Origin of the sequence: Anoxybacillus mongoliensis, from assembly GCF_014201515.1 — a bacterium.
Lineage (GTDB): Bacteria > Bacillota > Bacilli > Bacillales > Anoxybacillaceae > Anoxybacillus > Anoxybacillus mongoliensis.
In genome coordinates this window covers 1-57,671 of the sequence record NZ_JACHEQ010000007.1, presented here as the reverse complement: position 1 = coordinate 57,671, position 57,671 = coordinate 1, and the positions used below count along the sequence as shown (strand labels likewise).

The window sequence follows — 57,671 nt, the reverse complement described above, 5'->3', positions numbered from 1 at the left end:
CGTTGGCGATTGCTCACGGCGCAGTCCCGAAATCCATGCTTTTTTTTCTGCCATCGCTTGACGAAGGGGGATAATTTTTCTTAGTTCACAACATTTGTTTGGGTTCATTTTCCAAAGTTCAGCGCCGAATTGTTGTTCTTGTTCCTCAAGTGATAACGCAGGTGTTTGTAAATGAATGCGCAAGCGGGGATATGCTAGTTGAACCCGTTCAATTGTTTCATACGTTTCAGCGAAATGTAACTGTGTATCGAGGAACACGATGTCAGCGTCATCTTTCACCTGAGAAATAAGGTCAATAAGCACAATCCCTTCAATCCCGAAACTGCACGCATATAAAAGGTCTTTACCGTAATGTTCATAAGCCCATGTGAGCACGTGTAATGCCCCTTTTTCGTCATTATCTATTGGAAAAGTAGGTTTTTGTTCACTATCCCATGTTTCATACGTAATCATGTGTTACCTTCCTTTCTCATACCACCTATAATGTTTGATTGTTTTAAATTTTAACATAATTCACTCGAATGTCAATCCTAGTTTTTCTATCGGAATTTATTTTTTAAAAAACGTCATGGCAAATGAAAAAAAACATGATTATACTGTTTGTATGGGAGATGTTGAAGGGAGTGGAATATGTTTGCGACTCATTTTATTAGAAGAATACGATGAACGAACGATGGAATTGGCACGCCCGATTTATGATCGCCATCGTCGCGTGTTATTAGCAGCAGGAAGAAAAATTCATCCAAAATATGTTGAACGACTAAAACAGATGGATATTTGTTACGTATTTGTAGAAGATGCGGTATCCGAAGGGATCACGTTGGAAGAGTTGCTCGATATGCCATCGTGGATGGATGCGATTGACGTTGTTCAGCAAGCGTTTGATGCTGTACGAAAGGGTGAAGAATTACCGCTTCGTTCGTTGTTTAAACTAGCGGTAAAGCTCGTTGATGAAGTGAAAAAAAGAAAAGTGTTAGCGGTCATTCCAGCGACATCGCTTGCAATGGACATGCAACCGTACGCTCATGCGGTCAACGTCGCATTATTGTCGTTGCAGCTAGGAAAGAAGCTGAATTTCAACGATTTACAATTGCGTGACGTAGCGATTGGGGCGTTATTTCACGACATTGGAAAAGAAATAGAAGGCGAAGAGCATCATACAGTGAAAGGATTTGAATATTTACGAAAAGAGCGGGAAGTGAGTTTATTATGCGCGCATATGGCGTATCAACATCATGAACATGCAGACGGATCTGGTACACCGCGAGGACTAAAAGAAACGAACATTCATTTGTACGCTCAAATTTGTGCGATTGCCAACGAATATGAAAATTTAATTTCTTCCGAATTTGTGCCACCGCACGAAGCGCTTGAAATTATTATGGCACGGAGTGGAATTCGCTATAGCCAACAACTTGTGCGGCTGTTTGTTGACACCATTCCTGCTTATTTGCCAGGAACAACAGTGAAAATGAGCGACGGAAGAAACGCCATCGTGACAAAAATTATTGAACATATGCAACGTCCATATATACGATATACGGATACGCATGAAGAAATTGCGCTGGCAGATCATCCGTCGCTACTCATTGTCGGACAAACAATTTTATAATTTTTTTCGCAAGTTTCCAAGCTCTTCAGCGATCGCTTGCATTTCGCTTGGACTAAATGATTGCTTTCTCATCACCATATCGTATATATCTTTTAATTCGTCGTATAGTTGTTCATCAAAATGGTCTGGTTTAATGGCATCAAAATTTAATACTTTTAACTTTTCTTTTATTTGCTCGATCATTTGTTCAACCGATAAATGCACATTCGTCATCCTTTCATGAGTAATTTCGTTCATTGTATCATTGTTTTATATGTGAGGTGAAGTGAAATGATTCGCGTACTATTCGTTTGTTTAGGGAATATTTGTCGTTCTCCGATGGCGGAAGCTGTATTTCGTCATCTTGTAAAACAGGAGGGGCTTGATCAAGCCATTTCCGTTGATTCGGCAGGAACAGGAAATTGGCATGTGGGGAAACCACCACATCATGGGACTCAGCGCATTTTAAAGGAAAAACAAATTGATTTTACAGGGTTAAAAGCACGTCAAATTTCAAAAGAAGATTTCCATACATTTGATTATATCATTGGCATGGATAGCGACAATATCGCTCACCTTCGTCGCCTTGTCGGCGATCCGTCACAAGCTATGATTGCCCGTTTTATGGATTTTGTGCCAAACCGTCGTGTAGACGATGTCCCTGATCCGTACTTTACAGGAAATTTTGAAGAGGTGTACGAATTAGTCGAAGAAGGATGTAAGCATATATTGGAGCGAATAAAACGGGATCATTCGTTATAAGGAGGTAACAGCGATGGGGAAGGGGAAATGGATTGCATTAGCAGGCATAGCTTTGTTGTTATCTGATAAAAAAACAAGACAATTCGTTAAAGAAACGTGTCGTGAGTGGATGGATAGCGTAGAAGAAATAAAGGAGACCATTCATCAAACGAGACAACATGTGGACGAAATGATGAATGATTTGCAGTTTATTGTGAATAAACTAAGTGAAGTAAAAGAAACAACACCGCAAGTGATGGAGTGGATTGGAGAGCTAATTCGCAAACGCTCCACATAAGGAGCGAGGTGGTGAGAAAGATGGTTATTAGCTTTTCCGTTGTCCGTGAGCTAATGAAACGGTTTGATGAAGATGAAGTTTTTGACTTATCTGCTGAGTTGGCATATTTCTTTTTACTTTCTTTATTTCCATTTTTACTGTTTCTGTTGACGTTTTTATCATATTTGCCGATTCCGCATGAAGATGTGATCGCCTTTTTAAGTCAATATGCCCCAAGCGAAACGGCACATTTGATTGAAACAAACGTGAAACAGTTGATGGAGTCGCAAAGTGGAAAATGGTTGTCCTTTAGCGTTCTTGCGACGGTGTGGGCTGCATCAAATGGCATGTCGGCCATTATTCGCGCTTTAAACCGTGCATACGATGTGAAAGAAACGCGCTCTTTTCTCGTTTCGCGAGGTATTTCGATTTTACTTACATTTGCGATGATTTTTGTCATTATTGTTGCGCTCGTCTTCCCTGTATTCGGTAAAATGATTGGTACATTTCTTTTTTCATCGTTTGGGCTTTCCGATGTGTTTTTGCACGTGTGGGAAACCCTTCGCTGGTTTGTTAGCTTTGTCATTTTATTTTTTGTTTTTTCTGTGTTATACGTTTTTGCCCCTAGTAAATATGTTCGATTCCGTGACGTATGGAGTGGGTCGCTATTTGCGACGGTCGGTTGGATGATCGTCTCGCTTGCTTTTTCTTACTATGTGAACCAATTTGGTAACTATTCCGCCATGTATGGTAGCCTCGGTGGCATTATTGCATTGATGGTTTGGTTTTATTTATCAGGAATGATGATTGTATTAGGCGGAGAGTTGAATGCCATTTTTTGCTGTAAGCGAGAAGGAAAAATGCGCATTCGGTAGTCATTTCCTCACATAAAAAAAGTTGTGCAAACCATATTAAAAGTGAAGGCAGTTATGAAGGGGGCATATACGTGACGAAAAAAACGAAAAAAGACGGCGGAACAAAGCAAAAAGGAAAAAGTCGTCCGAAACATAAAACAAGCAGTAGCGCAAACGGACAAAACGGATACCATTAAAAAGAAGAGGGATGTGTTGCACATCCCTCTTTATTCTGCGATCTCTTCGTAATGATAGTATGTTTGGTTGTAAATATGTTCAATTTCTGCATCTGTCATATAGATGAGTTGCTCTTGATTAAAGCTACGTAATTTTGTAATAAATTCAATCATATTTTTTCTTTCTTCTCTGCTCATTATAATCGCTCTCCCCTCTGTTTTAAAACAGTTTGTTTTGTTTAATTGTATTATATAACAGAGGGTTAAAAAGCGTCAATGTTTTTTTCGTTTTTTTTAGAAAAATATTTTGAAAATTTTGTGAACGGGCGTTGTGCAAATAATAAAAGAAGTAGAAGACAGCTGACGCTAATGAAAAATAGTTGGTCTTGATGTTGTAGTACAACACCGCCAATGGCAGGGCCACATATGCTGCCAACGCTGTATAACATTCCGCACAAAATGTTGCCGACAGGAAGAAGCGATTTTGGCAATAAGTCTGTCATATACGCCATACCCAGTGAAAAAAGCGAACCGACAAACATGCCAGCGATAAAAAAGGTTGTTGTCAGTTGCACAGGTGAAGTGAGCCACTGTGCAATCATAAAACAAATGGCTCCAATGGTTAACGAAACGACAATGATCGTTTTTCGTGAAAAACGATCGCTTAACGTGCCGAGCGGAAGTTGAAAAGCGATCCCGCCAAGCGCAAACGCTGGAAGTATCATGGCGACCGTCTCAATGTTTAGGCCGTGTCGCAACGCATACACAGGAAACATGCTATGAAGTGATGCCTCTAAAAAGCCGTAACCAAACGGCAACAACAATGCGGGCCATGCTTGTTTCCAAGCATGAAAAAAGCGAACTGTTCCGATTTTCTCGGTCTCGCTCGTTTGTGGATACGTATGTGGTAGGAAAAATAATAATATCCATCCACATAAGCTAAGCAATGATGAAACGATAAACGGTAACGCTTCGTGCATGTGAACGAGCGGAACGAGAAGCGGTCCGATCATAAAACCAACGCCAAACGATAAACCATACAACGAAATGTTGCGACCGCGTCGATGAATAGGGGAGGCATATGTAATCCACGTTTGCGAACCGAAATGAAGAATATGATCGCCAATTCCGATTAACAAACGAAGGACAAACCAAAACGATAGCGATGATGACATCGGAAACATCGCTAAAGAAACGATGACGATTGCCCCGCCGATCATAATGAAACGTTTAAAGCCGTAGCGACGAAGCGGACGTTCTAAAAATGGAGAAACGATTAGAACTCCGATATACATCGCTGTCGCATGTATGCCACTAAGCGAGGAATGCACACCGCTCTGCTCAAAAATGACAGAAATAAGCGGCAACAATAGTCCTTGAGAAAGACCTGAAATCATGACAATGCTAACTAAAATGAAAAAGTGACGTTGTCGCATAGTTTCCTCCTGTAACGTGTTCACTATGTTCGATGTTAAAATGTTTGATGAAAAGAAGCAATAAAAAAGAGAGATGAAAACGGAAATGAATTTGTGTAAAATATGGTTGATATTCCACAAATGAAAAAGGGGACGATTCGATGGAACGCATCTTTTTTTTATTGACGGCGACTGGTGTGCCGCTTTCTATTGCAGGAAGTTTGCTTCATTGGCCTGCAACGCCGATGTTTGTCGTTTATTGTGTCACAATTATTGCGCTCGCTAGTTATATGGGACGAGCGACAGAAAGCTTAGCTATCGTAGCTGGGCCACGCATTGGCGGTTTGTTAAATGCGACATTTGGCAATGCAGTAGAATTGATTATATCCATTTTTGCGCTCAAAGCTGGCTTAGTGAGTGTCGTGTTGGCGTCGTTGACGGGTTCCGTGCTTGGCAACTTATTGCTTGTGGCAGGATTATCGTTTTTTGTTGGCGGTCTGAAATATAAACGACAATCATTTAACGTATATGATGCGCGTCATAATTCAGGTTTACTAACATTTGCTATTTTAGTTGCTTTCGTTATCCCAGAAGTATTTTCGATGACGATGAATGAACAAAAGACGCTGTCGTTGAGCGTAGGCATTTCAGTCATTATGATTGCTCTTTACTTAGCAGCGTTATATTTTAAACTCGTTACGCATCGCGGTGTATATCAACATAAAGAAGATGTGGAAGAACATGAAGAGCCTGAATGGTCAAAAGGAAAAGCGATGCTTATTTTAGCGCTTGCTACTGTAGCTGTCGCATATGTATCAGAAAGCTTAGTTCATACGTTTGAAGTCGTTGCTCATTCATTTGGTTGGAGCGAATTGTTTATTGGTGTCATTATTGTCGCGATTGTCGGAAATGCCGCTGAACATGCTTCCGCCATTATTATGGCATATAAAAATAAAATGAACGTCGCTGTTGAAATTGCTGTCGGCTCAACGCTTCAAATCGCGATGTTTGTTGCACCTGTTTTAGTACTTATATCACTTTTGTTTCCAACGAAAATGGCGCTCGTCTTTACACTCCCAGAACTTGTTGCAATGGTGACAGCGGTATTGTTAACAATTGTGCTTTCGAACGATGGAGATACGAACTGGTTTGAAGGAGCGACATTGCTTGGAGCATATATGATTATGGGAATCGGATTTTATTTGCTGTAATCCGTCAGGAATGGCTGACGGATTTTTTTTGTAAAGAGGATAAATTGTTCACTTTTGAAAAAAATAACGATGAACGACGCAAAAAGAAAGGAGTCTGCGCATGAAAAGATGGTTTGCTTTAAGCATCATGTTCGTTTTCTTATGTATGCCAACGATTAGTGAAGCGACGGTCAAACTTCCATCATCGGTCATCGACATTTCAAAAGAAAATACGTATCCAAATCCGACGCAAAACTTACCGTATTTGCAACCAAGCGAACTAGCTAAGCAACTGCTTCAGTCGGCGAATGTTAAAATTGAAAATCCGGAATTAATTCGTCTTTTAAACGAATCGTCGATTTCAAGCACACCGTTTGCGATCGGTTATGAAGCGACGATTTATTTAGGACAGTGGCCGCTAAATTATGAATCGACAGAAACATCGACAAATTGGGAGTATCAAAAAGTGAATACAAACTTTATTGACAATCGGGGCGGAAAAACAGCGGTGCGGCTAACTTATCGGCAAGAGATGCAAAAACAAGTTCGGGGCGGATTAACTGCAAGTATTCCGAATGAAGAAGATGTGAAAAAAATGATGCTTTTAACAGCGATGAAAAAGACAAACTTGCCACTTTCTTTTAGCACGTGGATCGGCATGGGAACAAAAAAAGAACAAGCATATAACGTCCCACCGAAAAAATTAGGATACTTATATGCCTATGCCCCTGCGGTCAATGAAAAAGGGAAAGTGACATACGGGGAAGTATATATCGTCTTAAAAGGAAAGAAAAAAAGCATTGTCGTGAAAAACGTCACATCGCAAGGCATCGGTGCCTGGATTCCGGTACAAGATCGGATCTCATTCGCTTTTGTCGCAAGCGACGTACCACGATGACAAGAGAAGCTTGTCGAGATGTTCGACAAGCTCTTTTATCGCTCAATTTTTGCTTTTCTTGTTGTAAAATCGACATTCGGATAATAACGGTTTTTTACAAGCACGTTTGGGCCTAAACATTTGACGGACGGACAATGGCAGTTTAGCGATTTTGCTAAATCGGATTTCATCCATTTGTCATAAGCAGAAAGAAGCGAGTCGGTTTGAATGTTTCCGAGCGTCGGTTCATCACCGAAATCAGTAACAATAATGTCACCAGTAAAGATGTTGACATTTAGCCTTGAACGTCCATCTGGATCGTTTCTTACCGTTACGTTTTTACTTTCATATAAACGTTTTAACAATGCTAAATCTTCTTTGTTGTCGCTGCATGGATAAAATGGCAATGTACCAAACAACATCCAAACATTTTCATCACGTATATCGAGTAAATGATGAATCGCTTCGCGCAGTTCATCTAACGTTAACGTTTCTAAACTGCTAGCGAAGTCGCTCGAATACATCGGATGCACTTCGTGGCGTTTACAGCCCATTTCATTCACAATTTGACGATGAATCGTCTCCAAATGTGGTCGCGTTCGCTTATTTAGCATTGTTTCTGCCGACACAATTACTCCCATATTCGAAATCGCACGTGCATTTTCAATCATGCGTATAAAATAACGTTCACGCTGTGCGACGGTTGGTTTTTTTTCCATCATCGCAAAGCCACCTTCAACGAAATCATCAATTGTGCCCCAGTTATGCGAAATATGCAAAACGTCTAAATAAGGAATAATTTTTTCGTATCGTTCTAAATCGAGCGTTAAGTTCGAGTTAATTTGTGTGCGTACGCCACGCTCATGCGCGTATTTTAACAGCGGTACGACGTATTGTTCGACAGATTTCAAAGAAAGCATTGGCTCGCCACCTGTAATACTTAGCGAACGCAAATGCGGGATTTCATCGAGGCGGCGAAGAAGAAGTTCAAGCGGCAGCGCCTCAGGATCTTTCGTACGCAACGTATAACCGACCGCACAATGCTCACAACGCATATTACAGAGCGTCGTTGTCGTAAACTCGATATTTGTCAACTGCATGCTTCCGTACTGCTCAACATCCATATATGCTTCCCAAGGATCAAATGTCGGAGTAATTGCTTGACGCAATAATGTTCCCATAATCAAACTCCTTTTATTTAAAATAGACCTAACGATAATTATGCAAACGAAATGGAATGATTGTCAACGATGTTGCGATCGTGTACGATAAAGAAAAAGCGAGGTGACGACGTTGGGCAACGCAGTATCAGATCAAAATCTACAACTATCCTATTTAAAAACGCGCTTAAATATGTTTCTTGAAGTGCTTGAAGCGATTGATCCGGAAACGGCTGAATTAGAAGATATCGACAGGCTTATTCAAATGATCGATGACTTAGAAATGAAATACGAGCGGTTTAAAAAAGATTGGGAAAAAAGTCGCTAAGCGGCTTTTTTTCACATTTGGAAAAGATGTATAATAAAAGTGGAGAATTCAAAAAATTGTTACATATTGAACAAAGGGGAAGGGAATCGTGATGGAAAAGTTTCAAGAAAGTATGTACAAGTTGATCGTTGAAACGTCAACGAAATTGCCGAAAGATGTACGTCGCGCTATCGCTAAGGCGAAGATGCGCGAAAACGCAGGAACGAGAGCTGCGATGTCGCTTGCGACAATTGTGCAAAACATTCAAATGGCAGATGAAAATGTATCGCCGATTTGTCAAGATACAGGGTTGCCGACATTTAAAATTAAAGTGCCTGTAGGAGTTAATCAAATGGAGATGAAAGAGGCAATTCGCCGAGCGATCGCTCAAGCAACGAAAGACGGCAAATTGCGTCCAAATTCGGTTGATTCGTTAACAGGTGAAAATAGCGGTGATAATTTAGGAATCGGACTGCCTGTCATGAAATTCGAGCAATGGGAGAAAGACTATATTGATGTTCGTTTAATTTTAAAAGGCGGTGGCTGTGAAAATAAAAACATTCAATATAGCTTACCGTGTGAATTAGAAGGACTTGGGCGTGCAGGACGTGACTTAGACGGCATTCGCAAATGTATTTTACATGCGGTATATCAAGCGCAAGGACAAGGTTGTAGCGCAGGATTTATTGGCGTTGGTATCGGTGGCGACCGTTCTGCTGGATACGACTTAGCAAAGGAGCAACTATTCCGCTCTGTTGACGATGTGAACCCGAACGAAGATTTGCGCAAATTAGAAGAATATATTATGGAAGCGGCCAATAAACTTGGCATCGGTACGATGGGATTTGGCGGAGAAACGACGCTACTTGGTTGTAAGATCGGCGTTATGCATCGCATCCCAGCAAGCTTTTTCGTTTCCGTCGCATACAACTGTTGGGCGTTTCGTCGTTTGGGTGTAATCATTGATCCGCATACAGGTGACATTCAAGAATGGTTATATCAAGAGGGAGACGACGTCAATTTTCAACAAGAAGAAACCGAAGTTGTAGGAGAAGCGCGCGAAGTTGTACTTGAGGCTCCAATTACAGAAGAACAAATTCGTTCGCTAAAAGTAGGGGATGTTGTTCGCATTAACGGCATGATTTATACAGGTCGCGATGCGATTCATAAACATTTAATGAACCATGATGCCCCAGTTGATTTAAACGGTCAAATCATTTATCACTGTGGACCAGTGATGTTAAAAGATGAAAACGGAAAGTGGCACGTGAAAGCAGCTGGTCCGACGACAAGCATTCGTGAAGAGCCTTACCAAGGGGAAATTATGAAAAAGTTCGGCATTCGCGCGGTCATCGGAAAAGGCGGCATGGGGGCAAAAACATTGGCAGCGTTAAAAGAACATGGCGGCGTGTACTTAAATGCTATCGGCGGTGCAGCCCAATATTATGCGGATTGCATTCAATCTGTTGAAGGTGTCGACTTCTTAGAATTTGGTATTCCAGAAGCGATGTGGCATTTGCGTGTAAAAGACTTTACAGCTGTCGTCACGATGGATTCGCATGGCAACAGCTTGCACGAAGATGTCGAAAAATCATCGCTTGAAAAATTAGCCCAATTTAAAGAACGTGTATTTTAATGGAAATCCGTCTAGTGATGAGCTAGGCGGATTTTTTATGTCCCATTTTGCACAACCTATCATGGAAAGGAATTGGGAGGTGTAAGAAGTGAAAAAAATGGTTATTTTCTTTTTCTTCCTGTTATGTTTGCCGCTTAGTCAAGTAGAGGCAATGTCATGGGGATTTCAGCGAAGTGAAAATCACATTCCCCCTTCTGCGGGAAAACAGTTAGACGAATTACTTGCCAAATACGATGCATTTTATTTAGGCGACCCGACAAAAAAATATATTTATTTAACATTTGATAACGGATACGAAAACGGCTATACCGCACAAATTTTAGACGTACTCAAACAAAAAAAAGTTCCCGCGACGTTTTTTGTGACTGGTCATTATTTACAATCGGCGCCCGATTTAGTAAAACGAATGGTTAAAGAAGGTCATATTGTTGGAAACCACTCATGGCATCATCCCGATTTAACGACAATCAGCGATGAAAAGTTGCGTGAGGAGCTTGAAATGGTCAGAAAAAAAACAGAGCTGTTGACGGGACAAAAGTATATGCGCTATGTGCGTCCACCGCGCGGCGTTTTTGACGAACGGACGCTTGCAGTTGCGCGCGAACTCGGTTATTATCATGTTTTTTGGTCATTAGCGTTCGTCGATTGGCACGTTCACGATCAAAAGGGATGGTCATATGCTTACAATAACGTCATGAAACAAATTCATCCGGGCGCCATTATACTGCTGCATACGGTGTCAAAAGATAATGCCGATGCGCTTGCCAAAATTGTTGACGATTTGCGAAAAGAAGGATATGTTTTTAAAAGCTTAGACGATCTCATGCTGCAAAAAATGAATGTTCCTACTTGGCTTTTTTCCCTTTGACGATGTGCAAAGGGATTTGTTTCGTTATAATAGAAGGAAAAAAGGTAGGAATAGACATGTGGCAACAACGAATTGAAGTAGAAGCTCCATACGATTTTTCACGTGTATTAGAGCGGTTAGCGCAAGACCCGTTATCTGTAGTCGATGTCAGCAAACAACAGCTAGTCTTGCCTCTTTATATAAATGAAACCCCAGTTGCTGTTTCTGTTCGCAGTATTGGAACAAAACAAGCACCGGCTTTTCTTGTTGAAGCGCAGTACGAACAATTAAAAGAAGCAATATTATCCCGCCTGTTTCACATATTGCATTGGGATCGCTCCCTTTTGCCGATTCACGAGCATTTTTTGCAAACGGAATTGCGGGAAATTTTCCGTGAACATGAAGGAACGCCACTTGTGTTAGAACCGGATTTATATTTTTGCTTAATCAAATGCATTATTCACCAGCAGTTGCATATGAAAGTGGCGTACAAAATGACTGAGCGGTTTGTGAAAACGTTTGGGCGTGAAATAGATGGAATTTGGTTTTACCCACGCCCTGAACAAATCGCCCGCTTATCGTACGATGAGCTGAAAGCGCTGCAATTTAGCCAAAAAAAGTCGGAATACATTATCGATATTTCGCGGCTCGTTGCTGAAGGAAAATTAGCACTAAACAAGCTAGCGGAGGCAACGGATAAAGAAGTGATGGACACCTTGCTTCCGTTGCGCGGCATCGGACCGTGGACGGTGCAAAACTTCCTGTTGTTTGGGCTCGGTCGTCCGAACTTGTTTCCAAAAGCGGATATTGGCTTACAGCGAGCCGTACAAAAACTGCTTTCATTAGAAACGAAACCTTCAATGGCGCAAATGGAGGCGTTAAGCAAGCGATGGGAGCCGTATTTAAGCTACGCGTCGCTATATTTATGGAGAAGTATTGAATAGGAGAGATCGCCATGTTACAACAAGGACAACAATTTCCACTCACCATTAAACGATTAGGCATTAACGGAGAAGGTGTCGGCTATTTTAAAAAACAAGTCGTATTTGTTCCAGGAGCGCTTCCGGGAGAAGAAGTCGTCGTTCAAGCGATGAATGTGTATCCGACGTATGCCGAAGGAAAAATCGTACGCATTCGAAAACGCTCACCGCACCGCGTTAAACCACTTTGCCCTGTATATGACAAATGTGGCGGTTGCCAACTGCAACATTTGGATTACAATGCGCAATTAGAAGCAAAGCGTGATATCGTCATTCAAGCGCTAGAGCGCCATAGTCGATTCAATGTAGAAGAACTTCATATTCGTCCGACGATTGGCATGGATGACCCGTGGCACTATCGCAACAAAAGTCAATTTCAAGTGGGAGTGAAAAAAGGGCGCGTCATCGCTGGACTTTACAGCATGAACTCGCACGAACTGATTGACATTGACCGCTGTTTCATTCAACATGACGCTACAAACCGTGTCACAACGGTCGTGAAAACAATTTTACAAGATTTGCGCATTCCGATTTATCACGAGCGAAAAAAAACAGGTGTCGTGCGCACGATTGTAGCGCGTGTCGGGTTTTTTACAGGCGATGTGCAACTTGTCATTGTGACAGCGACAAAAGAATTGCCGCGTAAAGAGTTATTTGTAGCTGAAGTGAAGCGCCGCTTGCCAGAAGTGAAATCGATCGCGCAAAACATAAACGGACAAAAAACGTCGCTTATTTTTGGTGATGAAACCATTGTGCTTGCCGGTGAACCGTACATTCAAGAAGTGCTTGGCGACTTATCGTTTGAACTATCCGCCCGCGCTTTTTTCCAACTCAATCCGATTCAAACGATCAAGTTGTATGATGAAGTAAAAAAAGCAGCCGCGCTCACAAAAAACGAACGAGTCGTCGATGCGTATTGCGGCGTCGGCACAATCGGTCTATGGCTTGCTCGTGAGGCGAAAGAAGTGCGCGGCATGGACACGATCCCTGAAGCGATTGACGATGCGCGTCAAAATGCAGAACGCCATGGCTTGACGAACGTCACGTATGCGGTCGGAAAAGCAGAAGTATTGTTGCCGAAATGGGTGAAAGAAGGCTGGAAACCAGACGTTATCGTCGTCGACCCACCGCGAACAGGCTGCGACAACGCCTTGTTAAAAACAATTTTACAAGTGAAACCAAAAACGGTCGTGTACGTCTCCTGTAATCCATCGAGCCTCGCTCGCGACATCGACACACTTGCAAAACAATATCGCGTCGAATACATTCAACCGTTCGATCACTTTCCACATACGGCACATGTGGAAAGTGTGGCGAAGTTGGTGAGGAAGTAGTCGATCTGGACGAGCATAGAAAAAAGGGCAGCTTTTTTGTAGAATGAAAGTATTCACAAAAAATGAAGATAGAGGGGAATGTTAATGAAAAAAACGGTTCGTGTCGTAGGGGCAGTGATATTTGATAATAAAAATTGTGTGTTGTGTGCACTTCGGTCGGATACGATGACACTTCCTAAACTTTGGGAATTTCCGGGTGGAAAAATTGAAGAAGGGGAAAAAGAAGAAGAAACGTTAGTAAGAGAAATTTATGAGGAATTAGGATGTACGATTGAAGTACATGAAAAAATTGAAGAAGTGCATTATGAATATCCTCAAGTCATTGTCCATTTACTCACATATAGAGCGACAATTATTGAGGGAGAACCGAAGGCGAAAGAACATGCTGAATTAAGATGGGTCCCACTCGGAGATTTAAAATCTCTCGAATGGGCACCCGCTGATATTCCGACTGTAGAAGCTTTATTAGCGAATCAAGTCAATATATAAATCTTCCGGCACGGGATGATGTAGACGCCATGTGATGCTCATTGGTTTATCACCGTAGCTCGATACATAATCGACTTCACCGAGATAAGTAAAAGGCAATGTCATTCCGTGCATTTCCTCAAATTTTCGAACAAATAGATGAATATGGATTCCAAGCTCTTTATGACGAATAAAATTTTGTCCGACCGAAGAGTTATGAGACGTTTGATTTTGGCTTTGCCAATGAAAATGTTTTTGATCGAGAAAATAATCTTTGTAATGTAAATGTTCTTCTACTCTTTCTGACTTATTTAAATTAACGAACAGTAAATAATGATTTCTAACTTTACTTACTCCTTCTCGCCACGATCCTTCTTTTACTCCTGCTTCAAATAAGAAAATTAAATCGTTTCGCGTATAGTTTTGATAAAGAGTAAGCTTTTCTCCTTTAACTAAAAACTTTTCAGGACGATACGTTCTCCTAAATTCAATAAGTCCATAGTCGATACGGTCTTTGATGTAATTGAAGAACTGCGTATTCTCTGTTAGAGTAAGAATGTCGCTATTCAAGATGAACTGGTGACCATTTCGTTGTCCAAACGACCATTTTTGTTTTTTATATGTCGATGCGAGGCGGTCCATCGATTGCATAATCATCTTCTCATGTTTTTCTAACTGCACATCTACGGCAAACTTTTTGGCAAGTTGTTTTATGACATCTTCACAAGACACAACTTTTTGTAATAAAGCTAATTGCAAAATAACGAAGTCGTAAGGCCACTTAATCGGAAGTTGATTTTCTAGCCGTTCAACGCACTCACACATCAATGGGTGCTGTAAAATCATTTGGTCAAGCTCGTTTATATCATTCATTTTTTCTTTTGTTTTGACCCATGAACGATACTTATATATGAAAAACGTTAAGCTTGGCGATTGCTCGTAATATAAAAAATCTAATATTTCTGGTGAGCGCCCAAGCTCATTTTTAAATTGTTGATATAGCATTTTTAACATATCTGTCGAGTTCATTTTAATGGAGTCAATGCGATCTAAAATTTCCCTTTGCGTTACTGGGTCTAAATCGACATATGCGCCACCTGGTAGATCGGCAAATTCGTGTGTAATCGCAACACGGAGGGAATCTTTATCGAACGCCTTGTCGTTCAGTTGCCCAGATAGAGCGAGCGGAATCATAAACGATTTTTGATAATTTCCTACAAAGTCCAAAACCGTCACAAACTCTTTTCCTTCTACTTTTCTTAGTCCTCTTCCTAATTGTTGAATAAATACAGTCGATGATTCGGTAGGTCTTAAAAATAATAAAAGATTTAAACTCGGGATATCAATTCCTTCGTTAAAAATGTTAACGGTGAAAATGAGTTCAAGTGGATCGTCCGGATTTTCTAGTCTCTTTATGATCTGTTCACGATATTCCACGCTATGTTCACCAGTTAAATATGTTGTGCAATATCCGCGTTTATTAAATTGTTCGCTCATATATTTTGCATGCTCGATATTTACACAAAAAGCGAGCCCAACGATACGATCGCCGTCATAACCATACGTGCGAATCATTTCAATAATAAAATCTGTTCGTTCGTTTGTTTTTAAAGCTTTCACAAGCAATGCTTCATCAAACATGCCGTTTTTTAATGGAATCTGACTATAGTCTACCGTATGATCTGAAATACCAAAGTAGTGAAATGGTGCAAGCAACTGTGCGTCTAGCGCCTCTCTTAAACGGATTTCATATACAACGTTATGGTCACAAATTGCTAAAACGTCTCTGCCGTCCATTCTTTCCGGTGTTGCTGTTAAGCCGAGCAAAAATTTCGGCTGAAAATAACGGATCACTTTTTGATACGTAGGTGCCTCGGCGTGATGAAATTCATCGATAATGATATAGTCAAATTCGTTTTCCTTAAACTGTTGCAACGTTTCGTCTTTAGAGAGCGATTGAACGGTACTAAATAAATACGGTTTATCGAATTGTTTCACGGTTCCTGTTATTTTACCAAATAGATGGTCATTTCCTATCACATGTTTAAATGTTTCAATTGCCTTATCTAACAATTCTTCACGATGAGCGATAAATAAAAGCTTTTTTGGATCATATGCTTTTACGTCAAAAGCGGCTAAATATGTTTTCCCAGTTCCAGTAGCAGCGATAATGACTCCTTTTGTGTTACCACTTTTTCTTGTGTGTTCAAGGTTTTTTAATGCTTTTTTTTGCATATCATTTGGTGTCACACTTGATGTAACGATATATTCTCCTTTCGACTCAGCAGCTAAAGGTTTGTTTTCTTTTCTTATTGTTTGTTGTTCGTATTTTTGGATAAACGCATGATCAAGAGAAATAGCATCTGTATGATTCCATATTTTCTCGAAAATTTCTTTTGTATGCTCATAAATTGGTAAAAAGCTTGTATCTGGTAGCTTTACATTTAGTTCATGTCCGTTCATGAGGGCTGAGTGTGAAATGTTTGACGAGCCAATGATTACTGTATTTAATCCTGAACGTCGATGGAACATGTACGCTTTCGTATGAAAAGATTGTTGTTGTGTATCAATCATTTTTACTTGTACGTTCGAAAATTGCATGAGTTTTTCAAGCGCTTTTGGTTCTGTAATACCTAGATAAGTCGATGTGATGATGCGTACAGGAATACGTTCTTTTTCAAGCATAAGTAATGGACGAATCAATAATTGCAACCCTGACATACGGATAAAGCTAACCATAAAATCGACAGAGTCAGCTGTCAGCATTTCATATTTTAATGTTTTAAAAAAGTTTTTCATTGTATGTTTGTCGTTATATAGTAAATGCAATCGAGATAGGAAAAAGTCCTCTATAATTGGTATTTCTCGTTGTCCGTATGTGTATGTAATCATGGAGAGCGGCAAAGAAAAAGAATCTTCTTTGTCTGATACTAATGTAGAAATGTGCTGAGTTAGTTGCATAATTTCATCAAAACGGTTCTCTTTTGCCAAACTTTTTAGTTTGTGAGCGAGCTGTTTAGCGGAATGAATAACGAGAACCTCAATGTAGTCTTTCGGTGATAGACGTTGTATAACACTTGTATCAGGATATTGTTTTGTAAGAAGTTGCAGTTCCTCAAAAAAACTTTTGTCCATGAAATAAAACCACCTAACACATTTTTTATAAAATTTTACCATGATATGTGTAGCATTTCCATCGCTGAAATGACATGATTACAGTGGAACATTCTATATCTTCTTTTCATTCTCGTTTTGTCACATGCCTCGGTTTCCATTTTTTATTGTTGAATTGTGCAAACAAAATGAGCCCAATGACATTCACCATGACAATTCACCCACAAAGCACTATGAAAGAAAATAGGATATACTAATACATACAACCATCATTTGAACGTTTTATAAGGGAGGTAGCACGTTGAACGCAAATTGGAATTTTGACAATAGCTATGCTCGTTTGTCTGAGCGGTTTTTTACAAGGCTTCATCCGACGCCTGTTAGTGACCCAAAGCTTGTTGTGCTCAATCGTTCGCTTGCGGAGGAGCTTGGGCTGAATGCAGAGGCGTTGGCGAGTGAAGAAGGGGTGGCGGTGTTTGCTGGAAATCGTGTGCCTGAAGGAGCAGAGCCTTTGGCGCAGGCGTATGCGGGGCATCAGTTCGGGTATTTTAATATGCTTGGCGATGGGCGCGCTATTTTGCTTGGGGAGCACGTGACGCCAAACGGAGAGCGAGTCGATATTCAGCTGAAAGGTTCGGGGCGGACGCCGTATTCGCGCGGTGGGGACGGTCGGGCAGCGCTTGGGCCGATGCTTCGTGAGTATATCATTAGCGAGGCAATGCATGCGCTTCGTATTCCGACGACGCGTAGTTTAGCGGTCGTGACGACAGAGGAAGTTGTGATTCGAGAAACAGAACTTCCGGAAGCGATTTTGACGCGCGTGGCAGCGAGTCATTTGCGTGTCGGGACGTTTCAATATGCGGCTCGTTTTTTATCAAAAGAAGAATTGCAACAATTAGCCGATTATGCGATAAAGCGCCATTACCCGAACGGTGAACATGCATCCAACCGCTATCTTTTTTTACTTGAAGAAGTGATGAAAAAGCAGGCAGCGCTTGTGGCGAAATGGCAATTGGTTGGATTTGTTCATGGGGTAATGAACACCGATAATATGACGATTAGCGGCGAGACAATTGATTACGGACCGTGCGCATTTATGGACGTGTACGATCCGAAGACGGTGTTTAGTTCGATTGATACGCAAGGGCGGTATGCATACGGCAATCAGCCATATATCGCTGGATGGAACATCGCCCGCTTTGCAGAAAGTTTACTACCGCTTTTACATGACGAAGAAGAAAAAGCCATCGAACTTGCGCAAGAAGCGATCGCCCAATTTCCAACGCTGTATGAAACGTATTGGCTACAAGGGATGCGTGCAAAACTTGGGCTTTGTACGGAAGAAGCGGAAGATAAAAAGCTTATTGGGGAGTTACTTCATTTGATGTACACCTATCGCGCCGATTATACGAATACGTTTCGGGCGTTGACATTAGATGAATGGCATTTTTGCGAAAAAGAGCTTTGCGACTGGTATACACGTTGGCAAAAAAGAATCGCCCGTCAAGATATGACAAAAGAAGAAGTGTACGAACGGATGCGTCAAAATAACCCTGCGATTATTCCGCGCAACTACCGCGTGGAAGAAGCGCTTGCGGCGGCGGTCGAGTATGGGGACAATACGGTCATGGAACAGTTACTTTATGTACTTTCCGCTCCTTATGCGTACACGAAAGAGCAAGAAGAATACGCCAAGCCCCCTGCACCGTCTGATCGACCGTATCGGACGTTTTGTGGGACGTAAAAAAGCTCAAGTGGCGCTTGAGCTTTTTTAAAATCCCGCGATATGTTTCGCGTATGCGAGTGGATTGAAAAACGTTCGTTCAATTGTTTCGCGATCATAGGACTTATACATACAATCGTATCCAGGCTTTGCATTACATTCGATAAACCATAGTTTTCCTTGTTTATCGATTGCAAAGTCGATGCCGATTTCACCAAACGTTCCGTATACGCGCTCAATGCTTTTGTAGCACATAAGTAAAAATTCGTCTATTGTTCGTTTCCATGTTTCGATTTGTTCGTCGGTGTAGTGAAAGTATGTTTTGAAGAAATATTCGAAACGGTAAATTTCCGATCCGGTTTGTGAACTAGTAATCGGGGAGCGGTGGCCGCCAACGCGAACGGGATATGATGTAATATCGAGGTTTCCGTTTGGTGTTCGTTGCACGGTAGCGCGCAAGTCGATATTTCTTTCGTTCCATGTGATGACATCAATTGCTTGTTGGACGATAATTTTTTTATGTTGAAAAAAGGCAGCAAGTGCTTCATGAAGTGTATCCCAATTTTCGACACTTGTTTCATATAACTGGCGGTCTTTCACATAGCTATATGTGAAATGTTGTTTATCATGTTTCACAATGCGAACGACACCTCGTCCGTTGCTGCCGTGACAGTCTTTTAAATAAAGGGTGTCGCATAATTCAAACATATGTTGAACGGTTTTTATATCTTTATAAATCATCGCTTTTGGTACATACGGTTGCATGTCTATTATTTTTTGCAGCTTTTTATGTGTGTCCCACTTGTCAAAATAATGTTGTGGGTTGATTTTTTTTATACCTTTGACCGCTTGCAGTTGTTGGCGAATGTAGTCTGATTGCACTATTTGTTTTTGTAAAACGCCACCGCCGCGATCGTATAATACGTCAGGGAGCGGGAATGCCCGCTGTTTCCATGTCTTTTCTTGTTCATGGAAAAATGTTCCGTAAATTTTTTGATGAATGAAGTTGACATCGTAAACGGAGAAAAAGTAGAGAATCGTTTTCGCTTTTTTATTGGCGTGTACGTATTCCACTTGGCGAAATTTCGGTTGTTGTCGTTTTAGTTTTCGAATTTGTCCGTTGCTAATAAACATCGCTACGACAGGTCCGAGATGAATTGTATTGCCTTTGATTTCTATATTCGTTTCCATATCGAGTAGCCCGTCAAACTGTTCAAATACATATGCAGGGAGTTCAACGATATCGGTAAAATCGTTTATTTCACATTTTCCTATAAAAGAAAATGCGCCGACTTTTACATGCGTATGCTCGGAATTCATTAACTTTTCGTGCATATGTTTTGGTATTGTGATATGGCGATGGCTTCCTTGTTTTAAAGTAACAGTCCATTGTTGTTTTTGTGGCATAGCGATATATGTTGCATAGTCGATCGTTGTCGTAAAAGAGCAGGGAGGATACTCTGCGTACAAAGGAAGACCTGGACCGGGGTACTTTTCGGGCTTCGAATTCGCCTCAATAAGCCACATATGTCCTGTCTCATCAATTCCTACATCTAAACCAATTTCAGCAAAATGTCCGAACTTTTTTTCAATCGCTTCGCAAACATGTTCAGCAAACATATGCAATTGTGCAACGGACGGAACGGTATGATACGTTTCACAAAGTGATGGGTAAATCGTTTTGAAATCATATTCGTGATTGTCGATCAAGGTTGTAATAGATGCATGTTGTTCTGCTAGGTTAATAAGGTCGTAAATCGGTTCCCATCGCCCTTCTCCATTTTTTAACATAAGTATACGAATATCGAATGATCGTTGTTGAAATGTCATAAGCGAAACGCCTTGCTGCACAACAAAAGGTTTATGTTTCGTAAATGATTGTACATCGTCTTTTAACTGTTCGATGTCCATTTGTTCAATCATTAGCTCATCGTTTTTAACAAACATCACTTCGAACATATGTTTTTTTCTCTTAATTGACATGACTTCTCTCGCGCGGCTGCCATAAAATGATTTAACGAATACGTAGTTGTGTTGATCGATCATTGTTAATACGTCTGTAAATGTTTTATATTTGATCGTCTCTGGTAAGTGGTGGCGAACGGTCGGGATGTCGCGTAAACGTTCATACACTTCCCATTTTCCCAAATAATCAAGCTCATTAATAAACTTGATGTTAGGATTGCTGCGCATTACTGTGCGGATATGTTGAACGAGAGGTTTTTGTTCTGGCTGAAATGACGCACCGCGATCGTACATGATATGAGGGAAAGGAAATGATCGTCGTTCGAATTGACCGTTCACGTATACATAGCCGTCAATGATCTGTTTATTCCAATTGATATCAAAGATGCTGAAAAAATAACTTAAACAATGCGAGTGTTCGCTTGCGATTGCGTGATTGTGGATAAACGGTTCGACATAGTCAGTAGAAAAATCAGCAATGTAGTCGGTGTTTAAAAACACTCCGATCACTGGGCCAACGTGCAACGTATCATTTGTTTTCCATATGTGAAGTTTGTATTCTATCGAACAATGAGGAAAAAGCGCATGATGAATAATAAATGCATCGTCATCGGTTGGATGAATATATGCTCGCTCGCTCGTTTGTCCAAATGCGATGTGATACATCGTTGTTGGCTGTAAATTGAGTTGCTCATATATTCGTTTTGATAAATAACAAACATTTGTAGGCACGTACGATTGTTTTTTTAACTTTACAATCATCTTTTTCACTCCTATTTCGTTGTTTTCTTTACAACATATGTTTGTTGCCATTTTATTGTTTAGGCAAGTCATTTGTTGAAACAAAAAGAGATATGAGTCATACGATGAAAGTAAGTGCGAGAAAAGGAGGGGAAAGCGATGGGCTTTCCAAATGTCCCACATATTAAACCGGAAATTCATGTTGATCGAGATGATGCGTTTGATTTATTACTTATGTCAATCGCTTTAGAAGAGCTAAGTTTAGCCCACATTTTAAATGCAGAAGGAGAGAAAATTCAATTTGCTCTGGAGGCATTACAACGGCGAAAAATGAAGGAACATGTCATCGATGATTTATTAAAAGTGAACCGTAGTGTGAATAGTGTATTACGAAATGTGATTAAAGAAGAAATGTTGTTGCAGTTTAAGCAAGAAAATGTGTTAGACGTCATGGGATATGAAGAGGAGGATGACGATGAAGGATGATATGTATAAACCAAAGTATATAACAAACATCGACCGTCTTTCTCAACTTTCGGAAGGTGAAAAGGAGGCACTAAAAAAAGTTGCTCAAACGTACGTGTTTCGGATAAATGACTATTATTTAAGTTTAATTGACTGGTCCGATCCGCATGATCCGATTCGTCGTATTGTTATACCGATGGCAGAAGAATTAGATGAATATGGAACATGGGATGCTTCAGATGAGAAAAGTAACTATGTTGTACCGGGTTGTCAACATAAATACGCAACAACAGCGTTATTGCTCGTTTCCGAAGTATGTGGAGCGTATTGTCGTTACTGTTTTCGGAAACGGTTATTTCGCGATGATGTGAAGGAGGCGTTACTCGATGTTCGTGAAGGTATAGATTATATTGAAAAAACGCCGCAAATTAACAACGTACTTCTTACCGGAGGGGACCCACTTGCGCTTTCTACGAGAAAACTTACCACTATTATTGAATCTCTCCGAAACATCGAACACATCCAAATTATTCGTATCGGCACGAAGATGCCTCTATTTCATCCGATGCGAATTTATGAAGATGAAGAACTGCTACGTACGATCCGAAAATTTTCAACTATTAACAAACGCATATATGTGATGGCGCATGTCGACCATCCACGGGAATTAACAAAAGAGGCGAAAAAGGCATTTGAAGCATTGCATGATGCTGGAGCGATCATTGTGAATCAAACCCCTGTTTTAAAAGGAATTAACGATGATCCTGATGTGTTGGCGCATCTTTTAGATGAACTGTCATGGATGGGGGTCACACCGTATTACTTTTTTGTTAATCGTCCTGTGGCAGGAAATAAATCGTTTGTGCTTCCATTACATGAGGTGTATCGCATTGTTGAAGAAGCAAAGGCAAAAACATCAGGACTAGGAAAACGAGTAAAACTGGTCATGAGCCATGCTTCAGGAAAAATTGAAATATTGGCGATTGAGAATAAAAAGGCATATTTAAAATACCATCAAAGTCGATATGGACATCATGGAAAGTTTTTTGTTCTTGATTGTCCAGATGATGCCACATGGTTTGATGATTTGCCAGGAAGCGATCAGTATGTTAAGTAAAAAAACCGTCCCTTTTCTTATGGAAAGGGCGGTTGATACGTTGTAATATTATTAAGAAAGGAGAGGGGAGAAATATTGTTTCCATTTTTGTACGATAACTTATACATAAACGTAAAGCTCCCGAAAGGAACCGTTGTTTTTCGGGAGGGGGATATGTGTGAACATGTAGCATTCATCGTTTCTGGCGTCATCCGAGTAGCAAAAATTGGAGAAAACGGAAAAGAAGTCAATTTATATCGTGTTTGTCGAGGGGAGTCGTGCGTGTTGACCATTTCAAGCGTATTGTCGCATTCGCCTTTTCCAGCGACTGCAATTGTGGAAGAAGATGCGGAAGCGATAATTGTTCCAAAGGATACGTTTACGACGATGATGGCAACAAACACACAGCTACAAACGTTTGTTTATGATATGATGATGAATCGGTTTATGGCGATGATGCAAATGATTGAGCATATTGTATTTGAAAAAATGGATAAGCGTCTCATTGAATTTTTGCTTGACAGATGCAAGATAAATAAAACAAATATGATCGAGATGACGCATGAACATATTGCGATCGAGCTTGGAACAGCGCGTGAAGTTGTCAGCCGCATTTTAAAACAGCTCGAGCGAGAAGGATACGTTCAACTCGCGCGTGGGAAAATAAAAATTGTGGACAAAGAGAGACTATGTGACAAATTTGCGACAATGTGATTTTATCACGGAGCGATTCGCTTTTTTCCTCTATGATAAAGATAGAAAGGTGAGGGGAGGAAAAGAAAATGAAAGCCAATGTTGGTTCAGTTGATCGCATGATTCGTTTCATATTAGGTGTTGCGTTATTAGGATTATTTTTCCTCGAAGGAAATATCAAATATGTTGGCATTTTAGGAGTTGTTCTGATTGCTACGGCATTTATAAGATTTTGCCCGCTTTATGTACCATTTCGAATCAACACAACGAAAAAATAGCCTAGGCAAATGCTTGGGCTATTTTTTTCTGTTTGTTATAATGAATTGTGCATGAAGTGGAATGGAGGGAAAAAATGAAGAAATTAGCATGGATAGTTATTTCGCTTATGTTCATTTTTAGTGGCTGTACGTCACCACAAGATGCACCAAAAAACGAAAAAGAACCGCCTAAGCAAATCGAGGTCGTATTTCAAACAAACCCTAAAGTGATTTATGTTAATGAGCCGACGACGCTTCAAGTTGTCGTTACAGATGGAGAAAAACCGATTGAACATGCGAGTGATGTCCAATTTGAAATTAGACGAAAAGGGGAAGAACATGACGAGATGATCACTGCGCGACACAAAGGAAACGGTTTATATGTTGCTGAGAAAACGTTTGCGGCTGATGGAGTGTATGTTGTTACATATCATGTGACGGCGAATAATTCGCATCGTATGGAAAAAAATGAAGTTCGTGTAGAGCAAAAGCAAGGAGCAACAACCCAAGCACGAAAGCAATCCAATCATTCGCATACACACGAACATCGTGTGTATATGACATTTTCGCCAAAAGAAGCAAAACAAAATGAACGTACGACGTTTCAGGTGCAAATGGTATACGATGAAAAACCGTTAACGGAAGGGCAAGTAACGATGGAATATTGGAAGGGAGAAGATAAGAAACATACATATGTTACAATGAATGAACAAGGAAATGGAACGTATGTTGCTGAAGTTTCATTCGCATCTTCAGGAATTTATCAGTTTCGCGTGCATGTCATTAAGGAAGACCTTCATGACCATCAAGTATTTTCTGTTGAAATCAAATAAGAAGGCGCTCATAGACGCCTTCTTTTTAATCTACTTTTAACACGACGCGGCCGTTAATTTGCCCTTTTAACATACGATCGAATACGTCGTTAATGTTTTCAAGTGGTTGCACTTCGACAATTGTTTTTACTTTTCCTTCTGCCGCAAATTGAAGTGCCTCTTGTAAATCTTTGCGCGTACCAACGATGGAACCAATAATTCTTACTCCATTTAACACAGTATCAAAAATTGGAATAGGCATTTCTTCAGGTGGCAATCCGACAAGTACGCAAGCGCCACCACGACGAATAGCTTTGTAGGCCGATTCAAACGCTGCTTTTGATACAGCTGTCACGACAGCCGCATGCACACCGCCAATTTTCTCTTTCATCCATTGCGCTGCATCTTCAAGTTTTGGATTAACGAAAAGATCAGCACCAAGCTGTTTAGCTAATTCAAGTTTTTCATCGCCTAAATCGACAGCGACGACGTTTAATCCCATTGCTTTTGCATATTGAACAGCGACGTGTCCAAGCCCGCCGATACCGTAAATCGCTACCCATTCACCTGGTTTTGCGCCTGTTACTTTGAGCGCTTTATATGTTGTTACACCAGCGCAAAAGATTGGAGCGGCTTCTTCAAACGATAAGTTATCAGGAATTTTTACGACATAATCGGCTGCAGCACGGCAATATTCAGCATAACCACCATCAACGGAATAGCCAGCGTTTTGTTGACGTTCGCATAATGTTTCTTGTCCGCTTAAGCAATAGTCACAATGACCGCACGCCGAATAAAGCCAAGGGATACCTACGCGATCTCCAACTTTTAAATGTGTTACCCCAGGACCTACTTCTTCAATTACACCGACACCTTCATGTCCAGGAATGAGGGGCAGTTTAGGTTTCACAGGCCAGTCGCCATGCGCGGCATGCAAGTCTGTATGACATACTCCACACGCTTTGATGCGTACTAACACTTCGCCATATGAAATCGTTGGTTTTTCCACTTCTTTAATTTGTAGCGGTTCTTTAAATTGCTCTACAACTGCAGCTTTCATGACGAGTCCTCCTTAAAACAAAAAGGGATTTTTTGGTCTATGCAAATTTAATGTAACATGTGCTATTTTTGTGAAAAATAGCACAAAATGATTGTTCAAAAAAATGTAAAAAAATTTTGGATAAAAAGGTAAATTTTTATCTCGTATATTGACGATAGGAAAAATTGCTTTTTTGGTCACAAATACCTGCTTCTTTTTTCATAGTTGTTGTGATAAAATGAAAATGTAAAAAATTGAATAATCGGCAAACTACTCGAAAGGGTAGGGCGCAAAGCTATAGGGGCTACGTCTATGTGTATAGATATGCCAGCCAGTTGCCCTTCTTGTGAAGTATAAGAAGGTTCCATTCTCTAGGATACGTGTCGAACTATAGCTGCCTCTATTTACTTTGTTTGGGCAGCTTTTTTATTTTACTAAGACAGGGGGAAGCATCATGAGTTTAACGGTAAGAAAAAAATTAATTGCGACGTTTCTTTCAGTGTTATTGTTATTTTTTGTCGTAAGTATGCTTACATATAATAGGTTAGAGCAAATTGATGAGCAGTATTCCAATGCGATGAAAGAAGGGTTTGAACGAATAAATATTGTTACAAATATGCAAAATGCGGTGTTGCGCGAACAAATTGCTGTAAGGGGATATTTAATTAACGGAAAACCTGAAAGTTTAAATGCATTTGAACAAGCAGCGAGCGAATTTGTGGATAATCAAGAAAAAATGACATCATTACAGTTAGAGAGCAAAGCAAAGGAAGCGGTTGATCGGTTAGTAAAAGCAGAGCAAGACTATCGTGATATTGCGAAACAGGCAGTGGAGTTCAAAAAGCAAGGTCAAATGGCTGAAATTTCACGCCTCATGAAAGAGCGAGGAAATGCCATTACGTTAGAAGTAACTGAAGCAGGTGAGCAAGCTCGGACCGTTCAACAAAAATATTTACAACAAATGAGCGAAACATTATCTAAACAAGCTAAAGACATGAAATATATGACGCTTATAACAATGGGCATAGCCTTTTTTGTCAGTATTGCCATTGCGTTATATATTAGCGAAAAAATCGCAAGACCAGTGAAACAAATTTCCGATCATGCTGAAAAAATTGCACACGGTGATTTGTCGGTTGATGATATTCATGTGACAAATCAGGATGAAATTGGTGATTTGGCGAAGTCGTTTAATCGAATGGCTCACAATTTAAAACAGCTTATTCAACAAGTAAGCGCAGCGACAGAGCATGTGTCTGCTTCGGCACAAGAACTCATGGCAAGCGCTGAGCAGGCAAGTGCAGCGACAGAAGAGGTAACGACAGCGATTCAAGAAGTAGCTCAAGGAGCAGAAATCCAAGGAAAACATGCAGAAGAAAGCGTGCATGCGATTGGTGAGATGGCGGCAGGCATTGAACGAATGGCTCAAACGGCTACTGTTGTAGCGAACTCTGCGACAGAGACGACGAAACAAGCGGCTGTTGGACAACAATATTTACGAAAAGTCGTTATGCAAATGAATACGATTAACGAATCAACGAATGCAACGAATACCGTCATTAAAGAACTAAACGAAAAATCTACACAAATCGGCAAAATTGTTGACGTCATTGTCGGTATTGCTGAACAAACAAACTTATTGGCGCTTAATGCAGCCATTGAAGCGGCACGTGCTGGAGAGCATGGGAAAGGATTTGCCGTTGTAGCGGATGAGGTGCGTAAATTGGCGGAACAGTCGCGTGAGTCTGCAAATCAAATTGCGCAATTAATTGAAATGATTCAACAAAATACAGGGCATGTCGTCAACATTGTTGAAAAAGGAACAGAAGAAGTGAAACAAGGGACAAAATTGGTAGAAGAAACAGGAACATTTTTTGAGCAAATTTCGCTTTCAATTGAACAGGTAAACGAACAAATTCAAGAACTATCAGCGGTTTCAGAACAAATGTCGGCTGGTGTTCATCAAGTTCATGCTTCTATAGATGAAGTATCATCAATTGCGAAACGATTCGTTGAACGGACAGCTGAAATTTCCGCATCTTCTGAAGAACAGCTAGCATCAAGTGAAGAAGTAACATCCGCAGCTACATCGTTAGCTGAAATGGCAGAAAAACTACGCGATGCGGTTGCAACGTTTAAAGTTTGAAATACGTATTCATGAGAGAAAGGTGTCCTTAGAACTTTCGGGACACCTTCTCTTTATTTTATGATTTTCTTCTTTTGCTTTGGCGAATACCGGCTGCTTCAGCACGCGCTTGTGCCTCTAAGTCTTCATGATCGGCAAATTCGGCAGAAAACTCGACATCGTGACCGTCTGATTTCATCGTTTTTGGTACTTGTGGCATTTTTGATTTGTTTTTATCGCGCGCTTTTTGACCACGTGAACGTCCCATATGTGTCGCCTCCTTTCTTTCGCTACTAGCATGTGATGAATAGCGAAAAAAATGAATGGACAATGTTGTTAATGGCGAGCATGTTTGTCAGTAAATCCACCTGCTTGATCTGCTCGTTTAAAGTCGCGAGCGTATGTCACTTCTTGTGCGCTAGATAGCGTACTTTTCGTTTTCTCACGTTTCTTTTTGTCAGTCATATGTATCCCTCGCTTTTGTAAAATGTCACGTTAACATTATGAACAGAAAAATAAAAAATTATCCAAATAAAAAACCTGTTCGCACAGAACAGGTTATGCTTCCTTTAATTGTTGTTCATCATCGACTTTTTGTTGGCGCATCGCATATAGTGTATAGTTGTCCTTAGAAATTTCATATAAGTTATATATGTCTTCACCTTGATTAATGGCTTCCCATAATGGTTTTCTCGTTTCGTTAGCAAGGGTGACGTAAGGAAGTTTTTCAGCAGCTTTTGTGGAGCGGACGTTGACTTTGCGAATGCGCATGAAGATTGTGTTGATGGAACGTTCGTAAAACAGTTCGTTGAAGAAGGCATCTTTAGCAAGTTGATTGTAGCCTTTTCCGTGATACGGTTTTCCAAGCCATGTACCTAAAAAACCTGCGCCATCTTCAATGTCAAATAAGTTAATCGTTCCAATCGGATTGCCCCACTCGTCTAAAATGGTGCGCGAGATCAGTTCACCGCGTTCTTCAGCTTCAATCGTTTGTTTTGTGATAAACAAAAACTCTTCGTACGAATATGCTTTATGGCGCACGAAAGGGAAGACGTCTGGGTGCACCATAAGCTCGTATAACGCTTGACAATCTTGCAGTTCACGTTTTTTTAACATCGGATCTCCCTCCATTCATTTGCGAGGGCAGTCGACCATAGGGAACGAGCCACCCTCGAAATTTTTTAATTTATGCAAATCAAAAAATTTCGGGGTGGGAATCGAACCCACTAGAACCAGCGCATTGCTGGTGGCGCACCATTTGCCTTCCCTTATTGTCGCATCGATATATAATTTTGAACGTATATATTTCGTATATAGCCTTTTATATCTTACTTGAAACAGTGTAAAAAATAAATAGTTTTTTCATTAATTTTTTTTGTATATTATTTCCCCGTTTATCATGGTAAATATAGGGGTTGCAAGATAGTGAAATGGATGGTAGTTCCAAACAACAATATCAGCATCTTTTCCAATCTCTAAGCTGCCGACACGGTCATCAACTCCTAAATTGCGTGCTGGTAAAATCGTAATGCCTTCGAGCGCCTTTTGTTCATCGAGACCTTCGCGTACAGCAATGGCAGCGCAAATATGCAAATATTGAATTGGCGTGTACGGATGGTCTGTTGTAATGGAGACGTGAACGCCAGCATCAGATAAAATCTTATATGTTTTCCAGTTTTTGTTTTTAAGCTCTACTTTCGATCGACGTGTCAGTGTTGGTCCGACAGAAACTTGTAAGTCTCGTCCTTGTAGTTCTTCTGCAATGAGGTGTCCTTCTGTACAATGTTCGATACGTAAATCAAGTCCAAACTCATCAGCTAAACGAATAGCTGATAAAATGTCATCAGCACGGTGGGCATGGACACGAATCGGAATTTCACGATTTAATGCTTGAATGATTGGAATGGTGCGAAAATCGTGCGGACAATCGCTGTATTTTGCGTTGTAAAACGTTTCACGAAGCATTCCCATAATGCCCATGCGCGTAAGTGACTCTTTATTCCCTTGGCTATGCATGCGTTTTGGATTTTCACCGAGTGCAATTTTTAACCCAGCTGGTTGTTTGATGATCATGTTTGCGACATTTTTTCCGTGTGTTTTAATGACTGCTGTCGTTCCGCCGATGACGTTCGCACTTCCAGGCATAATGTGAACTGTTGTGATGCCGTGTTCGATCGCATCACGAAAACCAGGATCGAGAGGGTATACGCTATCAATGGCACGTACATGCGGAGTCATCGTTTCAATTGTTTCGTTTGCATCGTTACCCGCCCATCCTGTTCCTTCGTCGTATAAACCGAGATGGGTATGGACGTCGATAAACCCAGGAAAGACGTATTTTCCTGAGACATCGATCACTTCTGTTTGCTCATCTGCAAGAAGATTGTAGCCGATTTCTACAATTTTTCCGTTTTCAATACGTACATCTGCTCCTTTCATTGGAGAAGATGTAATTGGATATACCGTACCATATTTGAGCAATATGTTTTTCATGTTAAACTCCTTTATTTCTTTTTTCGAATAGTGTATTCGTCACGATTGTAGTATGTTCGCCAATGCTTGATCAACAGTTGGAAATGAAAAATGATATCCTCTTTGAAGTAATTTTTCTGGGATGACACGCTGTCCTTCTAACACAAGCATGCTCATCTCTCCTAACAATAGTTTGAGAGCGAAGGATGGAACAGGGAGCCAATGTGGGCGATGTAGAACTTTAGCGACTGTTTTTCCGAACTGTTCCATCGTCACAGGGGATGGAGCGGTGACGTTGACCGGGCCAGAGATCGTTTCATGACGAATAGCAAAATCAATTGCCCCAATGACGTCGTCTATATGTACCCATGACATCCATTGTTTCCCGCTTCCAATCGTTCCACCAATAAACCATTTGTAAGGAAAAATGATGCGTGGAAGAGCTCCACCACCTTTCCCTAAAATAATGCCAAAACGCATAAATACAGTGCGCACGCCAAGTGATTCCATGCGTCGCCCAGCTTCTTCCCATCGTTTTACTGTTTGTGCTAAAAAGTCTGTTCCCATTGTGTCATGACGTTCTGTAAATGTTTCGTTAAGCGATGTACCGTAAATACCGATTGCGCTTGCTTGAATGACAACGCTCGGTTTTTTGTTCATTTTGGCGATCAGATCATAAATCGCATTTGTTGCTTGTAATCTACTTTCCATAATTGCGTTCTTTCTTGTTTCATTCCAACGTCCGCTATTAATCGATTCACCAGCTAAATTTACGACCACATCAATAGAAGGCAGTTGTTCATGTGGTTTAGCGTCCTCCGCTAGCCATTGTACATAATGAATATACGGATCGTTCTCCCGTTTTTGTGCATTTCGCGTTAATATATACGTATGATACCCGTTTTGTGAAAAATATGTCGTCAACGCCTTGCCGACGAATCCAGTACCCCCAGCAATCAAAATATTCATTATTTTCCCTCCTTTCCTTTATTATGCGTTGTTTAAAGGAAAAAAGAAAGAAAAGGTGTGTTCTAATGATGTGGGTTGAAAAAATTGAAGTAGATCGAAAAAATGCCGAACGTTTTTACGTTCATTTTGTCGAAGAAGATGGCAGTAAACAAGTGGTTTCTGTCGATCAAGATATACTAATTGAATATCGAATAAAAAAGGGAATGGCAGTAACCGCGGAGCAATGGGCAGAGATGATGAAAAAAGATGACGAAAAACAAGCGTATAAGTTGGCACTTCGTTTTTTAGCTTATCGCATGCGCTCGAAAAGAGAAGTGGCTGATTATTTAGCAAAAAAAGACATAGATGCCCGAACGATTGAACGAGTGATTGTAAAACTACAACATGAGCGATATATAGACGATGAGCAATTTGCACATGCATACGTACAAACACAAATGAATACAACGATGAAAGGACCTTATGTGATTTGTAGAGAGCTAATGGATAAAGGAATAAGTGACGATGTGATCGCAAAGGCGATGGAACGTTATACAGAAGATATGCAACGAGACAAAGCGATCAAATGGATTGAAAAAATAAATAAGCAATCAAAAAAACGGTCGTATCAAGAACAAAAAATATATATTGCTCAACTGTTGCATATGAAAGGCTTTTCTCCGCATATTGTTGAAGTGGCAAAACAACATGTAACTGAAAACGATGAAGCGGAATGGGAAGCGCTCATGTATCACGGGGAAAAGGCACATCGTCGCTACGCAAAATATGATTGTTATACGTACGAACAAAAAATGAAACAAGCATTGTACCGAAAAGGTTTTTCACTTTCGTTAATTGAAAAATTTTTAGAAAAGAAAAAGGAGGGCTAATTCCTCCTACTCCACAATGATTTCTGCTTGTCGTTTATATTCGTTTATGATTGTTTCGGCTACTTGTTTTGGTGAGCGAAGGCGGGAACGGTCTTGAATATGATCGGAATCGTCCCAAAACGGCGTATTCATACCGCCCATATATACAGCGGTAACAGCAACGTTTGTTTCCGCCAGCTCTTTCAAAAGACTTTCGCTAAAACCGCGCACAGCAAATTTACTTGCGACATATACACTTTCGTTTATTTTACCACGCAAACCGGCTGTTGAAATAATGTTCATGATGTTGGCTTTAGGTAACGTTTTAAAATATGGGAGAAACGCTTTTGTCATATATATTGTACCTTTGACGTTAATATCAATCATTTCGTGAATATGTTGCTCCGTCATGTGTTCCAGTGGACCGAAATGGCCGATGCCTGCATTGTTAATAAGCATCGTAATGTTGTATGTATGACAAAGTGCTTCAGCTGTTTCGTGCACTTGTTCATAATTTGTAATATCAAGTGGGAAAGCAACGGCTTTTCCTCCAAATGATTCAATTTGTTTTTGAACAGATTGCAATGGTTCTTTTCTTCTCCCGACTAAAATGATTTCGTACCCCTTTTGTGCATATAAAAGCGCAAGTTCTTTTCCGAGCCCTGCCCCAGCCCCTGTGATAACGATACTTTCCATGATTTTCATCCTTCCGTATGTGATATATTTACAAAAACAAGGAAAACGTATACATAAACAGTTGTCAAGAAGTAGTCAAATGTCATTGTGAATACGTGCACAAATATGTAGTATAATGTCTTATGTCATTATATTACAACAAAGAAAGGGGAACAATATGAGCTTTTTACAAGTAATCACAGCTTCTACACCGGTATTAGCTGTCTTTCTTTTTCTTGTTTTACTGCGTCTTCCAGCGGCAAAAGCGATGCCGATTAGTTTTTTAATTACTGTTGTGTTATCGTTGTTTGTTTGGAAAATGCCCGGCATTCAAGTGGCAGCTGCAACCATTGAAGGTGTCATTGTAGCCATTTCAATTTTATGGATTATTTTTGGTGCTATTTTATTGTTAAATACGTTAACGAAAAGTGGGGCAATGGACGCGATCCGAAGTGGATTTTTAGGTATTACGCGTGACCGTCGCGTACAAGTTATCATTATTGCATGGTTGTTTGGTGCTTTCATCGAAGGTGCAGCAGGGTTTGGAACGCCTGCAGCTATCGGTGCTCCGCTTCTTGTTGCTTTAGGATTTCCACCACTTGCGGCGGTTGTTGTTGCCCTCGTTGCAGATAGTAGTCCTGTTTCGTTCGGAGCCGTCGGCACACCGATTATTGTCGGGGTTGATCAAGGACTTCGGGAAGGAAACTCTGTTGCCGAACGAGTGCAACATGTCATCGGAACAGCGGATTTATCATCATTTCTTCAAACATTAGCTAAACAAGCGGTGTCGTTTGATATTATTATCGGTACGTTTATCCCGCTTATTTTAGTGCTTATTTTAACGCGCTTTTTTGGTGAAAATCGTTCGTGGAAAGAAGGATTAGAAATTTGGAAATTTGCGTTATTTGCAGGGCTTAGTTTTACCGTTCCTGCGTTTCTCGTTGCTTCTTTTCTCGGACCAGAGTTCCCATCGATGATCGGGGGATTAATCGGTTTAGCGATCGTCGTTCCAGCGGCGAAAAAAGGATTTTTATTACCGAAAGAGCCATGGGATTTTAAGAAAACAGATGCGCATGAACAAGTAACGAATGTTCAAAAAAGTAACATGCCACTTTTACTTGCATGGATGCCGTATATTTTAGTTGCGCTTATCTTAGTGTTGACTCGCCTTCAAAACTTACCGTTAAAAGCATGGCTTCGTTCGGTAAAACTACAGTTTAACAACATTTTAGGGACGAACATTAGCACATCGATTGAACCGTTATATTTACCGGGAACGATTTTTCTTGTTGTCATTTTCATTACAGTGTTTATGCATAAAATGAAGCGCGAAGATGTTGTGACAACAATAAAAGAATCAGCATATACGCTCATCGGTAGCGCCATTGCGCTCGGAACGGCGGTGCCGATGGTTCGAATTTTCATTAACTCCGGTATAAATGACGCAGGGCTGGCAAGTATGCCGATTGAGCTAGCGTCGATGGTCGCAGGGGCGGTTGGTGCGGCTTGGCCGTTAGTTGCTCCTTTGATCGGTTCGCTCGGTTCATTTATTTCAGGTAGTGCAACGTTTAGTAACATGATGTTTTCTTTATTTCAATTTAGCATTGCTGATCAAATTCAAGTGCCTCATCATATCGTTATTGCTGGACAAATGTTAGGGGCGAATGCGGGGAATATGGTTTGTGTACTAAACGTTGTTGCTGCCGCTTCCGTCGTCGGTTTAGCTGGAAAAGAAGGGACAATCATTCGCATGACGCTCATTCCGATGCTTTATTACGTATTGATGACTGGAATATTTAGCCTTATTTTGATCTATGTATTTTAGCTTCACTTTATGATACGATGAACATGAAGCTGTCATAAAGTGGAGTGGGGAAAATGGATCAAAAAAGATATAGTGAAATGAGTGAATGGGAATTAAAACAAGAGATCGCCACATTAACGGAGAAAGCACGAAAAGCGGAACAAATGGGAATGGTGAACGAATACGCAGTATATGAACGGAAAATTGCGATGGCGAAAGCGTATTTGTTAAATCCGAATGATTTTCAACCAGGGGAATTTTATGAAATTGAAGGGGATCCACAGTCGTTATTTAAACTTCAATATATGAACGGCGTTTTCGCATGGGGCTATCGTTTAAACGATCCAAACACCGAAGTCGCGCTACCGATTTCGTTGTTAAAGAAAAGAGGTTGACACGCTCGTCAACCTCTTTTCTCATTTTAAATTTTCCGTTTGCTTACTTCAGAATGTAAAATCATTAAACTTTGCGATTGTTGTGTTTCGCCGTTTACTTGCGCATGGGCGTGTTTCGGGTTTGCCCATGGTTGTGGAAAAGGATCGGAATAACGGTTATCATAAAATTTTTTACGCCAATGTTTACCCATTTTATTCCTCCTCGATGTCGCCACGTTGACTTGATGCGTGCATTCGTTCTTGAGGGTGCGTATTAATCGTGCCGTTTGCACGTTTCGATGCGTATTCCGCTTTTGCGCGTGGCTCGCCTTCTAATTTTTCGTTGTTTTGATTCGGAAAGCCGCGTTCTTTATTGCTCAATGTTAGTCCCCCCAGACGTCCATTTCGTGCTTTCGAAGCACACGTATAGTATTTGTTGAGAGGGATGACTTTACGCCTACTTTAGCTTGGAATAAGTTCTAGTTTTTTGCGCAATTTCTTTTCGCTAAAAATCCATCCCGTATAGGAACTAACAATGTTTAAATCACGGTCAAGTTGCACAACTGCAACGAACGGATAATAATCTTTACTTCGGTAACGCAAGTCGATGAAACGCACTTCATAGTGATCGTCATATTCATGAATTTCCCAACGATATACAGGCGAAAATGACAAAAAGGCAGCTAAATTTTCATCTTGTTTTGCTTTTTCAATAACTGGGATATTTGGGATCGGACATTTTTCAAAAATGTCAAGTATATCAATTGCCCCGCTTTGTGCCCGCGCAACGTAAAAATGAGTTGATGTCGTCACAGCTAAATGCCACTCATTCCATTTTATTGTCGGTACGGTAATGATTTGTTCGACATCCGAGAACATTTGTTTTAATTTTTGTTTTATCGCTTGTTGTTGACGATAGCGAATGATATAGTAACCAATGAGCACGATATATACGGAAAGAAACGTGTATCCTGCATGGTATCCGCTCAACCATAATACAACACCAGCGACATGGATAATAAAAATAAATGGATCGAATGTGTTAATGATACCAAGGGCGACCCATTTTCTCGAAAAAGGGCGTAACGCTTGCGTGCCATAAGAATTAAAAATGTCAACAAATACATGTAAACTAACGGCAATCCATGTCCAAAGTGCGACGTGGAAAAAAGACGTGTCATACACATAAAAAAGAACAACGCTAATGAGCAACGTCCAAACAAATAAGGCAGGGATAGAGTGAGTGATGCCACGATGGTTGCGAATATATTTGGCGTTATTTTTTAATTTTAAAACAGTGTCCATATCAGGTGCTTGCGAGCCTAGAAGCGTGCCGATGAGTACAGCGTGAGCAAGCGTCGGATCATGAGCGATTGTTGGATCTAGCGTAGCTAATCCACCTAATGCAAACCCCATCAAAACGTGTGTACCAGTATCCAAATAAAAGGCCTCCTTTTTTCCGATTGAACTTACTTTTAGTTTACCACCTTGGAGGAATGAACGTGAGAGAAAATTTACAACAAATATTGGCACATTTTCATATTGAGTTATTTCAGCACGATTTAATTCAGTGGTTTCAAGCAGAGAAACGTGATTTGCCGTGGCGTAAAGAAAAAGATCCATACAAAATATGGGTATCAGAAGTCATGTTGCAACAAACGCGTGTTGATACGGTCATCCCTTACTTTTATCAGTTTATCGAAAAATTTCCGACTTTAGACGCGTTAGCTGACGCAGAGGAAGAGGAAGTGCTAAAGGTGTGGGAAGGGCTCGGATATTACTCCCGTATTCGCCATTTACATGCAGCAGTAAAAGAAGTAAAAGAAAAGTACGATGGACGTGTGCCGGCATGTAAAGAACAATTTTCTTCATTGAAGGGCGTCGGACCATATACAACCGGAGCGGTATTAAGCATTGCTTACGATATTCCTGAGCCTGCGGTAGATGGAAATGTGATGCGGGTATTGTCGCGTATTTTTTATATTACAGACGACATTACGAAAGCGAGTACAAGAAAAAAGTTTGAACAAATTGTATCCCATATTATTGCACATGGCAATCCGTCTGACTTTAATCAAGCGTTAATGGAACTTGGCGCACTTATTTGTACGCCGAAAAATCCAAGTTGTTTATTATGTCCCGTTCAACGCCACTGCCGCGCGTTTGCAGAAGGGGTAGAAAAACAGCTACCGATAAAAAAGAAAGCGAAAGCTCCAAAGCACGTGGCCTTTCGTGCTGTCGTACTTGTTAACGAAGAAGGGCGTATACTAATTGAAAAGCGACCAAGTAGCGGATTGCTTGCGAATCTCTGGCAATTTCCAAATGACGAACATGCTCCGACACTAAATGAACAGGAATTTATAAAAGAAATAAGTGAACGATATCATGTTTTCATTCGCTCGATGGAACGAATCGATACATTTGAGCATGTATTTTCTCATATCGTTTGGCATATTGAAGCATATAAAGCAAGGGCACTTCAATTGCAAATCGATGAGAAAACGACCAGATGGGTAACAGCTGATGAACTAAAACAATATGCTTTTCCAGTCATATATCAAAAAATATGGCAAGCGTATGAGTAAAGGCGTTTGCCTTTACTCATAAAATACGCGTGTTCCATTTGTATATGTTGCTTCGCTTCGTTGGAAACCGCCTCTTGCTTCAATTTCTTCAATAATTTCACGATGCATTGTTTGTCCTTCTGCATTTAAATACGGAGTTACTTGTTGAAGGGCATGATGAAAAAACGCTAACTCACTATCTTTCCACTCCTGTTTTGAAATCATTTGCAAAGCTGCTAAATCGCGGCCAATATACATCATTCTCACCTCTTTATGTAGTGTAGGAAACGCAACAAAAATTATTCATACGGATATTTTTTGAACCAATGATACAAAGTAATAAGCGTGGAGGTGAGTATCGTGAAACCAAACAAAACAGTAGCAGGAACAAACATTCAACATATTAAACAACAAAATGCTGGTCAATACGGAACAGAGTTTTCAACTGAAACAGATATTCAACACGTTAAACAACAAAACGCAAAATCAGAAGCAAAGAAAAATCAATAACACGCAAAGGGCATCGGTTTTCGTCCGATGCTCTTTTTCTTCCTCGCTTATTAACGTTATAATAGAAGAAAAAGCGTCGAATGAAAGTAGGGAATACGTATGGATTATCCACAGACAGGGGCGATCATTCAAATTCATAGTTATAAACATGATGGTCATATCCATCGTGCATGGAAAGAAACGGTCGTTTTAAAAGGAAGCGAAGATGAAGTGATCGGTGGCAACGATCGTACACTTGTGACAGAATCAGATGGGAGAACGTGGGTGACGCGTGAGCCAGCCATTTGTTTTTTTTATGCAGAACATTGGTTTAACATTATTGCGATGATTCGTCCAGAAGGTGTGTATTACTATTGCAATATTAGCTCGCCTTACGTTTGGGATGGAGAAGCGTTGAAATATATTGATTATGATTTAGATATTAAAGTATTCCCAAACGGTCAATATGAAATATTAGATCGTGATGAATACGAACGACACCGCAAACAAATGAACTACCCTGAAATTATTGATAAGATTTTAAAAAATAATATTCAAAAATTAATTCAATGGATTAAAGAAAAAAAAGGACCGTTTGCTCCTGAAGTGGTCGAACATTGGTATAAAAAGTTTATTATGTATGGAAAGTGAAAACGATACATATGTTTGTTGAAGACAACGGTTATACGCTTTCAGCCGTTGTTTTTTTATTTTTTGTCAAGAATGATAAAATTTTTTGAATTTTTTATTGTATTTTTTTAATATTCATGTAATAATTTGAAACGTATATAAAAATTATTTTAAAAATATAAATTTTCTGCATATAAAAGGAGGGGCTTCCGTGGGGGATGAGGCAATTTTACGAGTCAAAAATTTAAAAACGTGCTTTTTCACAGACGAAGGGGAAGTTCCTGCGGTTGATGGAGTGGACTTTTACATAAATAAAGGTGAAATTTTAGGTGTTGTTGGCGAATCAGGATGTGGAAAGAGTGTGACATCGCTTTCTATTATGGGATTGTTGCCGAAAGGAATCGGGAAAATTACGAATGGAGAAATATGGTTTAAAGATGAAAATATTGTGCTAGCATCGGAAAAACGAATGAAAGAAATACGTGGAAATGAAATTGCGATGATTTTCCAAGAACCGATGACGTCATTAAACCCGCTTTTTACCATTGGAAATCAAATGATTGAAGCAATTCGCATTCACAAAAAAATAAGTAAGGCAGAAGCTCGGAAGCGAGCGGTTGATATGTTGAAACTTGTTGGTTTACCTCGTGCTGAGGAGATAATTGATGAATATCCACATCAACTATCTGGTGGCATGCGACAGCGTGTCATGATTGCGATGGCGATGGTGTGCAACCCGTCTTTATTAATTGCTGATGAGCCAACGACCGCTTTAGATGTGACGATTCAGGCGCAAATTTTACATTTGATGAAGCAGTTAAACGAACAATTCGGCACAGCGATTATGATGATTACGCACGACTTAGGCGTCGTCGCAGAAATGTGTCATCGTGTCGTTGTGATGTATGCGGGAAAAATTATTGAAGAAGGAGATATTCAAACGATTTTTCGCCGTCCAAAACATCCGTATACAATTGGGCTTATTCGTTCCGTTCCAGATATTCGGGAAAGAAAAGCACGTTTATATTCTATTCCGGGAAGCGTACCTAAACCGGGTTCTATTAAACATGGTTGTCGTTTTGCGGCAAGATGTGAACAAGCATTTGAGCGATGTTTTTCCGAAAATCCTGATTTATACGAAGTAGAACAAGGACATCGTGTGCGTTGCTTTTTGTATGCAAAGGAGGAACATACCATCCATGAACGAACCGTTACTACAAGTTAAAGGGCTGAAAAAATATTTTCCGATTACCGCAGGGTTGTTTAATAAACAAATCGGTCAAGTAAAAGCAGTCGACGATTTATCGTTTTCTGTTTATAAAGGAGAAACGTTAGGCATCGTTGGAGAGAGTGGCTGTGGAAAATCCACAACAGGACGAATGCTGTTGCGGCTCATTGAACCGACGGAAGGATCTATTGTGTTTGAAAATGAAGAAGTGACGAAGCTATCACCACAACAGTTAAGAAAAGTACGCCGCGATATGCAAATGATTTTTCAAGATCCGTTTGCATCGCTTAATCCGCGTCATACAGTCGAAAGGATTTTAGAAGAGCCGCTCATTGTTCATGGAATTGGTTCAAAAGAAGAGCGACGAAAAAAAGTGCGTGAGATGTTAGAAGTCGTCGGATTAAGTAGCTATCATGCAAAACGTTATCCACACCAATTTAGCGGAGGGCAGCGGCAACGCATCGGCATTGCTCGCGCATTGATGACGAAACCGAAGTTAATTATTGCGGATGAGCCTGTTTCAGCACTTGATGTGTCTATTCAAGCCCAAGTGTTGAACTTACTAGAAGACTTACAAAAAGAGTTTGGTTTGACATATATTTTTATCGCTCATGACCTTGGTGTTGTTCGCCATATTAGCGATCGCGTTGGCGTCATGTATTTAGGGCGAATGGTCGAACTCGCTAACAGCGAGGATGTATACCGCAATCCGAAACATCCATACACCCAAGCATTGCTTGAAGCCGTCCCGATTCCAGATCCGGAATATAAAAAAGAAAAGCAACTGCTTAGTGGAGATTTACCAAGTCCATCGAATCCGCCAACAGGGTGCGCTTTTCATACACGATGTCAAGCATGTATGGATATTTGTAAAACGATAAAGCCAGAATGGAAAGAAGTTGAAAAAGGGCATTACGTCGCTTGCCATCTTTATACATAAGGATGGCTAAGTGATGAAATATATTATTTCACTAAGGGGGAAAAGAAATGAAGAAAAAGTGGTTATTAACCATGCTCACGTTTCTTCTTGTGGCAGCGACTGCGCTTGCAGGTTGCGGCAAGTCGGAACAAACAGGTGGAGAAAAAACAGAAGAAGCTGAAAAGCAAACGACACTCGTCTATGGACGTGGTGGCGACTCTGTTGGGTTAGACCCAGCGACAGTAACAGATGGTGAATCGTTTAAAGTCACGAAAAATATTTTTGACACATTGTTAGATTACAATGATGGCGACACGTCGATTCAACCGGCATTAGCAGAAAAATGGGAAGTTTCTCCAGATGGACTCACCTATACGTTTACGCTTCGCAAAGGCGTGAAGTTCCACGACGGAACAGACTTTAACGCAGAAGCTGTTGTCTTCAACTTTGAACGTTGGGCAAACGGTAATGCGGACACGTTCCCATACTACGGCTCCATGTTTGGTGGATACAAAAATGATGAAGGACATGTCATTAAGGAAGTAAAAGCGTTAGATGAGCATACTGTGCAGTTTGTTTTAAAACGTCCGCAAGCCCCATTCTTAAAAAATCTTGCGATGGTACCGTTTGCGATTGCTAGCCCTGAAGCCATTAAAAAATATGGCGATAAATTTGGTGAAAATCCTGTTGGGACAGGTCCATTCGTCTTCAAAGAGTGGAAGCGCAATGAGCGCATCGTGCTTGAGAAAAATAAAGAGTATTGGTTAGAAGGTCATCCAAAACTAGATAAATTAATTTTCGTATCGATTCCAGATAACTCTGCTCGTTTAAATGCATTGTTAAAAGGCGAGATTGATATTATGGAAGATTTGAATCCTTCTGATTTAGCACAAGTAGAAGGAAATAAAGATTTCCAAGTGTTTAAACGCCCTTCAATGAACGTCGGCTATGTCGGATTAACGGTGACACGTGGTCCGTTAGGCAATAAACTCGTTCGTCAAGCATTGAATCATGCGGTAGATAAACAGGCGATCATTGATGCGTTTTATGCAGGTCAAGCACAACCTGCGAAAAACCCATTACCGCCAAGCATTCCTGGCTATAACGATGCGATTCAAGATTATCCGTATGATTTAGAAAAAGCGAAACAATTGCTTGCAGAAGCGGGTTATCCAAACGGATTTGAAATGGAATTATGGGCGATGCCTGTTCCACGTCCATATATGCCAGATGGACAAAAAGTAGCCGAAGCGTTGCAAGCAAGCTTTGCGAAAATTGGTGTAAAAGCAAAAATCGTCACGTATGAATGGGCAACATACTTAGATAAAGTAGCAAAAGGAGAAGCAGATGCGTTCTTGCTCGGTTGGACAGGTGATAACGGTGACGCTGACAACTTCTTATATGCGCTACTTGATAAAGATAGCATCGGTAGCAACAACTACACGTACTATGCAAACGATGAATTGCACAACATTTTAATCGAAGCGCAAACCGTTAGCGATGAAAACAAACGAAACGAATTGTACAAAAAAGCGCAAGAAATTATTAAAGAAGATGCACCATGGATTCCGCTCGTACACTCAACACCGTTATTAGCAGGTAAAGCAAACATTGAAGGATTTAATCCGCATCCGACAGGAACGGATAAATTTACAAAAGTACAGTTTAAATAATCGTTGTGTTGAGGGAGGGGAGGGAATCCTCTCCCTTTCCATCATGTAAGAAAGGAGTGAAACGTATGTTTTCATATACGATCAAACGCATGTTAACGGTCGTCCCCGTTTTGCTTGGCATGTCGCTCGTTGTGTTTTTTATGATTCGCGCCATTCCAGGAAATCCTGCGCAAGTCATTTTAGGACAAAAGGCGACGAAAGAAGCAGTTGAAGCATTGACGCATAAACTCGGATTAGACCAACCGTGGTACATTCAATATATCAAATATCTTGGCGGATTATTAAAAGGAGATTTAGGGGAATCGCTTCGTACAGGTGTAGCTGTCTCGCAAGAAATTTGGCCATATTTGGCGGCGACATTAGAATTATCGCTTGCGGCAATGTTCATTGCTGTTTTCATTGGTGTAAATGCAGGTATTATTAGTGCATGGTTTCAAAATTCCTGGTTTGATTATGTGGCGATGGTTTTAGCTCTAGTTGGCGTTTCGATGCCTATTTTTTGGTTAGGGTTGATGGAACAATGGATTTTTGCGATTAATCTAGATTGGTTTCCGACATCTGGCCGTGAAGATGTTCGTAATCCAATTGAACCCATTACCCACTTATATGTCATTGATACGTTAATGCAAGGCAATACAGATCAGTTTGTTCAAACATTGCAACATCTAGTGCTGCCGAGTGTGGCTTTAGCAACGATCCCAATGGCGATTATTGCCCGCATGACTCGCTCTAGCATGCTTGAGGTGATGAAATCAGATTACATTCGTACAGCACGTGCGAAAGGATTAAGCATGTTTTGGGTAGTGTACAAGCACTCGTTAAAGAATGCAATTATTCCGGTGTTGACAGTCATCGGTCTGCAAATGGGATTGTTACTTGGCGGTGCGATTTTGACAGAAACGATTTTCAGCTGGCCGGGAATTGGTCGTTATATTTATGAAGCGATCGGCTATCGCGATTATCCAGTCATTCAATCAGGTATTTTAATTGTTGCGATGATTTTTATTTTTATTAACTTAATTGTTGACTTGTTATATGCCGCGATTGATCCGCGCATTAAATACAACTAAAAAGGAGGGAAGCGAATTGGCTGAACTTGCACGAAACGAAGCAAACATCGTACAAGAAGAACAAGCAACATCGCTATGGAAAGAAGGATGGATTCGCTTTCGGAAAAACAAAATGGCTCTCGTTGGAAGTGGCATTGTGCTATTTTTCATTTTGCTTGCTGTTTTTGCTCCGTTTATCGCCCCGTACGATATGAACGATCAACAACTTTCGTTGCGTTTACAAGCGCCGTCGAAAGACCATATATTTGGGACAGACGATTTCGGACGTGATATTTTTTCTCGCGTCGTTTATGGAGCGCGCATTTCGCTATGGGTTGGGTTTTTTTCAGTATTAGGTTCGGTAGTCATCGGTTCTTTACTTGGAATTATTGCAGGGTATTATGGACGTTGGATCGACGCCGTCATTTCGCGCATATTTGACATTATGCTTGCGTTTCCAAGCATTTTATTAGCGATTGGGATTGTCGCTGTTTTAGGACCTTCATTGAAAAATGCACTTATTGCGATTGCGGTCATTAACATTCCAAACTTCGGTCGTCTCATTCGTTCTCGCGTATTAAGCATTAAACAGGAAGAGTATATTACAGCAGCAAAAGCAATCGGGATGAGTGATGCACGCATTTTATTTCATCACATTTTACCAAACAGCATGGCGCCGATTATTGTGCAAGGAACATTAGCAATTGCAACAGCAATCATCGAAGCAGCAGCGCTTGGGTTTCTCGGATTAGGAGCTCAGCCGCCGAACCCTGAGTGGGGGAAAATGCTAGCCGACTCAAAAGCGTATTTAACACAGGCGCCGTGGACAATGATTTTTCCAGGATTAGCTATTATGTTAACGGTGTTAGGATTTAACTTAATGGGTGATGGATTGCGCGATGCATTGGATCCGCGCATGAAAAGTTAAAAAGATGTCCCCGTGTGTTGGGACATCTTTTATTCTTGTTCCGGGGTAGGGACGACATGTTCTTCTTTATGGTAATGGTGAAAGCTCTCGATGAGCGTGTCCAAATGTTCGAGTTGGTGACTATATTCAATAATTGCTCCGATCAATGGAAAAAGTTGATAATTTTCTTGTTGAACACTTTGTTCGGCGTAATGGTTTAGAAACGAGTGAATTAATCCTTTTTTTCCAGAACACGCTTCTGTCGCAAATTGTGACTGTGGATCAGATTTTGCTTTTCCAATGAACTTCAGCAATATTTGATCATGGTAGTTTAATAAACAGTCGAGTTCGTTTTTTATGGCATCTTGAAGTTCCGGAGATGTATGTGCCAGCTCGTTTTCTAAACGATGCAGCAACTTTAACGTCTCTAGGGCGCGATTTGTTGCGACAATCATTTGGCGATACAATACGAGTTTACGCGATTTACTATATTTATGTTTACGAAAATACGTCCGTTCTTCTTTATAAAGTAAATAAAGTTGATCAAGTTTCATCATATTCTCTTTTAATTTTTCAATGTCTTCTTTCAGTGAATGATGCTCAGAGGCATGTCGAACATTCATGCGAATCCATTTCAAAATGTGTTCCGTATATTCAACAATTTTTGTATATAGCTTTTTTTCATATTTTGGTGGAAGAAACACTAAATTCACGACAAACGCTGCAAGTACGCCTAGCATAATGGTCGAGAAGCGAATAAGTGCAAATTCAATAAAATGCTGTTCTGTATATTCCATAATGGCAATAACCGTCACAAGTGCGACAGAAATAGAAGATTCTAAACGAAGACGAAGAAACAACGCAATAACTAAAATGGCAGTCAATCCGATAATAAACGGATCGTGTCCGAAAATAAGTGTAAAAACGATCGCGAAAATTGCACCGATGACGTTAGCTTGTATTTGCTCAATTAAAGATAAATATGAACGGTAAATCGTCGGCTGCATCGCAAATACAGCCGAAATGCCAGCAAATACAGGAGAAGGCAATTGAAGTAATTTCGCTAAAACTAATGCAAACGTAATCGCAATCCCGGTTTTAAAGACGCGGGCTCCAAGTCTCATCGTCGCTCAAATTCCTTTCCTTTTTATCATCTTGTGAGAACAACAAACAAATATACATGTTTTTCGTCAGTATATCAAGAAAAAAGGAAAAAAATTAAAAGAACTGCCCCATTTTATTGTTGAGGCAGTTCTTTTATGTTTATTCCGTTGACACAGACGGATCAGCTTGTTCTTTTTTCGGAATGACTTGGAAAAAGTGTTGCTCTGGTTGTTGCAACAACGGTTGAAGTGTTGCTGCTTCATCGTGCTGTTCATGTTCGATAAGCAAATCAATATATGTGCTAAGTAGTTCTTTGACGTCCGCTTTTCCTTTTTCGTTCAGCGATTGAATCGTGACATTTGCTCCTTTAGCGATTCGACGTTCAAGCGCCGCTTTCGTTAATCCCATTTCTGGTTGATGACGCAAATAAACGACACCACCTGTCATTCCTGCGCAAATCCATGGACCTGGGTCGCCGAGAACGAGCCCGCGTCCGTTTGTCATATATTCAAAGGCAAACCCTTTAATGTTTGCGTTGACACCGATATTACCATGTTCCATTTCAGGAATTGGTTTTGTCACTTGACCACCAATAATCATATCAGCTCCTGACAAGCGAATGCCTGCGCGCGCATCGGCATTTCCTTGCACGACTAATAGTCCTTTTTGCGCTCCGTAGCCAAACCCTTTTCCGACCGATCCGTTGTAAAATCTGCCGTCTTTTCCTTTTGATTTAAAGACGAAGATACCGCCACCAAATGATGTTTTCCCAACGCCATCTTGTGCTCCACCATCGACGTGGATATGAATGCCGGTGACGTTATACGCACCAAGCCCATTGCCAGGTACCGAGCCATCTTTATAACGCAGAGAAATATTCGGAAGTTTTTTATACGATCCATCTAATCGCCCGCGCACGCGATGACATGCAACACGGCTACCGAGCACACGCTGTTCAGCAGTGACAGTTGAAAATTCACGTGAACGGTGCAAGTCTTCAACGTGGTAATCTAAATATTCAGCACCAGCAGCAACAGCGAGTTTTCCTTCTTCCGATGTCGCTGCTACTTCTTTTTGGTACCATTGGCCGATGTCTAACGGTTTTAATAACGTCGTTAAATCGAGGCGATCTCGGCCACGTGTTTGTTCAAGCAGATCGGAGCGACCAACAAGTTGTTGCAAGTTTGTATAACCGAGCGATGCAGTGAGCGCTTTAAGTTCCTCACCGAATGCTGTAAAGAAACGAACTAAGTTTTGTACTGCTTGCTCGAATTGTCTTGGAACGAAGCGACGCAAACCGTGTTCTTTTGCTTGTGCTTCCGATTCAATTTGCGTAGCGATCCCGACATGGCACGTATCTAAATGACAACCGCGACATGTCGTACAACCGATTGCGATCATCGCTAACGTTCCAAAGCCGACACGATTGGCACCGAGTAGCATTACTTTTATAACATCCATCGCGCTCTTTATACCGCCGTCTGCCCAAATCTCTACTTGATGGCGTAATCCTGCTTCTAAGAGGGCATTATGTGCTGCTTTGACGCCAATCTCTACAGGTAAGCCGACGTGTTGAATAGCATGGATGCGTGCTGCTCCCGTGCCACCATCGAAGCCACTTAGTGTAATAATGTCAGCGCCAGCTTTTGCGATGCCGACAGCGATCGTTCCGATATTAGGGACGACAGGTACTTTCACTGCCACTTTTGCTTGATCGTTTGCTGTTTTTAGTTCTGCAATCATTTGGGCTAAATCTTCAATCGAATAAATATCATGGTTGTTTGACGGTGAAATTAAATCAGATCCGATCGTTGCGTTGCGTGCTTCGGCAATTTTCGCTGTTACTTTGGAGCCAGGTAAATGACCGCCTTCACCTGGTTTTGCGCCTTGCCCGATTTTTATTTCAAGTAAATTCGATGAATTAAGCAGTTCAGCGTTGACGCCAAATCGTCCAGAAGCGACTTGTTGGCCGCGAGTGCGCGGATACTTGCCGAGCATATCTTTAATTTCGCCGCCTTCGCCGTTTAAACTGATCATATTGAGCCGGTTAGCTGCTTCGGCATAAGCACGGAACGCAATTTCGTTTTGTGAACCGAATGACATCGAAGCAATGACAAACGGCAAGCTATGTTCACCGACCGAAATGTCGACATGTTCTTTTTTCACTGGCACGTTTGCTTGTTTTAAGTCGGTTAAATGTCGAATAGCCGTCGGTGTTTCAGTTTCAATTTCTGTTAATTTTTCGCGGTATTGATCGTATGAGCCTGTTTGCGCCACTTCGCCAATCGCTTTCCAAATGCGTGGGAATACGTGAAACGTTTTTCGTAACTTTGCTTGTTCAGTTTCAAAATCTTTTGCTCGTGCGAGCGCATCTTGCTTTAATGCCTCGAAATTTTGGGCAAGAGAATCCGAACCAAAAAAGTTGACGATATTTAATACAGATGCAATGTCTTCGTGTAGTCCGATAGACGAAAATAGACGGCTATATCCACGCAACTCATGAATACCGATCGTTGAAATGACTTTTTCAAGCCCTTTATTTAATGCTTGGAATAAATGGATCGCTGGTCGAGTGGACGAATCAGCAACTGTCGCAAACATCAAATATGGGCTAATGACGTTTGCACCAAGTCCATATGCAACGATGAAATCGTGCAATGAACGAATCGCTCCAGAACGAAGAAGGAGCGAACAGTTTCTCCGTAATTGCGCTTTTGTTAATGCTTGATCAATGGCTGATATGACAAGAAGTGGATCGATCCATAAATGACCATTTTGATGCGCTTTTGCATCGTCAATGACAAGCAACGTTTTTCCATTTGCAACAGCTTCGCATGCCTCTTCGCCTAAACGATTAAGAGCCGTTGGAATCGTTTCGTGCTCAACAAACGTTGCGGATATAAAGTATGCTAATTGTTTTTCTTCAAATGCATGAACGAGTTGATCATATGATGGTTGTTGCAACATTTCTGCGCATTCGTTTCCGAGTTTCCCTTCGATTAAGATAGGTGAAAGAAGTTCAACTGTATATGGATGTTCTTCATTTGAAACGATACTTGGGCGTTTTCCAACGACAACACGAGTAGAAAAATGTTCTGTTTCGCGGTCGCGGTCAATGGCTGGGTTTGTAACAACCGCCACGCTTTCTTTTATGAAGTCAGCAATATTTTTTCGTTCAGGATCAATCGCTGCCAGCGGGGCATCGTGACCAAGGGAGCGAATAGGCTCTGCTCCTTTTTCTGCCATTTGTTCGATCAATTGAATATGTTCGCGATCCCAACCGAATGCAGCGTATTGCCCGTTGTGCACTTTTGTAGGTTGAGCAACGAGCACATACGGTTTTAGTGAAGGTGTTTGTAAACGATGACGCATATTCTCGATATTTAAACGATTTCGAATACGACTGTATACTTCTTGTTGATAATCGGCGTATTCATAAATACGAATCGTTCCGTCCGCTTGCCATTTTAAGCCGATTTTCTCTCCAGGTGCGAGCGGTTTTGGTTCTCCTGTATATTCGCACGCTGGAATAATACCTGGTTCAGAAGCAAATACGTAACGGTGTTCTGTTTCAATTTTCCAAAGTGGACGTAATCCAAGTGCGTCGACACTAAACACGGCTTCATCAGCATGACGCGAAATAATGCCTGCCGGTCCTTGGGCAAAATGTCCCCAAGCTTCGCGAATGTAAGTATATAAATCTTGTAAATGGACTGGATAATGTTTAATTTCGTTTACAATCGGTGGGAATAAAAAGTCCATCGCTTCGAATAACGTATAGCCTTCGCGATAAATGAGCGTTTCCATCGTCCGACTTAAGTCTTGTGAATCGCTTCCGCCGTTTGTGAGCGGAACGCCAATCATTGTTGCTTCTTCACGTAGTTTAGCTATTGTGTTAATTTCACCGTTATGGCCGAGGACGCTAAACGGTTGCACACGGAAAAAGTTTGACAGCGTATTCGTTGAATAGCGATTATGACCAAGTGTCATTGTAGATGCGACGAGCGGGCTCGCTAAGTCATGATAGTATTTTTGTAAAATATCTCCAGCGCCCATTACTTTATAAATCGCATGGTGATTGCTTAACGAAGCGACATGAATATGCTCATCTTTTTCTATTTCAATAGTTAATTCAAATAACGTTTTAGATAATGTTCCTTTTTGATTTGGCAAAAGGGCAACTTGCCAAAATACTGGTTCTTCACGTAAAGCAATTGGACCGAGCGCTGAAGAAGAAGTTACGCGATCAGATTCAAACATAAGCGTCAATTGAAATTGCGAAAACAATTGGCGCACACGCGCTTTTTTTTCTTCCACGTTCGTTGTTCGTGTAATAAATATATGACCAACGATAAAATCGTCGCGATCGACGAGTTGAGGATTAAGTTGGGCAGCAGCAAATTTTTCTTTCCAAAGCGCTTTTGGAATGTCAATATGAATGCCGACGCCATCTCCTTCTCCATTGATGAATCCAGCGCGATGATTCATTGTGACGAGGGCGTTAATACACGTTGTAATGTTTTCTCTTGTCGGAATGCGTCGTTTTTCAACCGCAGCGACAATTCCACACGCATCGTGTTCATGTTTATAAAAGTGTTGAAATGAAGTTGGGTTCCATTGTTGTTTCATAGCATGCGGCTTGCAAGCGACTATCGTTCGCTTCTCGCCTTCGCCACCTCCTACACAAAAACTTTTTTAAAAAATAAAATTTTCTAAATTTTATAGTTTATATTAACATGATCACAACAGAAAATCAATTATTTATTCATGTTTTTGGATACGATATTCAGTTTGTGTAACAAAACGTTCACGATATTTGTAAGCGTTTTCATTTAATTTGAGCGTGAAAAACGAGGTGGAATATATGTTCCCACCTCGTTTTTATTGTATATTTATTCATTTTTCAAGGATTTAAATGCACGTTCTACAGCTTTAATTGTATATTCAATATCCTCTTCTGTATGGGCTAATGTAATGAACCATGCTTCATATTTTGAAGGGGCAAGGTTGATGCCTTGATGAAGCATGAGCTTGAAAAACTTAGCGAACATTTCTCCATCTGTTCGTTCGGCTTGCTCATAGTTTTCTACTTTTTCTTTTGTAAAATATACAGTAAGCGCACCTTTTAGGCGGTTAATTGTCACAGGAATATCGTATGTGTTGGCGTGTGTTAAAATGCCCGCCTCTAACATTGCGCCGAGATGATCGAGATGTTCGTACACACCTTCTTGTTGTAGTACTTCTAAACAAGCAATTCCTGCTAAAATGGAGGCTGGATTGCCAGCCATCGTTCCTGCTTGGTAAGCAGGACCTAATGGAGCTACTTGTTCCATAATGTCTTTTCTACCGCCATATGCCCCGATTGGTAATCCCCCACCAATGATTTTTCCGAGTGCAGTTAAGTCTGGTTCGATGCCGAGCAAGTTTTGAGCCCCACCATACATAAAGCGAAAAGCTGTAATGACTTCATCATAAATGACAAGCGCTCCAGCCGCATGAGCGATGTCGTTAATTGCTTGTAAAAAGCCCGGTTTTGGCTCAACGATACCGAAGTTACCGACGATAGGTTCGACAAGAACGGCAGCGACTTCGTTTCCCCAGCGATCCATCGCCTGTTTAAATGCATTGACATCATTAAAAGGAACAGTAATCACTTCTTGTGCAATGCTTTTTGGTACCCCTGCTGAATCAGGCGTGCCTAATGTGGACGGACCAGAGCCAGCAGCGACAAGAACGAGATCGGAATGACCGTGATAGCAACCTGCAAATTTCACAATTTTATCGCGTCCTGTGTATGCGCGTGCGACCCGAATCGTTGTCATGACAGCTTCTGTTCCTGAGTTGACGAAACGCACTTTTTCGAGAGAAGGGATCGCTTCTTTCAACATTTTGGCGAATGTAATTTCATATGGGGTTGGTGTCCCGTATAACACACCGTTTTCAGCTGCATGTTGAATCGCTTTTGTAATGTGTGGATGGGCATGTCCAGTAATAATTGGACCGTAAGCTGCAAGGTAGTCGATATATTTGTTGCCGTCTACATCCCAGAAATATGCCCCTTGTGCTCTTTCCATAACGACAGGTGCACCGCCTCCGACAGCTTTATATGAACGAGAAGGACTATTGACGCCACCGACGATATGCTCAAGCGCTTCTTGATATAATTGTTCAGACTTCGTAAAATTCACGCGAAGCCTCCTCCTTTTATGTAAAATTTCTTTCATGGTGTTTATTTTATCACATTTATTTGAGCACACCATTTGTTGAGTTTCAACATTTTCGTTACACTAGTAAATAGTGATTTCATAAGAGGTGAGGAACATGTATGCTATTGAAGTAGAAAAACTACGAAAAGAATTTAAATCGTACTCTAGTCGCTCTGGTTTAGCTGGGGCGTTTCGTGATTTGTTCACGAGAAACTATAAAATCATTCGAGCTGTCGATGATATTTCATTTACGGTCAAACAAGGAGAAATGGTTGGCTACATCGGGGAAAATGGGGCAGGTAAATCGACGACAATCAAAATGCTAACAGGAATTTTAACACCGACATCTGGACGAGTTGTTGTGAATGGAATGAATCCGCATAAAGAGAGGGAACGTTTCGTGCAGACGATCGGCGTTGTATTTGGCCAGCGATCACAACTATGGTGGGATATTGCAGTACAAGAGTCATTTCGATTGTTAAAAAAAGTATATCGCGTCTCCGACCAGGATTATAACGAACATATGGATCATGTCATTGAAACGTTAGATATCGGTCCTTTACTTGATAAACCTGTGCGCAAACTATCGCTTGGACAGCGTATGCGTTGTGAGTTAGCTGCTGCCCTCATTCATAATCCGCCGCTTTTATTTTTAGATGAACCAACGATCGGTTTAGATGTGCTTGTGAAGCTAAAAATCCGTCAGTTTTTAAAAGAAATTAATGAGAAGTACAACACGACGATTTTATTAACGACACACGATATGACAGATATTGAAGCGCTTTGTGAGCGCGTTATCATGCTTGATGAAGGAAAAATCATTTATGACGGTTCATTGCAACATTTAAAGCAAAATTGGGGAGAAGGAAGACAAATTCACTTTCAATTTCGCGATATGGTTTCAAAAGAAGAGCTTACATCACTTGTTCATGTCACATGGGAACAAGGGGAAGATCGATATAATTGGATTGCGCATGTTCGGACGAATGATATGGCACATGTGATTGGACAAGTTGTTTCTTCCTATGAACTAAAAGATATTCATATTCGTGAAGTTTCGACGGAAGAAATCATTCGCAACATTTATGAAGAAGGGATTCATCATGGGTAAATACATTGAAATGATTCGTATGCGTTTTTTAATGATGTTAGCTTATCGAACGAATTATTATAGCGGCATTTTTATTTATAGCATCAATATTGGAGCATATTATTTTTTATGGTCTGCCATTTATGGAGGGCAGCCGTCTATTCAAGGTATGACGGTAGAACAAATGACGACATATGTGGCAATTGCATGGATGGCAAGGGCGTTTTATTTTAATAACATTGATCGAGAAATAGCGATGGAAATTCGTGAAGGGAAAGTAGCGATTGAACTTATTCGTCCATACAACTATTTAATTATGAAAACGATGCAAGGGCTTGGAGAAGGCATTTTTCGTTTGATTTTCTTTTCACTTCCAGGAATGATTATTGTCACATTCGTTTTTTCGCTTCACTTTACAACGAATGTCCAAACATGGAGTTATTTTGCTCTTTCGACAGTGCTCAGTTTTATTATTAATTCCCAAATCAATTTACTAGCAGGTATGGTGACGTTTTTTACATTAAATGGTGAGGGATTGCTTCGGGCAAAACGATTTATTATTGATTTATTTTCAGGACTCATTTTGCCGATTAGTTTTTATCCACAATGGGCGCAAAGTGCGATGCACTATTTGCCTTTTCAAGCGATTAGCTACATTCCAAGTATGATTTTTACGGAAAGTTTTACAGGGAATGAAGCGATCAAAGGAATGATGTTTCAAGCTGTTTGGTGCGTCGTATTGATCGTTCCGATTTATTTATTATGGAAAGCGGCTAAACGAAAACTCATCATTCAAGGGGGGTGAACACATGTTTTATATGTCTATTTTTCTTCAGTATATGAGTCAATATATAAAAACAAAGTTGCAATATCGTGCCGATTTGTTTGTGGAGTTTTTATCTGATTTAATGTTTCAAGGTGTGAATTTAATTTTTATTCTTGTTGTATTTGGGCATACACAATTTTTAAACGGATGGACGCGCGATGAAATTATTTTTATTTACGGTTTCTTCTTAGTTCCGTTCGCCTTGTTCGCCTCATTTTTTAACATTTGGGATTTTAATGAACGATACATCGTACGAGGAGAGATGGATCGTGTATTAACTCGCCCTGTGCATAGTTTATTTCAAATTGTGCTTGAACGTATGGAGCTCGAGTCGCTTCTTGGCGGAATTACCGGCTTAATTATTATGGGTTATGCTGCATCGCGGTTACATTTAACGTTTCATTGGTATGATGTAATTTTATTTGTTCTTTTTGTGTTAGGAGGCACATTTGTTTATGCGGGCATTTTTATTTCGTTAGCAAGTATTAGTTTTTGGTCGGATGCACGGAGCTCAATTATGCCGATGATGTATAATATAGGAAACTACGGGAGATACCCTGTCGATATTTATAATCGTGTCATTCGCTACATTTTGACATGGGTTTTGCCGTTTGCATTCGTTGGTGTATATCCAGCGGCGTACTTCTTGCGTAAAACGGAATGGTACACGTATTCGTTTTTGACACCAGTAATGGGTGTCGTATGTTTTACTTTATCGTTGCTGTTATGGAACGCGGGTGTGAAACGTTATCGAGGTGCTGGGAATTAAATAAAACATCCCCTCGTATATATGAGGACAGGAGGGGATAGTGTGAAGTATGTATGGATCGGCATTATTATTTTTGTAATAGGTATGAGTTTCTTGTCATTTTGGCAAACGAAACGTTCTGTTATTTCAGTGAAAAATTTTATTGCTATTTTATTTGTTTATTCAACGACAATGATCGGTTTTGCACTTGTTTATACAATTTTGCATATAAATGGACATGTCGTTATGATGGAAAATGGGAAGACTATAGTCGCTTCTAATTTTTTTCAATATGTCGAAACGAGTTTATATTTTAGTGCAGTGACATTGCTTTCCGTTGGCTATGGTGATATTGTTCCGATTGGAATCGGTCGGTGGATTGCGATGGTTGAAGCTTTGCTTGGTTATGCGCTACCTGCTGCTTTTGTTGTTCGAACGGTGATGGATGTAGAAAAAAGATAGGAGGAGAAACATGGAAGCGCCTAATTTTACATTACCAGCGAGTAATGGGGAAAACGTCACATTGTCGCAATTTCGTGGGAAGTATGTTGTATTATATTTTTATCCAAAAGACATGACGCCAGGATGTACGACAGAGGCTTGTCATTTTCGAGACCATTACGAATCATTGACGGATTTAGGGGCTATTGTGATTGGAATTAGCCCTGATTCCATTGAACGACACAAAAAATTTATTGAAAAACATCACTTGCCGTTTTTACTCCTTGCTGATGAAAAACAAGATGTAGCGAAAGCATACGGAGTATGGAAGTTAAAGAAAAACTTCGGGAAAGAGTATATGGGGATTGAGCGTTCAACGTTTTTGATTGATCCAAACGGTCAAATTGTACAAGAGTGGAGAAAAGTGAAAGTAAATGGGCATGTCGAAGAGGTGTTAAACGTTTTAAAACGGGCGGTTGGCTCAAACAAATAATAAAATTGTTGCGTAAGATAGAGTAGAGCACACACCTCCTCAAATATGTATGCGGCGATTGTTCAACGATCGCCCTTTTTTTCTTCCCTAAAAATCCAATTGACAAATGGTTTCATTTTTTTGTACACTATTTATAAAAATTATAAATTAATAATTATAATTTTTATAAATGAAAGTGAGGTGCATGACGGTGACGCACGCACATCAATTAAAAGAAGCGCTTCATACATTGAAAGAAACCGGCGTCCGTATTACACCGCAACGTCATGCGATACTCGAATATTTGATCCAGTCAATGTCCCATCCAACAGCGGATGAAATTTATAAAGCTTTGGAAGGAAAATTTCCAAATATGAGTGTCGCAACTGTGTATAACAATTTGCGTGTGTTTAAAGAAGTCGGTCTTGTTAAAGAATTAACGTATGGTGATGCGTCTAGTCGTTTTGATTTTGTTACGACACATCATTATCACGTCATTTGCGAAGCGTGTGGAAAAATTGTCGATTTTCATTATCCTGGTTTAGATGAAGTAGAAGATTTAGCGGCACATGTGACAGGGTTTAAAGTAAGTCATCATCGGATGGAGATTTATGGAACGTGTCCGGACTGTCAAAAGGGACATCATTAAAAAAGCTGGTAGCATCGATGCTATCAGCTTTTTTTGTTTCTTGTTTTTCGATTATATTTTTCATCAAATTCTTTTCCTTCAAGCGTCGGATCCAGTGTCAGTGGCTCGTTGCAATACATACATACATCGACTCGGCCTAGCATTTTTGTTACTTTGTTGCATGAAGGACAAACGACTTGTACCGTTTTTGTTGACAACATACCAATCCAAAAATAAACAACTGTACTTGCGATAATAAACAACAGCCCTAAAATCATGAATATTGTCATAACGATAGGGGACGTACGAAAAAATATACCGCCATACATGACAAAAAATCCAATGAAAATTAAACTTAGTGCAAACGTACGAATTTTGTTGATCTTGCTCGAATATTTTACACCCACGTTATTCCCTCCTACGCATAACTATATCATAAGTTTTGAATGATAAGCATTAACAAAGCAGGAGTTTTTTTAAAATTGTCGAATACCGTCAAACAATGTTGAAAAGTGGAGGAGTCGGTTATGGAAGATGTGTTGCGTCCAATTTACCAAGAGCGAGCTAGTCAGTCACGCACCCTCGGTATTTTAATGGTTGAAAGAGGGTCGGATTATTCTCCAGAGACGGATTTATTTGATGTTGTTTTATTTGTTATTGTTCGAGAAGGGGAGGAAACGGTTTTTATTAAACATTATACCTTCGGAGAAAAAAGTGCATCATTGTACGTTGTAGACGAACGTCAAGTGAAAGAATGGGTGTTGCTCGGTTCTAATCGAAAAGTAATAAATTGGTTGTTGAATGGGAAAATTTTGTTCGAACGCAATGAGTATATTGAACAATTGCGACAACGTCTATTGCAGTTTCCTGAAGAGGAAAGAAAGGTAAAGATGGGGATAGAGTTCGCTAGATTGGTGCGACGCTACATCGAGGGCAGGAGTTTTTTTGAAAAAGATCAATGGCTTGATGCATACAACCATGTGTTGCATGCCCTCCATCATTTAGCTCGTCTATCCATTATCGAAAATGGCTTTTATCCCGAAGTGACTGTATGGAATCAGGTGAAGCAGATTGAGCCACAAATTTATAAATTATATGCAGAGTTAGTGGGGAGTGAGGAGTCACTTGATAAGCGATTACAATTGTTATTTTTAGCAAGTGATTTTTTTATTCATTCGAAGCTTAAACATGGAGCAAGTCATCTCATGCATGTGCTTGAAAAAAAAGAAACATCATGGTCTATGGCGGAGTTGTTAAGTGAAAAAGAGTTGACAGTATATGGTGTGGATTTAGAAATTTTGCTTGAATTTCTCGTTGAAAAGCATATACTCTCTGTTCAAAACATCGCAACGAAAGGGCAAGGGATTTTTCATAGACATTACATAGTTGAAAAAAATAATAAAGAAAAGTATTGACCTTTAGAAATGTTCGTGATATATTTTTAATCGTCGCTACCGAAGATGTGGCGACGGTTAAAAAATAAAATTTATTATTGACATCGGGATGTTTATGTGATACCATGAAAAGGTCGCTTAAAGACCGACAAAGATGTTCCTTGAAAACTGAACGAAGCGAAAAGCGTAAAAGCTAGAGATATGAACTTTCTATGGAGAGTTTGATCCTGGCTCAGGACGAACGCTGGCGGCGTGCCTAATACATGCAAGTCGAGCGG

Annotated in this window: 59 protein-coding genes, 1 rRNA gene and 1 riboswitch (1 of these 61 running past the window's edge); of the genes, 38 read left to right on the top strand and 22 right to left on the bottom strand. The window is 40.5% G+C overall.

Annotated elements, in window-relative coordinates; genetic code table 11:
• Window positions 1–453, bottom strand: partial view of a phosphoadenylyl-sulfate reductase gene (locus tag HNR43_RS07920; protein ID WP_183242790.1) — the 5' portion only. It extends 255 nt beyond the left edge of the window; the window shows 453 of its 708 coding nt (coding positions 1–453); its start codon is at window positions 451–453; its stop codon lies beyond the left edge, outside the window.
• Between the two features lie 181 nt (window positions 454–634).
• On the opposite strand from HNR43_RS07920, the gene HNR43_RS07915 reads away from it, so the two are divergent.
• Window positions 635–1,612, top strand: a complete 978-nt coding sequence (locus HNR43_RS07915) for an HD-GYP domain-containing protein (protein ID WP_183242788.1) — start codon at window positions 635–637, stop codon at window positions 1,610–1,612.
• Here the strand turns inward: HNR43_RS07915 and HNR43_RS07910 are convergent.
• Entirely contained in the window at window positions 1,607–1,825 is a 219-nt protein-coding gene (locus tag HNR43_RS07910) for a DUF1128 domain-containing protein (RefSeq protein ID WP_032101018.1), read from the bottom strand. The two genes, HNR43_RS07915 and HNR43_RS07910, sit on opposite strands and share 6 nt — an antisense overlap.
• A gap of 57 nt (window positions 1,826–1,882) precedes the next feature.
• Here HNR43_RS07910 and HNR43_RS07905 point away from each other — a divergent pair, with 57 nt between their 5' ends.
• The 3 genes from HNR43_RS07905 to HNR43_RS07895 are packed head-to-tail and all read left to right on the top strand — an operon-like array spanning window position 1,883 to window position 3,484.
• Window positions 1,883–2,353, top strand: coding sequence for a low molecular weight protein-tyrosine-phosphatase (locus HNR43_RS07905; protein ID WP_183242786.1), 471 nt, complete (start codon window positions 1,883–1,885; stop codon window positions 2,351–2,353).
• Between the two features lie 13 nt (window positions 2,354–2,366).
• Window positions 2,367–2,630, top strand: a complete 264-nt coding sequence (locus HNR43_RS07900) for a glycine/betaine ABC transporter substrate-binding protein (protein WP_183242784.1) — start codon at window positions 2,367–2,369, stop codon at window positions 2,628–2,630.
• 20 nt (window positions 2,631–2,650) lie between these two features.
• On the top strand, window positions 2,651–3,484 hold the full coding sequence (locus tag HNR43_RS07895) for a YihY/virulence factor BrkB family protein (protein ID WP_183242952.1): 834 nt from the start codon (window positions 2,651–2,653) through the stop codon (window positions 3,482–3,484).
• Between the two features lie 206 nt (window positions 3,485–3,690).
• On the opposite strand, the gene HNR43_RS07890 is transcribed toward HNR43_RS07895, so the two are convergent.
• Complete coding sequence (locus HNR43_RS07890) at window positions 3,691–3,837, bottom strand: BH0509 family protein (protein ID WP_032101078.1); 147 nt, start codon at window positions 3,835–3,837, stop codon at window positions 3,691–3,693.
• Between the two features lie 65 nt (window positions 3,838–3,902).
• Window positions 3,903–5,075 carry an MFS transporter gene (locus HNR43_RS07885; protein WP_183242782.1) on the bottom strand — a complete coding sequence of 391 codons (1,173 nt, stop codon included), beginning with the start codon at window positions 5,073–5,075 and terminating at the stop codon, window positions 3,903–3,905.
• A 140-nt stretch (window positions 5,076–5,215) separates the two neighbouring features.
• Here HNR43_RS07885 and cax point away from each other — a divergent pair, with 140 nt between their 5' ends.
• Together cax and HNR43_RS07875 are read left to right on the top strand one after the other, a co-directional pair.
• A complete protein-coding gene (cax, locus tag HNR43_RS07880) occupies window positions 5,216–6,265 on the top strand; it encodes a calcium/proton exchanger (RefSeq protein ID WP_183242780.1) in 1,050 nt (349 codons plus the stop codon).
• Between the two features lie 100 nt (window positions 6,266–6,365).
• Window positions 6,366–7,142 (top strand): YfkD famly protein, encoded by a 777-nt coding sequence (locus tag HNR43_RS07875; protein ID WP_183242778.1) that lies wholly within the window; start codon window positions 6,366–6,368, stop codon window positions 7,140–7,142.
• Window positions 7,143–7,177: 35 nt separating this feature from the next.
• On the opposite strand, the gene yfkAB is transcribed toward HNR43_RS07875, so the two are convergent.
• Window positions 7,178–8,302 carry a radical SAM/CxCxxxxC motif protein YfkAB gene (yfkAB, locus tag HNR43_RS07870; RefSeq protein WP_183242776.1) on the bottom strand — a complete coding sequence of 375 codons (1,125 nt, stop codon included), beginning with the start codon at window positions 8,300–8,302 and terminating at the stop codon, window positions 7,178–7,180.
• A 112-nt stretch (window positions 8,303–8,414) separates the two neighbouring features.
• On the opposite strand from yfkAB, the gene HNR43_RS07865 reads away from it, so the two are divergent.
• From HNR43_RS07865 to HNR43_RS07840, 6 genes are all read left to right on the top strand, one after another.
• On the top strand, window positions 8,415–8,609 hold the full coding sequence (locus HNR43_RS07865; RefSeq protein WP_183242774.1) for an SE1561 family protein: 195 nt from the start codon (window positions 8,415–8,417) through the stop codon (window positions 8,607–8,609).
• A 91-nt stretch (window positions 8,610–8,700) separates the two neighbouring features.
• Entirely contained in the window at window positions 8,701–10,224 is a 1,524-nt protein-coding gene (locus tag HNR43_RS07860; protein ID WP_183242948.1) for a fumarate hydratase, read from the top strand.
• A 97-nt stretch (window positions 10,225–10,321) separates the two neighbouring features.
• Window positions 10,322–11,092 (top strand): delta-lactam-biosynthetic de-N-acetylase, encoded by a 771-nt coding sequence (pdaA, locus tag HNR43_RS07855; RefSeq protein ID WP_183242950.1) that lies wholly within the window; start codon window positions 10,322–10,324, stop codon window positions 11,090–11,092.
• Window positions 11,093–11,148: 56 nt separating this feature from the next.
• Complete coding sequence (locus HNR43_RS07850) at window positions 11,149–12,015, top strand: DNA-3-methyladenine glycosylase family protein (RefSeq protein ID WP_183242772.1); 867 nt, start codon at window positions 11,149–11,151, stop codon at window positions 12,013–12,015.
• A gap of 11 nt (window positions 12,016–12,026) precedes the next feature.
• A complete protein-coding gene (rlmD, locus tag HNR43_RS07845; RefSeq protein WP_183242770.1) occupies window positions 12,027–13,385 on the top strand; it encodes a 23S rRNA (uracil(1939)-C(5))-methyltransferase RlmD in 1,359 nt (452 codons plus the stop codon).
• 84 nt (window positions 13,386–13,469) lie between these two features.
• Window positions 13,470–13,874 (top strand): (deoxy)nucleoside triphosphate pyrophosphohydrolase, encoded by a 405-nt coding sequence (locus HNR43_RS07840; RefSeq protein WP_183242767.1) that lies wholly within the window; start codon window positions 13,470–13,472, stop codon window positions 13,872–13,874.
• On the opposite strand, the gene HNR43_RS07835 is transcribed toward HNR43_RS07840, so the two are convergent.
• Entirely contained in the window at window positions 13,851–16,988 is a 3,138-nt protein-coding gene (locus tag HNR43_RS07835; protein ID WP_183242765.1) for a DUF3427 domain-containing protein, read from the bottom strand. The genes HNR43_RS07840 and HNR43_RS07835 overlap by 24 nt on opposite strands.
• A 280-nt stretch (window positions 16,989–17,268) precedes the next feature.
• Here HNR43_RS07835 and HNR43_RS07830 point away from each other — a divergent pair, with 280 nt between their 5' ends.
• Window positions 17,269–18,711, top strand: coding sequence for a protein adenylyltransferase SelO (locus tag HNR43_RS07830; protein WP_183242763.1), 1,443 nt, complete (start codon window positions 17,269–17,271; stop codon window positions 18,709–18,711).
• A gap of 27 nt (window positions 18,712–18,738) precedes the next feature.
• On the opposite strand, the gene HNR43_RS07825 is transcribed toward HNR43_RS07830, so the two are convergent.
• On the bottom strand, window positions 18,739–21,417 hold the full coding sequence (locus tag HNR43_RS07825) for a YheC/YheD family endospore coat-associated protein (RefSeq protein WP_183242762.1): 2,679 nt from the start codon (window positions 21,415–21,417) through the stop codon (window positions 18,739–18,741).
• A 138-nt stretch (window positions 21,418–21,555) separates the two neighbouring features.
• Between HNR43_RS07825 and HNR43_RS07820 the strand changes: the two genes are divergently transcribed.
• The 5 genes from HNR43_RS07820 (at window position 21,556) to HNR43_RS07800 (ending at window position 24,740) form a co-directional block, all read left to right on the top strand.
• The gene (locus HNR43_RS07820; protein WP_055441798.1) at window positions 21,556–21,882 is read left to right on the top strand and encodes an alpha-helical endospore appendage domain-containing protein; all 327 of its coding nucleotides are present in this window, start codon (window positions 21,556–21,558) and stop codon (window positions 21,880–21,882) included.
• Between the two features lies 1 nt (window position 21,883).
• Complete coding sequence (locus HNR43_RS07815; RefSeq protein ID WP_183242946.1) at window positions 21,884–22,978, top strand: KamA family radical SAM protein; 1,095 nt, start codon at window positions 21,884–21,886, stop codon at window positions 22,976–22,978.
• A 75-nt stretch (window positions 22,979–23,053) separates the two neighbouring features.
• On the top strand, window positions 23,054–23,671 hold the full coding sequence (locus HNR43_RS07810) for a Crp/Fnr family transcriptional regulator (RefSeq protein WP_183242760.1): 618 nt from the start codon (window positions 23,054–23,056) through the stop codon (window positions 23,669–23,671).
• A 68-nt stretch (window positions 23,672–23,739) separates the two neighbouring features.
• Window positions 23,740–23,928 (top strand): YgaP family membrane protein, encoded by a 189-nt coding sequence (locus tag HNR43_RS07805; RefSeq protein WP_183242758.1) that lies wholly within the window; start codon window positions 23,740–23,742, stop codon window positions 23,926–23,928.
• 74 nt (window positions 23,929–24,002) lie between these two features.
• The gene (locus tag HNR43_RS07800) at window positions 24,003–24,740 is read left to right on the top strand and encodes a FixH family protein (RefSeq protein WP_183242756.1); all 738 of its coding nucleotides are present in this window, start codon (window positions 24,003–24,005) and stop codon (window positions 24,738–24,740) included.
• Window positions 24,741–24,765: 25 nt separating this feature from the next.
• Here the strand turns inward: HNR43_RS07800 and adhP are convergent, their stop codons facing one another.
• A complete protein-coding gene (gene adhP / locus HNR43_RS07795) occupies window positions 24,766–25,779 on the bottom strand; it encodes an alcohol dehydrogenase AdhP (RefSeq protein WP_183242754.1) in 1,014 nt (337 codons plus the stop codon).
• 233 nt (window positions 25,780–26,012) lie between these two features.
• Window positions 26,013–26,101: riboswitch (cyclic di-GMP riboswitch) on the top strand.
• Window positions 26,102–26,212: 111 nt separating this feature from the next.
• Here adhP and HNR43_RS07790 point away from each other — a divergent pair.
• Entirely contained in the window at window positions 26,213–27,904 is a 1,692-nt protein-coding gene (locus HNR43_RS07790) for a methyl-accepting chemotaxis protein (RefSeq protein ID WP_183242752.1), read from the top strand.
• 58 nt (window positions 27,905–27,962) lie between these two features.
• Here HNR43_RS07790 and HNR43_RS07785 read toward each other — a convergent pair whose 3' ends face one another.
• From HNR43_RS07785 to HNR43_RS07765, 5 genes are all read right to left on the bottom strand, one after another.
• Window positions 27,963–28,151, bottom strand: coding sequence for a YfhD family protein (locus HNR43_RS07785; RefSeq protein WP_183242750.1), 189 nt, complete (start codon window positions 28,149–28,151; stop codon window positions 27,963–27,965).
• Window positions 28,152–28,219: 68 nt separating this feature from the next.
• Entirely contained in the window at window positions 28,220–28,348 is a 129-nt protein-coding gene (locus HNR43_RS07780; RefSeq protein WP_072242748.1) for a YfhE family protein, read from the bottom strand.
• Window positions 28,349–28,441: 93 nt separating this feature from the next.
• Window positions 28,442–28,999, bottom strand: a complete 558-nt coding sequence (locus tag HNR43_RS07775; protein WP_032101047.1) for a GNAT family N-acetyltransferase — start codon at window positions 28,997–28,999, stop codon at window positions 28,442–28,444.
• Between the two features lie 249 nt (window positions 29,000–29,248).
• The gene (locus HNR43_RS07770; protein ID WP_183242748.1) at window positions 29,249–30,376 is read right to left on the bottom strand and encodes an amidohydrolase; all 1,128 of its coding nucleotides are present in this window, start codon (window positions 30,374–30,376) and stop codon (window positions 29,249–29,251) included.
• A 39-nt stretch (window positions 30,377–30,415) separates the two neighbouring features.
• Complete coding sequence (locus tag HNR43_RS07765) at window positions 30,416–31,324, bottom strand: TIGR01777 family oxidoreductase (RefSeq protein ID WP_183242746.1); 909 nt, start codon at window positions 31,322–31,324, stop codon at window positions 30,416–30,418.
• Window positions 31,325–31,392: 68 nt separating this feature from the next.
• On the opposite strand from HNR43_RS07765, the gene recX reads away from it, so the two are divergent.
• On the top strand, window positions 31,393–32,193 hold the full coding sequence (recX, locus tag HNR43_RS07760; RefSeq protein WP_183242944.1) for a recombination regulator RecX: 801 nt from the start codon (window positions 31,393–31,395) through the stop codon (window positions 32,191–32,193).
• 6 nt (window positions 32,194–32,199) lie between these two features.
• Here the strand turns inward: recX and HNR43_RS07755 are convergent, their stop codons facing one another.
• The gene (locus tag HNR43_RS07755) at window positions 32,200–32,868 is read right to left on the bottom strand and encodes an SDR family NAD(P)-dependent oxidoreductase (RefSeq protein WP_183242744.1); all 669 of its coding nucleotides are present in this window, start codon (window positions 32,866–32,868) and stop codon (window positions 32,200–32,202) included.
• Window positions 32,869–33,025: 157 nt separating this feature from the next.
• On the opposite strand from HNR43_RS07755, the gene HNR43_RS07750 reads away from it, so the two are divergent.
• Together HNR43_RS07750 and HNR43_RS07745 are read left to right on the top strand one after the other, a co-directional pair.
• Window positions 33,026–34,672 (top strand): L-lactate permease, encoded by a 1,647-nt coding sequence (locus HNR43_RS07750; protein ID WP_183242742.1) that lies wholly within the window; start codon window positions 33,026–33,028, stop codon window positions 34,670–34,672.
• A 53-nt stretch (window positions 34,673–34,725) separates the two neighbouring features.
• Entirely contained in the window at window positions 34,726–35,046 is a 321-nt protein-coding gene (locus tag HNR43_RS07745; protein ID WP_183242740.1) for a YfhH family protein, read from the top strand.
• Window positions 35,047–35,072: 26 nt separating this feature from the next.
• Here HNR43_RS07745 and HNR43_RS07740 read toward each other — a convergent pair whose 3' ends face one another.
• From HNR43_RS07740 to HNR43_RS07730, 3 genes are all read right to left on the bottom strand, one after another.
• Entirely contained in the window at window positions 35,073–35,237 is a 165-nt protein-coding gene (locus HNR43_RS07740) for a YpzG family protein (RefSeq protein ID WP_006322047.1), read from the bottom strand.
• 1 nt (window position 35,238) lies between these two features.
• Entirely contained in the window at window positions 35,239–35,406 is a 168-nt protein-coding gene (locus HNR43_RS07735; RefSeq protein WP_006322049.1) for a small, acid-soluble spore protein K, read from the bottom strand.
• Between the two features lie 81 nt (window positions 35,407–35,487).
• Window positions 35,488–36,465, bottom strand: coding sequence for a metal-dependent hydrolase (locus HNR43_RS07730; protein WP_183242738.1), 978 nt, complete (start codon window positions 36,463–36,465; stop codon window positions 35,488–35,490).
• A gap of 56 nt (window positions 36,466–36,521) precedes the next feature.
• Between HNR43_RS07730 and mutY the strand changes: the two genes are divergently transcribed.
• On the top strand, window positions 36,522–37,610 hold the full coding sequence (mutY, locus tag HNR43_RS07725) for an A/G-specific adenine glycosylase (RefSeq protein ID WP_183242736.1): 1,089 nt from the start codon (window positions 36,522–36,524) through the stop codon (window positions 37,608–37,610).
• 12 nt (window positions 37,611–37,622) lie between these two features.
• Here mutY and HNR43_RS07720 read toward each other — a convergent pair whose 3' ends face one another.
• Window positions 37,623–37,847 (bottom strand): hypothetical protein, encoded by a 225-nt coding sequence (locus HNR43_RS07720; protein ID WP_055442006.1) that lies wholly within the window; start codon window positions 37,845–37,847, stop codon window positions 37,623–37,625.
• A 99-nt stretch (window positions 37,848–37,946) separates the two neighbouring features.
• Between HNR43_RS07720 and HNR43_RS07715 the strand changes: the two genes are divergently transcribed.
• The 7 genes from HNR43_RS07715 (at window position 37,947) to nikC (ending at window position 44,505) form a co-directional block, all read left to right on the top strand.
• A complete protein-coding gene (locus tag HNR43_RS07715) occupies window positions 37,947–38,099 on the top strand; it encodes a gamma-type small acid-soluble spore protein (RefSeq protein ID WP_183242942.1) in 153 nt (50 codons plus the stop codon).
• A 99-nt stretch (window positions 38,100–38,198) separates the two neighbouring features.
• Window positions 38,199–38,729, top strand: a complete 531-nt coding sequence (gene ntdP / locus HNR43_RS07710) for a nucleoside tri-diphosphate phosphatase (protein WP_183242734.1) — start codon at window positions 38,199–38,201, stop codon at window positions 38,727–38,729.
• Between the two features lie 190 nt (window positions 38,730–38,919).
• Window positions 38,920–39,933, top strand: coding sequence for an oligopeptide/dipeptide ABC transporter ATP-binding protein (locus HNR43_RS07705; RefSeq protein WP_183242732.1), 1,014 nt, complete (start codon window positions 38,920–38,922; stop codon window positions 39,931–39,933).
• Window positions 39,908–40,876, top strand: coding sequence for an ABC transporter ATP-binding protein (locus tag HNR43_RS07700; RefSeq protein WP_183242730.1), 969 nt, complete (start codon window positions 39,908–39,910; stop codon window positions 40,874–40,876). The genes HNR43_RS07705 and HNR43_RS07700 overlap by 26 nt, the downstream gene beginning before the upstream one ends.
• Before the next feature lie 47 nt (window positions 40,877–40,923).
• Complete coding sequence (locus tag HNR43_RS07695; protein WP_183242727.1) at window positions 40,924–42,528, top strand: ABC transporter substrate-binding protein; 1,605 nt, start codon at window positions 40,924–40,926, stop codon at window positions 42,526–42,528.
• Between the two features lie 65 nt (window positions 42,529–42,593).
• The gene (locus tag HNR43_RS07690) at window positions 42,594–43,598 is read left to right on the top strand and encodes an ABC transporter permease (RefSeq protein WP_183242725.1); all 1,005 of its coding nucleotides are present in this window, start codon (window positions 42,594–42,596) and stop codon (window positions 43,596–43,598) included.
• A gap of 16 nt (window positions 43,599–43,614) precedes the next feature.
• Window positions 43,615–44,505, top strand: a complete 891-nt coding sequence (gene nikC, locus HNR43_RS07685) for a nickel transporter permease (protein WP_183242723.1) — start codon at window positions 43,615–43,617, stop codon at window positions 44,503–44,505.
• Window positions 44,506–44,534: 29 nt separating this feature from the next.
• Here the strand turns inward: nikC and HNR43_RS07680 are convergent, their stop codons facing one another.
• From HNR43_RS07680 to HNR43_RS07670, 3 genes are all read right to left on the bottom strand, one after another.
• The gene (locus tag HNR43_RS07680) at window positions 44,535–45,608 is read right to left on the bottom strand and encodes an FUSC family protein (RefSeq protein ID WP_055442008.1); all 1,074 of its coding nucleotides are present in this window, start codon (window positions 45,606–45,608) and stop codon (window positions 44,535–44,537) included.
• Between the two features lie 139 nt (window positions 45,609–45,747).
• A complete protein-coding gene (locus HNR43_RS07675) occupies window positions 45,748–50,217 on the bottom strand; it encodes a glutamate synthase-related protein (protein WP_183242721.1) in 4,470 nt (1,489 codons plus the stop codon).
• A 263-nt stretch (window positions 50,218–50,480) separates the two neighbouring features.
• Complete coding sequence (locus tag HNR43_RS07670; RefSeq protein WP_183242719.1) at window positions 50,481–51,776, bottom strand: glutamate-1-semialdehyde 2,1-aminomutase; 1,296 nt, start codon at window positions 51,774–51,776, stop codon at window positions 50,481–50,483.
• A 133-nt stretch (window positions 51,777–51,909) separates the two neighbouring features.
• Between HNR43_RS07670 and HNR43_RS07665 the strand changes: the two genes are divergently transcribed.
• The 6 genes from HNR43_RS07665 to perR all read left to right on the top strand — a co-directional run bounded on the left by HNR43_RS07665 (window position 51,910) and on the right by perR (window position 56,020).
• A complete protein-coding gene (locus HNR43_RS07665) occupies window positions 51,910–52,905 on the top strand; it encodes an ABC transporter ATP-binding protein (RefSeq protein WP_183242716.1) in 996 nt (331 codons plus the stop codon).
• Window positions 52,898–53,689: an ABC transporter permease gene (locus tag HNR43_RS07660; RefSeq protein ID WP_183242714.1), complete on the top strand. Its 792-nt coding sequence runs from the start codon at window positions 52,898–52,900 to the stop codon at window positions 53,687–53,689. Before HNR43_RS07665 ends, HNR43_RS07660 begins: the two co-directional genes overlap by 8 nt.
• Window positions 53,690–53,693: 4 nt before the next feature.
• The gene (locus HNR43_RS07655; RefSeq protein ID WP_183242712.1) at window positions 53,694–54,479 is read left to right on the top strand and encodes an ABC transporter permease; all 786 of its coding nucleotides are present in this window, start codon (window positions 53,694–53,696) and stop codon (window positions 54,477–54,479) included.
• Window positions 54,480–54,521: 42 nt separating this feature from the next.
• Window positions 54,522–54,920 carry an ion channel gene (locus HNR43_RS07650; protein WP_183242710.1) on the top strand — a complete coding sequence of 133 codons (399 nt, stop codon included), beginning with the start codon at window positions 54,522–54,524 and terminating at the stop codon, window positions 54,918–54,920.
• A 10-nt stretch (window positions 54,921–54,930) separates the two neighbouring features.
• Window positions 54,931–55,392: a thioredoxin-dependent thiol peroxidase gene (gene bcp / locus HNR43_RS07645; protein ID WP_183242708.1), complete on the top strand. Its 462-nt coding sequence runs from the start codon at window positions 54,931–54,933 to the stop codon at window positions 55,390–55,392.
• A gap of 184 nt (window positions 55,393–55,576) precedes the next feature.
• Complete coding sequence (gene perR / locus HNR43_RS07640) at window positions 55,577–56,020, top strand: peroxide-responsive transcriptional repressor PerR (RefSeq protein WP_032101066.1); 444 nt, start codon at window positions 55,577–55,579, stop codon at window positions 56,018–56,020.
• Between the two features lie 23 nt (window positions 56,021–56,043).
• Here the strand turns inward: perR and HNR43_RS07635 are convergent, their stop codons facing one another.
• Window positions 56,044–56,406 (bottom strand): DUF2614 family zinc ribbon-containing protein, encoded by a 363-nt coding sequence (locus tag HNR43_RS07635; protein ID WP_183242706.1) that lies wholly within the window; start codon window positions 56,404–56,406, stop codon window positions 56,044–56,046.
• A gap of 120 nt (window positions 56,407–56,526) precedes the next feature.
• Here HNR43_RS07635 and HNR43_RS07630 point away from each other — a divergent pair, with 120 nt between their 5' ends.
• Window positions 56,527–57,414 (top strand): nucleotidyltransferase-like protein, encoded by an 888-nt coding sequence (locus tag HNR43_RS07630; protein WP_183242705.1) that lies wholly within the window; start codon window positions 56,527–56,529, stop codon window positions 57,412–57,414.
• Between the two features lie 188 nt (window positions 57,415–57,602).
• A 16S ribosomal RNA gene (locus tag HNR43_RS07625) occupies window positions 57,603–57,671 on the top strand; the annotation flags it as partial.

What these genes read in the sequence shown, in the direction of transcription:
- HNR43_RS07910 (WP_032101018.1), bottom strand. Translation starts at nt 1,825, where the DNA reads ATGACGAATGTGCATTTATCGGTTGAACAAATGATCGAGCAAATAAAA.
- HNR43_RS07905 (WP_183242786.1), top strand. Translation starts at nt 1,883, where the DNA reads ATGATTCGCGTACTATTCGTTTGTTTAGGGAATATTTGTCGTTCTCCG.
- HNR43_RS07900 (WP_183242784.1), top strand. Translation starts at nt 2,367, where the DNA reads ATGGGGAAGGGGAAATGGATTGCATTAGCAGGCATAGCTTTGTTGTTA.
- HNR43_RS07895 (WP_183242952.1), top strand. Translation starts at nt 2,651, where the DNA reads ATGGTTATTAGCTTTTCCGTTGTCCGTGAGCTAATGAAACGGTTTGAT.
- HNR43_RS07890 (WP_032101078.1), bottom strand. Translation starts at nt 3,837, where the DNA reads ATGAGCAGAGAAGAAAGAAAAAATATGATTGAATTTATTACAAAATTA.
- HNR43_RS07885 (WP_183242782.1), bottom strand. Translation starts at nt 5,075, where the DNA reads ATGCGACAACGTCACTTTTTCATTTTAGTTAGCATTGTCATGATTTCA.
- cax (WP_183242780.1), top strand. Translation starts at nt 5,216, where the DNA reads ATGGAACGCATCTTTTTTTTATTGACGGCGACTGGTGTGCCGCTTTCT.
- HNR43_RS07875 (WP_183242778.1), top strand. Translation starts at nt 6,366, where the DNA reads ATGAAAAGATGGTTTGCTTTAAGCATCATGTTCGTTTTCTTATGTATG.
- yfkAB (WP_183242776.1), bottom strand. Translation starts at nt 8,302, where the DNA reads ATGGGAACATTATTGCGTCAAGCAATTACTCCGACATTTGATCCTTGG.
- HNR43_RS07860 (WP_183242948.1), top strand. Translation starts at nt 8,701, where the DNA reads ATGGAAAAGTTTCAAGAAAGTATGTACAAGTTGATCGTTGAAACGTCA.
- pdaA (WP_183242950.1), top strand. Translation starts at nt 10,322, where the DNA reads ATGGTTATTTTCTTTTTCTTCCTGTTATGTTTGCCGCTTAGTCAAGTA.
- HNR43_RS07850 (WP_183242772.1), top strand. Translation starts at nt 11,149, where the DNA reads ATGTGGCAACAACGAATTGAAGTAGAAGCTCCATACGATTTTTCACGT.
- rlmD (WP_183242770.1), top strand. Translation starts at nt 12,027, where the DNA reads ATGTTACAACAAGGACAACAATTTCCACTCACCATTAAACGATTAGGC.
- HNR43_RS07840 (WP_183242767.1), top strand. Translation starts at nt 13,470, where the DNA reads ATGAAAAAAACGGTTCGTGTCGTAGGGGCAGTGATATTTGATAATAAA.
- HNR43_RS07835 (WP_183242765.1), bottom strand. Translation starts at nt 16,988, where the DNA reads ATGGACAAAAGTTTTTTTGAGGAACTGCAACTTCTTACAAAACAATAT.
- HNR43_RS07825 (WP_183242762.1), bottom strand. Translation starts at nt 21,417, where the DNA reads ATGATTGTAAAGTTAAAAAAACAATCGTACGTGCCTACAAATGTTTGT.
- HNR43_RS07820 (WP_055441798.1), top strand. Translation starts at nt 21,556, where the DNA reads ATGGGCTTTCCAAATGTCCCACATATTAAACCGGAAATTCATGTTGAT.
- HNR43_RS07815 (WP_183242946.1), top strand. Translation starts at nt 21,884, where the DNA reads ATGTATAAACCAAAGTATATAACAAACATCGACCGTCTTTCTCAACTT.
- HNR43_RS07805 (WP_183242758.1), top strand. Translation starts at nt 23,740, where the DNA reads ATGAAAGCCAATGTTGGTTCAGTTGATCGCATGATTCGTTTCATATTA.
- HNR43_RS07800 (WP_183242756.1), top strand. Translation starts at nt 24,003, where the DNA reads ATGAAGAAATTAGCATGGATAGTTATTTCGCTTATGTTCATTTTTAGT.
- adhP (WP_183242754.1), bottom strand. Translation starts at nt 25,779, where the DNA reads ATGAAAGCTGCAGTTGTAGAGCAATTTAAAGAACCGCTACAAATTAAA.
- HNR43_RS07790 (WP_183242752.1), top strand. Translation starts at nt 26,213, where the DNA reads ATGAGTTTAACGGTAAGAAAAAAATTAATTGCGACGTTTCTTTCAGTG.
- HNR43_RS07785 (WP_183242750.1), bottom strand. Translation starts at nt 28,151, where the DNA reads ATGGGACGTTCACGTGGTCAAAAAGCGCGCGATAAAAACAAATCAAAA.
- HNR43_RS07780 (WP_072242748.1), bottom strand. Translation starts at nt 28,348, where the DNA reads ATGACTGACAAAAAGAAACGTGAGAAAACGAAAAGTACGCTATCTAGC.
- HNR43_RS07775 (WP_032101047.1), bottom strand. Translation starts at nt 28,999, where the DNA reads ATGTTAAAAAAACGTGAACTGCAAGATTGTCAAGCGTTATACGAGCTT.
- HNR43_RS07770 (WP_183242748.1), bottom strand. Translation starts at nt 30,376, where the DNA reads ATGAAAAACATATTGCTCAAATATGGTACGGTATATCCAATTACATCT.
- HNR43_RS07765 (WP_183242746.1), bottom strand. Translation starts at nt 31,324, where the DNA reads ATGAATATTTTGATTGCTGGGGGTACTGGATTCGTCGGCAAGGCGTTG.
- recX (WP_183242944.1), top strand. Translation starts at nt 31,393, where the DNA reads ATGTGGGTTGAAAAAATTGAAGTAGATCGAAAAAATGCCGAACGTTTT.
- HNR43_RS07755 (WP_183242744.1), bottom strand. Translation starts at nt 32,868, where the DNA reads ATGGAAAGTATCGTTATCACAGGGGCTGGGGCAGGGCTCGGAAAAGAA.
- HNR43_RS07750 (WP_183242742.1), top strand. Translation starts at nt 33,026, where the DNA reads ATGAGCTTTTTACAAGTAATCACAGCTTCTACACCGGTATTAGCTGTC.
- HNR43_RS07745 (WP_183242740.1), top strand. Translation starts at nt 34,726, where the DNA reads ATGGATCAAAAAAGATATAGTGAAATGAGTGAATGGGAATTAAAACAA.
- HNR43_RS07740 (WP_006322047.1), bottom strand. Translation starts at nt 35,237, where the DNA reads ATGGGTAAACATTGGCGTAAAAAATTTTATGATAACCGTTATTCCGAT.
- mutY (WP_183242736.1), top strand. Translation starts at nt 36,522, where the DNA reads ATGAACGTGAGAGAAAATTTACAACAAATATTGGCACATTTTCATATT.
- HNR43_RS07720 (WP_055442006.1), bottom strand. Translation starts at nt 37,847, where the DNA reads ATGTATATTGGCCGCGATTTAGCAGCTTTGCAAATGATTTCAAAACAG.
- ntdP (WP_183242734.1), top strand. Translation starts at nt 38,199, where the DNA reads ATGGATTATCCACAGACAGGGGCGATCATTCAAATTCATAGTTATAAA.
- HNR43_RS07700 (WP_183242730.1), top strand. Translation starts at nt 39,908, where the DNA reads ATGAACGAACCGTTACTACAAGTTAAAGGGCTGAAAAAATATTTTCCG.
- HNR43_RS07695 (WP_183242727.1), top strand. Translation starts at nt 40,924, where the DNA reads ATGAAGAAAAAGTGGTTATTAACCATGCTCACGTTTCTTCTTGTGGCA.
- HNR43_RS07690 (WP_183242725.1), top strand. Translation starts at nt 42,594, where the DNA reads ATGTTTTCATATACGATCAAACGCATGTTAACGGTCGTCCCCGTTTTG.
- HNR43_RS07680 (WP_055442008.1), bottom strand. Translation starts at nt 45,608, where the DNA reads ATGAGACTTGGAGCCCGCGTCTTTAAAACCGGGATTGCGATTACGTTT.
- HNR43_RS07675 (WP_183242721.1), bottom strand. Translation starts at nt 50,217, where the DNA reads ATGAAACAACAATGGAACCCAACTTCATTTCAACACTTTTATAAACAT.
- HNR43_RS07665 (WP_183242716.1), top strand. Translation starts at nt 51,910, where the DNA reads ATGTATGCTATTGAAGTAGAAAAACTACGAAAAGAATTTAAATCGTAC.
- HNR43_RS07660 (WP_183242714.1), top strand. Translation starts at nt 52,898, where the DNA reads ATGGGTAAATACATTGAAATGATTCGTATGCGTTTTTTAATGATGTTA.
- HNR43_RS07655 (WP_183242712.1), top strand. Translation starts at nt 53,694, where the DNA reads ATGTTTTATATGTCTATTTTTCTTCAGTATATGAGTCAATATATAAAA.
- bcp (WP_183242708.1), top strand. Translation starts at nt 54,931, where the DNA reads ATGGAAGCGCCTAATTTTACATTACCAGCGAGTAATGGGGAAAACGTC.
- perR (WP_032101066.1), top strand. Translation starts at nt 55,577, where the DNA reads ATGACGGTGACGCACGCACATCAATTAAAAGAAGCGCTTCATACATTG.
- HNR43_RS07630 (WP_183242705.1), top strand. Translation starts at nt 56,527, where the DNA reads ATGGAAGATGTGTTGCGTCCAATTTACCAAGAGCGAGCTAGTCAGTCA.